Origin of the sequence: uncultured Parabacteroides sp. (genome assembly GCF_902493135.1) — a bacterium.
GTDB lineage: Bacteria > Bacteroidota > Bacteroidia > Bacteroidales > Tannerellaceae > Parabacteroides.
In genome coordinates, this window is the sequence record NZ_CABUOD010000015.1 from 1 (window position 1) to 57,671 (window position 57,671).

Consider the following 57,671-nt stretch of genomic DNA (forward strand, 5'->3'; position numbering starts at 1 on the left):
CGTGAAATCCGTGCCTAAATTATGTCTATTGTAAGCAGGATTTTCTTTTGACACATTCTTCTTTTTAATTATTTTCTCAATCTTCCGATCAGCCGTCCAACCTCTCCGATCCAGAGAACCAGTGAAGTCGAGCCGATAATGATTCCCCAGTCTTTCCAGGATAGCGGAACGACACTGAACATCTCGCCGCCGAACGTGACGATCAGGTATTGCCCGACGATGATAAGCAAGGCCACCATCAGGAAACTCTTGCTCTCTTTGAGGTTGGCGAATGCCGAACGTCCTTCCATGAACGCTTTTGCGTTGAACATGTTCCAGAACTGGAGCATCACGAAGAAACTGAAGAACCAGGACAGGTCGTGCGGCGTCAGTCCGTCCTGTGCATGGAAGTGGAGCAGCAATCCCATCAAGACGATTACGAATGCAAGGCCGACACCGAAAATGTTGTAAGCCATCGGGCGGGTAATGATGAAGTCGCCGTCCTTGCCGCTCCGGCGCGGTTTGTCTTCCATCACCCGTTCGTTAGGCGGCAACGAAGCCAGCGCCCCGGCGGCAAATGTATCCATGATCAGGTTGACCCAAAGCATCTGGGTGATCGTGAGCGGAGATTCCGTTCCCAAGAGGGAACCTAACAACACGATCAGGCAGGCCGCCACATTGATCGTCAACTGGAACAACAGGAATTTCTGAATGTTCCGGTACAGGGAACGTCCCCACATCACCGCACGGGTAATGCTGCTGAACGAGTTGTCTATGATCGTGATGTCGCTTGCCTCTTTCGCCACGGAGGTCCCGTCTCCCATGGACAGGCCGACTTGTGCTGCTTTCAGGGCCGGGGCGTCGTTGGTCCCGTCGCCGGTTACGGCAACTACGGCTCCTTTTTGTTGCAACAATTGTACCAGGCGTTGTTTGTCGGTTGGGCGGGCGCGGCACATGATCTTCAGGTCGAGCACGCGGTCCAGCGCTTCTTCGTCGGTCAAGGCTTCGAAGCCCGGTCCGGTGATGATGTTGCGTTCGGTGTCTCCAGTCTTCCAGGTTCCGATCTGCCGTCCGATCTCTTTGGCCGTGCCCGGAGTGTCGCCGGTCACGATCTTGATGTCGATACCGGCATCAAGGCAACTTTGAACGGCTGCCGGAACATCGGCACGCACAGGGTCGGAGATGGCGACGATACCTAAATAGGTAAGGTCCGTATTGTGCAATCGTCCGTTCACAAAGAACGCGGCCTCCTGTCCGTCTTCCAATATCTGATAGGCGAATCCCAACGTACGCATAGCCTGGTTCTGATAGTCCAGCAATTGTTTTTCGATGCCGGCTTTGCACTCCTCTACCGGTTTATAAGTCCCGTCGATTGCCACCCGGCTGCAGTTGGCCAGTACGATTTCCGGAGCGCCTTTGACATACAGCACGCGTTTTCCCAGCAGGGACGACTGTACGACCGTCGCCATATATTTCCGTTCGGTGGAGAAAGTCAGCTGGTCCAGGATCCGGTCGTTTTCCCGTATTTCCAGATAATTCTGGTGTTGGCCGTTCAGCCATAGCAGCAAGGCGGCTTCCGTCGGGTTTCCCAATGTTTTGATCTTTTCCTCGGAGAAATCGAGGTAGGCGGTCGAATTGACCGATATTCCTTCTTTTATCAGGTCGCTTAGTTCGTCGTCCCCTAATTTCTGGTCTTTCAGGTTGTAAAAGTTCGTCTGGTACACCTGCATCTGGTTCTGTGTAAGCGTTCCGGTCTTGTCGGTACAGATAACGGTGGTTGCCCCCATCGTTTCGCAGGCGTGCATTTTACGGACCAGATTGTTTGTTTTCAGCATACGGTTCATGCTGAGTGCAAGGCTGAGGGTCACGCTCATCGGCAAGCCTTCCGGTACGGATACGACGATCAGCGTGACGGCTACCATAAAGATATTCAGGATGTGGGAGATCAGGTCCATGATCGGCATCCCGGATGAGGACAGCAGGACTTTTGTCAGCAGTGCGATGAAAGTGATGGCGGCAATCGCATAGCCGGCTTTACTGATCACTTTTGCCAGTCCTGCCAGCTGCATCTGCAACGGCGTGTCGATGTTGTTTTCTATCTGCGAGCCTTCATACACCTTTCCGTATCCGGTTTCATCGCCGACTTTTTCCACAGCCATTACGCCATGTCCGTCAACAACAGTCGTTCCGCGCATGACGACATTGGACGGGTAGGTCGCTTCTTCATCGAAATCCGCCTCATTTGTCGTCTTGCTGATGATCGGTTCGCCGGTCAGTGTCGATTCGTTGATCTGTAGGGAGATCGCTTCCAGCAAATGTCCGTCGGCCGGGACTTCTTCTCCCGTTTCCAGTACGACAATATCGCCGACAACCACCTCTTTTCGCGGAACCTGGCAGATATTCCCTTCGCGGATCACCTTCACGAAAATATCATCATTGACCGTATTCAGAACATCGAAGGCACGGTTTGCCTTGACCTCGAAGAAGAAGCCGACACACGATGCCAGCATGATTGCGAAGAATATGCCGATCGGTTCGAGGAAGGCGGTGAAGCCTTTGCCCTCCGGTCCCCAACAATGTACGCCGGCGATAATCATGGATAAGAACCATGCTACCAATAGGATCTTGATAATCGGATCGTTGAATTTTTCAAGAAATTGGCTCCATAGAGAAGCTTTCTCCGGAGGTGTGAGGATGTTTTCGCCGTGAAGGCGCCTGCTTTCTTCTACTTCTTGTTTGGTTAATCCTTGATACTGATGTTTTTTCTCCATAAATTATTAATCTGTTTCAGAAAATTGAAGGAGCAAATTACGCAAAGTTATAGGACATATACAAATACAAGGTGTTAATGTTTGAAATAAGAAGGGAGGTCCTGTGCCCGGAACCGTGTTACGAATAATTCGTTTGCTTTTCTCACGATTTTTTCAGACGGTGAGAAAAGATTCTCATGCTGGTGAGAAAAGATTCTCACCAATGTGAGAAATAATTCTCATGCTGTTGGGAAAGGTTTCTCATGCGGATGAGAATCAGCATCGCCTGAATCGTTTTATTCTTTTCCTTTTTAATGTATTTTAATATCATTGGAATAAACCTTTTGAGGCATTGGACTGTCTTATATATACAAGGCAAATAATAGTGTTTGGTTATTTAAGGCTTATGAAGAATGTTAGGTTATTATTTTTGATAGGGATTGTCCTTATGATCGGAGGACAATCCCTTTATTCTCAAAACAAGAAGGAAAGAAAAGAACAAAAAGCGAAAGACATAAAAGAAATGATAGAAGGCGGCCGGTTTACGATAGATGTGGACCGGGCGTTGCCAATGGGAGGACGCACGGTTCATCTGACGACTCCTTATTCTCTTGAGATGCGCGGTGACTCGGCGATTTCTTATCTGCCTTATTTCGGCAGGGCATATTCTTTGCCGTACGGTGGTGGCGACGGGATGCGTTTTGAAGAATCAATTACCGATTATCAATCCACCTTCGATAAGAAGGGGACCGCTCGAATTAAGTTCGTAGCCCGTACCAAGGAAGATACTTTCCGCTTCGATGTGCAAGTATTTTCAAATGGTTCCGCGATCATAAGCGTAACGCCGGCCAACAGGCTGAATATCACATACCAGGGAGAACTGGCTCCGAAGAAGGAGGATTGAGCAGACGTCCTTGCCGCGCATTTCGTTCTGAAATACGTTTATTTACCTTGGCTGTAAATTCAAAATTCTTAAGTCCCCAATCGGGTGCAATCAGCAGCTCTTTGGGGGATTGCGATACGAACCTCTCTACGGCAATAGAGGGGTTCAATCGTTCTATGAAGTCTATGACCAACTCGATGTATTCATCGGCGGTATAGAGGTGGAACCGTTCGGGATGTTCCGCCTGTTCTCGGGCCATGCGCGTACCTCGGATCAGTTGCAACTGGTGGAGCTTCAGTGTCGTGAGCGGAAGTGTGGACAGGATGTCGGCATGGTGCAAAATCTCTTCCCGGCTTTCTCCCGGAAGGCCTAAGATCAAGTGGGCTCCCGTATGGATGTTCCGGGCCGCCGTGCGACGGATGGCCTCTTCCGATTCGGCGTGTGTATGTCCCCGGTTGATACGGTTTAAGGTGCGGTCCAGCGTGCTCTCCAGGCCGTATTCGATCATCACGAACTTCTTTCGGGATAAAGCGGAGAAATAGTCCAGCAATTCTTCCGGCATGCAATCCGGTCGTGTACCGACGATCAGTCCGACGACATCCGGACAAGCGAGCGCTTCCTCATATTTTGCGATCAACGAGTTGAGTTCGTCATACGTGTTTGTATAGGCTTGGAAATAGGCCAGATATTTCATCTCCGGATATTTGCGGGAGAAAAAGCGGACGCCCTCTTCCAATTGTTCCGTTACGCTTTTATCGGTATGGCAGTATTGCGGACTGAACGTCTGGTTGTTGCAGTAGGTACAACCGCCGAAACCTTTCGTCCCGTCGCGGTTCGGGCAGGTGAAGCCGGCATTGATCGAAATCTTTTGCACTTTATAGGGGAAAACTTCCCGCAGGAAATCTCCGAAATCACGATATGGTTTACTGTTTTCCATGCAGGCAAAGGTAATTTATAATGGTTAAAGGGCAAGGTCCGGTGGTTAATAATTTGATAAAATGATATCCGGAAGCCTTTGTTCTACACAAATATCCTTTAATCATTGAAGATTTACTGTCAAATACGACAAGAATGTAGTAACTTTGCAATCCGTTCTAACTGAAATATAAAGATAAAAATAGAATCATACATGAAACGATTAGGGTTTGGCGTTTTACTTTCGTTCCTGCTGGTTGGGAGCCTGGCAGCCCGGAATGGGAGCAAACGTGTCGATTTAAAAGAAATTACAGACGGCCAGTTCCGCCAAGTGACAAATATAGGGGAAATGCGTTCTATGCCTGACGGCGAGCACTATACGGCGATGAACGATGCCCGCAACATGATTGTGAAATATTCCTATCGCACCGGAAATCCGGTCGATACTCTATTCAATACAGGGAAAGCGCGTGAATGTACGTTTGACAAGTTCGACGGATATACGATCAGCAGCACCGGACACCATATTCTCGTATGGCGCGATACGGAACCGATCTATCGCCGTTCGTTCAAGGCGAATGTGTACGACTACGATGTGCGCCGTAATTATGTGAAACCGATTTCCGATTCGAAAAGCAAGCAGATGATTCCGACATTCTCGCCGGACGGGAGGATGGTCGCCTATGTGAGCGACAATAATATATGGATTCGTAAATTCGATTACGATACGGAAGTCCAGGTGACGAAAGACGGAGAGATGAACAAAATCCTGAACGGCATTACCGATTGGGTCTATGAAGAAGAGTTTGCCGTAACGAACCTGATGGCCTGGTCGCCGAACAGCGAACAGCTGGCTTTTGTGCGTTTCGACGAATCGGAAGTCCCCGAATATTCGATGCAGATGTTCGGAGAGGGGTTATATCCCGGCTATTATAACTATAAATATCCGAAGGCCGGCGAGAAGAATTCGAAAGTGACGTTGCACTCTTATGACGTGGCGACGAAAGATACGAAGGAGTTGAAAGTTCCGGTCGAAGCAGACAGCTATATCCCACGGATCGTTTTTACGAATAATGACGATCAGTTGGCTGTGATGACCTTGAACCGTCATCAGAATGTCTTCAACATGTACTATGCGAATCCGAAAAGCGGCGTTTTCCGCCTGATCCTGCGTGATGAAAATAAGGCCTATGTCGATTCGGAGTGGTTGAACTCCATCCATTTTTATGCGAACAGCTTCTCTTATGTAAACGAACAGGATGGCTATGCGCATGTTTATCTGTATTCTCCTACGGGTGTGATGCAGCGCCAGGTGACGAAAGGCAATTGGGACGTGACTGCGTTCCTGGGCTATGATGAAGCGGCAAAGACGGTTTACTATGAATCGGCCGAAGAAAGTCCGATCCGGCGTGCTATATATAAAATCGATGCGAAAGGAGTAAAGACGAAACTTTCGACACAGGAAGGAACGAATAATGCAACATTCAGTGATAACTTCGCGTATTATGTAAACCATTATTCGAATGCGAACACGCCGGTCAAAATTACCGTAAACGAGACGAAGTCGAATAAGATGCTGCGTGTCCTGCAGGACAATGCCCGTCTGGTCGATAAACTGGCAGGCTATTCCTACGCCAAGAAGGAGTTTATCAAAGTGCGTACAGCTTCCGATTACGAATTGAATGCTTGGATCGTGAAACCGGCCGACTTCGACGAATCGAAGAAATATCCGATTCTGATGTTCCAGTACAGCGGCCCGAACTCCCAGCAGGTATTGGATAAATATGGCTTTGACTGGGAACAATATCTGGCGGCTAACGGGATCATTACGGTCTGTGTGGACGGACGTGGTACAGGTGCCCGCGGAGAAGCCTTCCGTAAATGTACCTACCTGCGGATGGGTGAACTGGAATCCAGGGACCAGGTGGAGGCTGCGCAGGCTTTAGGCAAATTGCCGTTTGTCGACAAGAGCCGCATGGCTATCTGGGGATGGAGTTTCGGCGGCTACAATACGCTGATGTCCATGAGTGTCGGCAACGGGACTTTCAAAGCCGGTATCGCTGTGGCACCTCCTACCGATTGGAAATATTACGATTCGGTCTATACGGAACGTTTCATGCGTACGCCGAAAGAAAATTTTGAAGGCTATGCCGCTACTTCACCGATCCGTCTGGCGAAGGATTTGCAGGGAAAGCTGTTGCTGATCCACGGCACAGCCGACGATAATGTGCACTTCCAGCAGACGATGGATTATGCCGAAAGCTTGGTACAAGCCGGTAAACAGTTTGAAATGCAGGTGTACAAAGACCGTAACCATAGTATCTACGGTGGAAACACCCGCTATCACCTGTATACCAGAATGTCTAACTTTTTATTTGATAATTTGTAACTTATAATGTCAGAACATTTGAGAAAGCCGGATTGGTTAAAGATCCGGCTGGGTGGGAACGAACAGTTCACACGAACAAAAAGTATTGTCGAGTCCCACTGCCTGCATACGATCTGCACCAGCGGGAAATGTCCGAATATGGGAGAGTGCTGGAGCAGGGGGACGGCTACCTTTATGATTGCCGGAGATATCTGTACGCGTTCTTGCCGTTTCTGCAATACGTTGACCGGCAAGCCGCTCCCGCTGGACCCGAAGGAACCAGCGAATGTGGCGGAAAGCATCCGGTTGATGAATTTGAAACATGCGGTCATTACTTCTGTCGACCGGGATGATTTGCCTGATTTGGGTGCGCAGCATTGGGTCGATACGATCCGCACGATAAAAGCGGTCAATCCGGAGACGACGGTAGAGGTCTTGATCCCCGATTTTCAAGGACGGTTGGAACTGGTGGATAAAGTGGTGGCAGCCGCTCCCGAAATAATCTCCCATAATATGGAAACGGTTCGCCGTATCAGTCCCGAAGTGCGCAGTGCCGCGAAGTACGAGGTAAGCCTCTCCGTGCTTGCGCGCATAGCCGCACAAGGGGTTGTGGCCAAGACCGGTATAATGGTGGGCTTGGGTGAAACGGTCGGGGAAGTTTGCGAATTGATGGATGACGTGCGGGCCGCAGGCGTTTCCGTCCTGACTATCGGACAATATTTGCAGCCAAGCCGGAAAAATATTCCGGTAAAAGAATACGTTACGCCTGAACAGTTCGAGTCTTATAAATCAATTGCTTTACAAAAAGGGTTCAAAAAGGTGGAGAGCGCTCCCTTGGTCCGTTCCTCTTATCACGCTGAAAAACACGTATGAAGGCAAGAACATTTCTCTGTTCAATTTGTTATGTTATAAAGGGAAAAAAGGGGGAAAGGATATGAACAAAGTAAAGAGAGGCTTGGATAACCAGGCCATTGGCTTAGTGCCGTTGTTGCTGTTTATGTTTTTGGATAATTATTTTTCGTATTTGTTATCCTTCGTAATCGGCGTCACTTTTTGTTTCGTTTGTGTTTTTTTGTATCAGATACTGAGTAAGGACAAGGTCTATCAATTTTTGTTATTACCGGCTGCAACAACATTGGTTCTTTATTCGATTTTTCTTTGCCTTCGGCTTGAGCCGGTGTTGTTTATTTATTCTCCGTTAATAACAGAAGTTTTGCTGGTAGTGGTATTGGCGTTTTTGGGGTTTGCCAAACGAACAATATTGCGGCGAATCCGGATTTCTCAGCATCCGACTTACAAGCGGACACTGATGCGTACGACGTTGAATGAATTCTTTTTTGTTGCCCAGCTTATCCAGAATCTCTATACGTTGCACCTGTTTATCATTTTGGTGTATAGCATTCTGCCGGAAACAATGCAGAGCGTGCGTATGGAGCGTTTCTTATACAGGGAGCTTGGGATCGTTATCGGGGTATTCCTGATTCTGTACGAACAGATAAGGATCTCGATGATGCAAGGCAGCCTCCGAAAGGAAATGTGGTTGCCTGTATTGGATGACGGAGGGAAAGTGATCGGGTGCATAGCTCGTTCCGTAAGCCGTTCTTTACCCAAGAAGTATTATCATCCGATCGTACGTGTGGCTGTTATTTACCAGGGAATGCTTTATCTGGTAAGCAGAGGTAAAAAATCTTTTGTATCTCCTGATGCGATCGATTACCCGTTTTACAGTTATGTTTTGTTCCGCCATAGTATAGAAAGTACGGTACGTGAAACAATGGGTGATCTGGGGGAAAAAGAGGATGTGACGCCCCGCTTCCTGATCCGTTACACATTTGAAAACGAAAAGGTGAAACATTTGGTGAACCTGTATGTGATGTGTGTGCGCTCGGAAGAAGTCATGAATCAGATCAAACAACCGAATGGAAAGCTCTGGACTTCCAAACAGATCGAAGAAAATCTGAATTCAGGCGTCTTTAGCGAGTACTTTGAACAGGAATTTGCTTATTTGCAAAATACGGTCCTGCTGGCGGAAAATTTCTGCTGTAATGACTGCTGAGAATCGGTAAGGGTGCAAACGTGTGCGCTCTTACCGATTCCCTAATTCAATAACTTCCAGGTCTTTAATTTTATTCCCGTCTATAACGAAACGTACCAACGTCCTTACCTGATGAAACCCGCTCTTACCGGCGGCGCCCGGATTCATATACAAGCAATTTAAGCTCCTGTCGAACGCGACTTTCAGGATATGCGAATGTCCGGCAATGAAAAGATCGGGCCGGGTGTCATACAGTTCTTCCCTGATAAGCGGATTGTAACGTCCCGGATAGCCCCCGATATGCGTCATCATGACGTTCACTTCCTCGGCTTTGAAGTGGGCGACTTGCGGGTATTGCAGCCGGAGCGATTGCCCGTCTATATTGCCGTGTACGGCACGAAAAGGTTTCAAGGCGGCCAGCCGTGCAGCCAATCCGTCCGAACCGATATCTCCTGCATGCCAGATTTCGTCACATTCCGAGAAATATTCCGCATATTTATCATCCCACCAGGCATGGGTATCTGAAAGAAGTCCTATTTTAAGCATAACAATTTCTTTTATCCCGCAAAAGTATTTATATTTACCGACCGAAGATAATAATACGATGGAGAATTCACATAAATACTTTAAACGTGATATTAGCTGGTTGTCCTTCAACTATCGCGTTTTGCTGGAAGCGGAAGATGAAACGCTCCCTATCTATGAACGTATCAAGTTTCTTTCGATCTATTCGTCCAATCTCGAAGAGTTTTACGAAATAAGGGTTGCCGAGCACCGGGGTGTGATCATGAAAAAGAATTTCACCGAAGAAAGCGGGGCGGAAGCGGAAGAGACGCTTGCCGAAATCACGGAGGAAGTGAACCGGCAGCAGCGCGAATACTATCGCATATTCTCCAAAGTATTGCAGGAATTGAACCGGCAGGATATCTACTTGTATCAGGACAGCCGGCCGGAACCGTTTCATGAGGAGTTCGTGCATAACTTTTTCAATGAAGAGGTATTCCCTTTCCTCTCACCGGTCATGATACAGGCAGGGGATATCCGCACGTTCATACGCGACCGCCGTCTCTATCTGGTGATCCGGATGATGAAAAAGAGCAAGCGGATGGGCGAACCCGATTATGTGCCGGACTATTATTATGCCCTGATGAAAATCCCGTATGCGAAAGTGCCTCGTTTTATCGAGTTGCCTACGCATGAAGGGAAACACTATATCATGTTTATCGACGATATTATCCGGGCCAATTTGTCCAGTATCTTCCCCGGCTATGTGGTGGAGAGTTGCTACAGCATCAAGATTTCACGGGATGCCGATATCTACCTGGATGACGAGAAGGGCGGGAATATCGTGGAGAACATTCGCAAGAAAGTGAAAAAACGCAAGATCGGCGCCTTGAGCCGGTTTATGTACGACAGCAATATGCCCGATGATTTCTTGGCGTTTATATGCAATGCCTTTGGCATCACCACCGACGACCTGGTGCAGGGGGGACGGTATAACAACCTGCAGGATCTGATCAAACTGCCGAATCCGAAGGGGAAAGAGTTGGAACAGCAGGTCCCGTCGCCTATGCGCGTGCCTTTCCTGGACGAGATGGGTTCCGTCTTCCGGGCGGTGAAGAAGCGGGATATCCTGTTGCATTTCCCCTACCAGTCTTTCGATTACCTGATCCGTTTCCTGATGGAGGCGGCTTTCGATCCGAAAGTGGATGAAATCAAGATCACGCAATACCGGGTGGCGGAGAATTCGGCCGTGATCAATACGCTGATCAGCGCGGCGCAGAACGGCAAGAAGGTGACGGTCTTTGTGGAGCTGAAAGCCCGTTTCGACGAAGAGAACAATATGAGTACGGCCGAGCGGATGGAGCAGGCCGGCATCCGTATCATCTATAGCATCCCCGGCTTGAAAGTGCATGCAAAAGTGGCGGTTATCTTGCGGAAAGATACGGAGGACGGTAGCAAGCGGCGGGATTTTGCCTATCTGAGCACCGGCAATTTCAATGAAAAGACGGCGCGTATCTATTCCGATATGGCGTTGCTGACTTCGAATGCGGAATTGATAACCGACATAAACAAAGTGTTTGCGGTGCTGGAAGGGAAGCTGACCGGACCGACGTTCCGCCATCTGCTGGTTGCCCGTTTCAACATGGTTCCCGAACTAACCCGTATGATCCATCGGGAGATCGAACATGTGAAGGCCGGGCGTAAAGGACGCATTGTGTTGAAGATGAACGGTCTGCATGACCAGAATATGATTGATGAATTGTATAATGCGAGTGAGAACGGAGTGGAAATCGACCTGATCGTCCGGGGCATTTGCTGCCTGGTCCCGAACCGTCCGTTCAGTGCGAATATCCGGGTGACCCGTATTGTGGATATGTTTCTGGAGCATTCCCGCATCTGGTATTTCCATAATGACGGTAAGGAGGATTTGTTCCTGACTTCCGCCGATTGGATGCGCCGGAACCTGAATCGCCGTATAGAGACAGCTTTCCCGATTCTGAATGCGGAAATCAAGCAAAACATCATCGAGATCCTGAATATCCAGTTGCAAGATAACGTGAAAGCCTGTCTGATCGACGAACATCTGCATAACCACTTCAAGCGGGACGACAACCCGGTGAAAGTCCGGGCGCAATTGGCTATTTATGAGTATCTGAAAAATAAGATGTAGGCAATATGGAACTATCTTCTTCCTGGACATTCGTTTTATTCAGTTTGGCATTTGTCGCCCTGATCGCCGGAGCGTTGCTCGGATTCGTTATCGGGTACAGGACGGGAGGCAGGCGGGAGCGTTTCCGCCTGGCAAAGGAAAAGCTGAAACGGAATAAAGAAGCTGTCTGCCGCTGGCAGAAGGAGCGGTACGAATATGCCAGGCAGGTGAAACGCCTGGAAGAAGACCTGTTGCATTTGACGACCGAATCGGAACAATACAAGGAACAGATGTCCGACCTGGAGTTCTACCGGCAGAAATTGCGCGATAGCGAGCGGATCATTTCCTCTTTGTCGTCTGAAACCGCCGACCTGTCCGATACAAGTGTCTTGCCCCTACTGGTCCAGTTAAAGGAAGACCCGCTCCATACGAATCTCACCCGCGAGGAATGGAATGATCTGTTCCATCTGACAGATCTCCTTTTCAACCATATCCTGACCGATATGAAGGAGAAGCAAGGGATCACCCGCCACGAGCAGGAAATCTGTTGCCTGGTCAAGTGGAACTTCTCGCGGAAGGAGCAACTCGCCGTCTTCAATAATACATCCGAAGCCCTGACGAAGTCGAAAAACCGGTTGAAGAAGAAGCTCCGGCTGGACGAGAAGGCCGATTTGGATCAATTTATCCGCCTTTATTAAGGACCGGAAGGAGGCGGATTGTCCGTCAAAAGGGAGGGTAGAGGCTGTTTGTCTTGTTTATGTGCTTGTTGTTTAGTCGGTTAATAAGCCGGGCGTTTGTCCGGCATCCTTTCTTTTCCTTCCTTCCCTTTTTCTCTACCTTTGCGTTGTGTGAATTTGATTTTTAAGTAAACCTAATGAGTGAATGACATGAGAACACGATCTTTATTACTTTTGATCCTGATCGCCCTGGCGGGTGTCACGGCTTGCAACCGGTCATCCAAACCGGCTAAACAGTCCATCTTTATGAAACGGGCGACCGGTTTTGCATATGAAGTGCTGGTTGTAATGGACAAGAATACATGGAAAGGGGAAGCCGGACGGCTTCTGTACGACCAGTTGACGGCGCCTATACCGGGGCTGCCCCAGAATGAGCCGGCTATGCGGGTGACGTATGCCGAGCCGTCGCAGTTTGACGGCCTGTTGCAGTACGTCCGTAACATCATCCGTGTCCGGATCGACGAATCCCTTTACACAAAGGTATCCGTGCATAAGGAAAAGGACCGGTGGGCTGACGGGCAGGAGGTGGTGACGATAAATGCGCCTTCCTCCCGGCTTTTGGCTGAATACCTGGCGGAGCAGGGCCCACTGCTGGTTGCCTGGTTGGGAGAGAAGGAGCGGGAACGTGCCGCCGGTTATCTGGAAAGTTCGCATAGCGTCTGGGTGAATGACAAAGTGAGGGCGCGTTTCCATGCGCAGTTGTATGCACCCGAAGAGATGTGTTCTTATAAGGATACGACGGACTTCTTTTGGGCGACCGATCATGGCGTGCGGGGACGGATCGATATGGTCGTGTATAGTTTCCCGTATGTCAGCGACCGCACTTTCACGTTGGATTATCTGGTTGCCATGCGCGATTCCGTTTTGGGAGAACATATACAGGGCGCGTTCCCCGGTTCTTACATGACGACCGTGAAGCGTTTTTCTCCTTCTTATGAAGCGATCTCCCGGAATGGCGAATATTGCGGCGTGGTGAGAGGCTTGTGGGAGATGGAAGGCGACATGATGGGCGGACCGTTTGTCAGCCATGCCCGTCTCGACCCGAAGAACCAGCGGGTTGTCGTGGCGGAAACCTTCGTCTATGCCCCGAATACGGAAAAGGCGAAACTGATCCGGCGGGCGGAAGCGTCGCTTTATACGTTTTGTTTGAATTGACAGGTGGATACTTTAAATTTAAGATGATTATGTTCAAACTCTATCTGAAAATCGCTTTCCGCAATATGTGGAAATACAAGACGCAGTCGCTGACCGGTATTTTCGGATTGGCATTCGGACTTGCCTGCTTCGTACCGGTCCTTTATTGGATGCATTACGAGACGTCTTACGACGGTTTTTACCCGGAAGCGGAGCATATCTATCGTGTTTATGCCGTAGATAAACAGTCCGGCAATGTGAACAAAAGCCTTTCGAAAGTGTATGAGAAGACATTGCACGAGCAGTTTCCGGCTGTAGAAGCCTCTGCCGTTTGCATAACCGGGCAGGAGGAGAACTGCCGTACCGATCATGTCCCGTATGTCCGGTTGCGCATGCTTTATGCCGAGAACGCTTTCTTCGATGTCTTCCCGCAGAAGTTTGTTTGCGGCGATGCCGAACGTCCGCTACAGGTCATAGATAATATCGTGCTTACGGAAACGATGGCTGCACGCTTGTTCGGCGATCCGGAAAAGGCGGTCGGGCAACAGGTGCAGAATACGATCCGGGCGGATTGGCCGCCCTATACGGTCACGGCGGTGGTGAAAGACCCGCCGGCCAACTCGAATTTCTCGTTCGACGCGATTATTTACAGCAATATGGTCAAGCACTTTGCCGAAATAGATGAAAAACAACAGTGGGGCTTTTTCATCTTTGATTTGTATGTGAAGCTGAATCCTCATGCGGATGCCGGGGCGTTGGCAGGACAGGTGCGTGAGTTGGCTTCCCGGTCGGGGACTAACCCCAATGTCGAGTTGCGGATGTTGCCCATCGGCGATATCCGTCACCACCTGAACTCGGATGCGCCTTTTACGCTGAACTTTATTGGTCTGTTTGTCGCCTCCGGGATCTTGCTGCTGTTATCTACGATATTCAATTTCTTGAACTTGCATCTCGACTTTTTCCGCCAGCGCCTCCGGGAGTTGCATTTGCGCATCGTGAACGGAGCTACGGGAGGCCAGTTGATCCGGCAGATGCTTTTCGAATTGGCTTGTTCGATCCTGATCGCTTTCTTGCTGGCATGTTTCCTGATACTGCTTGTCCGTCCCGCCTTTTCAGGGTTGTTGGACATTGAAATAGGAGTGTCGCGATTGGTCCTGTTCTTCCTGGCTTGCAGTGCCGTATTGCTGGCCTCGATACTGCTTGTCGGTGTTGTCGCTTTTTGGCGGTTAAGCCGTTTAGCCATGCAGCCTGCGTCGGAAAGGGAGAATACGCGGCAACCGGTGTTGAGGCGGATGGCTGTCACCTTGCAGCTTGCGGTCAGTGTCGTGTTTATCCTTGCCGCATCCGTCGTGATGATGCAGATGCGTTTTGTCAGTCACAAAGATTTGGGGTTTGACCGTAACGGAGTCGTGCAGTTGTCCGGGTTTCAGGATTATTCCGGAAAAGTGGAAGCTGCCTTGATAGACAAGTTGAAGGCGGTCCCCCAGGTCGAAACCCTGACCGATGCTTATTTCGAACCTCGCCATGAGGTATTGCCCTATTGCCTGTCGAACCGGGTGGAATGGCCGGGGGAGCAATCGTCTGCGAACAGCTCTTTTTATCTGATTTCCGCAGACGAGCGTTTTGCCTCGACGTTCCGCTTGAAACTGCTTCATGGGAAGTGGTGGGAGGAAGGGCAGATGCGAAAGGTGGTCCTCAACGAGGAGGCGGTCTGCGTGATGGGGCTTCGCGATCCGGTGGGGACAGTTATCCGCATGCCTGTGTTTGAAGAGGATTCCGTTGCCGATTATGAAGTGGCGGGCGTGGTGAAAGACTTCCATTTGTTGTCGCTTCGCAACCGCATCCAGCCTGCGCTTTTCTTTCCTTCGACACGTTTGTTCAATCTCTTGTATCTGCGTGTTGTTCCCGGACAGGAAATGGAGGCGATCCGCCGGGTGATGGAGATCCTTCCCGAAGTCGACGTCACGTTGGCTGATGCCCGTTTGACACCGATAGGTGATTTGTACGACCGCCTCAACCGCTCGGAGCAGGTCGGCCTGAAGATGTTTTCCGTCCTGGCGGTCGTTTGCCTGCTGATCTCGTTGTTCGGCATTTATGCCGTGGCTTCTGCCGCCACGCAGCGTCGCCGTAAAGAGATTGCCATCCGCAAGGTGGTCGGCGCCGAAGCCGGAACGATCGTCCGCATGTTCTTCCGCGAATATACGCTGCAAGTGTTCATGGCCGCTGTCTTTGCACTCCCGCTGTCCTACTTTGCCATGAACAACTGGCTGCAAGGGTATGCCTATCGCACGGATATCCCCGGATGGCTGCTGGCGGGGGTACTCACGGGAGTGGTGGCGGTGGTGCTGCTTACCGTATTGGGGCAGGTGTTGAGGGCGGCCAACGGTAATCCGGCGGAGGTGGTGAAGAGCGAGTGAATTTCTTGAATGGCATTTACATTTGGACTTCATACTCCAAATAACTATTATTGCCAAAATAAAGATAAAGGCATCCGTCCATGTATGCCCAGACCCTCACCTTTGCCAGCAGTTCCCGGTAGCGGTCGCCGAAATCGGATTCGATGACTTCCGTGGCGCATTTTTCGGCCAATTGTATCGTCCATTCCTTCGGGTCTGTGCTATAGCTTCCTTCTATGGTGTTGACAGATGAACGTCCTATGTATTTTCCGGTTTCCAGGAATGTTCCGTCTCCTTCGAAAGACAGTGTGAAAGTTCTGGAGTTTCCGTAATCGGCTCCTTCTTCCTCTTTGAGGTTTTTGATGGACTTGCCGTTTTCGACGGCATTTGCCAATTTCCAGCAGACTCCCTCTCCGGTGACTTTGTATGAGGATGTGTCCGGCCCTTTGGTTACATTCCATTCGTTCGGATCGTCCGGATCGTCCAGTCCTGCCGAATCGTCGCACCCGAACCCGACCGCCATGCCGAGCAGCAGCAAGGCGATTTTGAATAATGATTGTAAAACAGTCGTTTTCATGCGATTTGAGATTTATGTGAATAATAAGTTTGCAGTTATCGATCGAGTAGGTGTCCATCTACTCGATCGATAGATGCCCACCTACTCGATTGAAAGACGCCCGCCTACTCGACTGAAAGACGTCCGCCTACTCGACGAGTAGGAAAATGCCGGTTAGAGTTCTCCCGGTCTTTCTTCTTCGCCACCGCCACCGCTGCTTGGTACTTCACCGATGTAAAGGGGAGTGTATATCAATGTGCGGGGAGATTTCAGGAGTGTGTTGTTGTTGCTGTAATACGTCTCGATCTCCAGCCGGTACGTCCCTTCAGGCAAGCTGGCCGGAACGACCAGTATGATACGTTTCGGTTCGTTGATCGAAGTCGAGGCGACCGTTGCCGCCACCGCGTCCGTTTCGGCATTGACGAACTTGATGCTTCCGATGCCCGACCCGTCGGCGTTGAGGCTGCGGATCTTCTTGCCCGTGATGTCGATCGTGTTGCCCGGTGTCATGAACCCGTCCGTGCGTCCGGTGGCCGAGTCGGTCACCAGGCCGATGCGTGCGCCGCCCGAGTCGAGCACGTTGCCGGAGAATACGGGCACTACCGTTTCCAGTTCCTTGCGGAATGCCGATGAGGGGTTGATGTTCACATACGGTTTCTGTTTGGAGGGATCTACCACGCCGTCCGTCCCGACGAACGAGCCGGGCAGGGCCGGGGCGTAGAGCGTGGATCCGGTGTTGACGGTGTTGCCTTGGCAGACCGATTCGATGATTTTCTTGTCATACAGGGTGATGACGCCGATGACCGTCTCGCGGTTGTAGGCCGTTTCCTTTACGATGTCGTCGGCGAGGTTGTCGACCGTCTTCGGGAGGAGGGTTTTCACTGTGGCGGTGTAGTCGTTCGTCACGTCTTTTGTCAGAAGGTTTTCGGCGAGGTCGAAGAACCATTTGTAACTTTTTGTTGCCATATCGTTTGTATTTATGTTGAAGGCAAACTTACCTTTTTATATTGGATTATGGCTTTGAATATCAATATATTTATTATGTTGTTCAACACGTAAGCGGAGTGGGAGGCGGTTGATGGGCGTGACATGTGGCCGGGCGGAGAGGCGGGACTGCTCCGTCCGGCCGGAATCCTCTGGAAAGTGTCTAATATATTTACACCGCTGTCAAATAATTAGACACTTCCGATGGCCTTGCGTTGTTGCAATGTGTTGTATATTATATGATTATGCGTATTGGCATGTTTTTTGCTCTTGTTTCGGGAGTCGTAACTTTAATTAGATGGCATTATGCTTGCACTTTATCTGAAAATCGCTTTCCGCAATATGTGGAAATTCAAGACGCAGTCGCTGACCGGTATTTTCGGGTTGGCCTTCGGACTTGCCTGTTTCGTCCCGGCGCTCTATTGGTTGCGTTACGAGACGTCGTATGATGGTTTCTATCCTGATGCTGACCGCATTTATCGTGTTTACTCGTTTGACAAACAGGCCGGCAAGACAAACGATATGGTTTCGGGCATTCTGGACCGGAAACTGCATGACCGGTTTCCTGCCATGCAGACCTCTACCGTCTTTTTTATCGATCAAAATGACTGCAAGACCGAAGGGACGCCCTATGTCCGATTGCTTACGCTTTTTACGGACAGCGCTTTTTTAGATGTTTTTCCGCAGACGATCGTGAGTGGCGACGCCTGGCATCCGTTGCAGGTCGCCAATAATATGATCCTGACGGAGACGGTTGCCGTACGTTTGTTCGGGGACGTGGAAAAGGCTGTCGGACAGTCCGTAAAAAGTACAGGCCTGACTCAATATGATCCGCCTTATACCGTTACGGCAGTCATTAAAGATCCTCCGGCCAACACTAATTTGTCGTTTGAGGCTATTCTTTCGCATGAGCAGATAAAGATGCACAAGACCTTTGTGGATGAATCCGGGAAGGCGATATGGAATTTTGCCTCTTTACAGATGTATGCGAAATTGCCTCCTTATACGGATGTCGGTCGCCTTGTCGGTCAATTGCGTGATTTTCCTTCGCGGTCACTGGCGAACGAGAATGTCGAAATACGGATGTTGCCGATAGGGGACGTACGCTACCGGCTGAAGGATGAGGCTCCGTTTACACTGAATTTCATACGTTTGTTCGTTGTCGCCGGAATGTTGTTGCTTTTCAGCGCCTTGTTTAACTTCCTGAATCTGCATCTTGATCTTTTTCGTCAACGCATGCGCGAGTTGCGTCTGAGGGCTGTGAATGGAGCGTCGGGCGGCCAGCTTATCGGGCAAATGTTGTTTGAGTTGACTTGTGCTATCTTTTTGGCGTTGCTTCCGGCCTGCTATTTGGTGGTGGCTGTCAATCCGGTCTTTTCCGGATTGCTGGGGATTTCGATGGAGATGCCGCGGGTATTAGGGCTTTTTGCCCTCTGCGGAGTTGGAGTGATGCTATTGGTGCTCCTTGTCGGTTCTGTCCTTTTTTGGCGGTTAAGCCGGTTGGTCGTCCGGCCGCTGGCGGAAAGGAAGACGACCGGGCAATTGGGCTTGCAACGCGTAGCCGTTACCTTGCAATTGGCTGTCAGTATCCTGTTTATTGTCGCTGCGTGGGTGGTGATGTTGCAAATGCGTTTCGTCAATCACAAGGATCTGGGGTTCGATCGCAATGGGATTGTCTATTTGTCCGGCATACAGCTTTTTATTAATGAGGATGTGCGGGCGGCCTTATTGAAGGAGCTGGCTTCGATCCCGCAAGTCGGGAATGTGACGGATACCTATTTTACGCCGAAGCATAGTGCGACTCCTTCCGACATAAAAACGGATATCGAATGGCCGGGGAAGGCGCAATCCGAAAAATCGGCATTCTGTGTCGTGCCGACCGACAGCCGGTTTGCCGAAACCTTCAAGGTCAACATGCTTCAAGGGGAGTGGTTGGGTGAAGGCGGAGAGCGTAATGTCGTGCTCAACGAGGAAGCTGTCCGGGCGATGGGGCTTGAGGAGCCGGTGGGCACCGTTATCCGCATGACGTTGAATGAGCCGGAAGAATACCGGGTGGTCGGTGTTGTGAAGGATTTCCATCTCTTTTCGCTTCGTAGCCGCATTCTTCCAACGATCTTCTTCCCTTCGGTTTATCCGACAAACAGTCTGTATGTCCGTGCTGTGCCGGGGCAGGAGCAGGAGGCGATCCGACGGATAAACGCAGTGTTGCCCGCGATAGATGCCTCTTTCGTAGATGTTCATCCGGTACGGTTAAGCGAGATGTATGACCGTCTGAATTATTCGGAGCAAGCCGGCTTGAAGATGTTTTCCGTCCTGGCGGTCGTTTGCCTGCTGATCTCGTTGTTCGGCATTTACGCCGTAGCCTCGGCCGCCACGCAGCGCCGGCGCAAGGAGGTAGCTGTCCGTAAGGTGGTGGGGGCCAGAGTGGGCGATATCATCCGCATGTTCTTCCGTGAATATACGGTGCAGGTGATGCTTGCCGGCGCGGTCGCGCTCCCGTTGGCTTACATCGCCATGAGCCGTTGGCTGCAAGGGTATGCCTACCGTACGGACATCCCCTGGTGGTTGTTGGCCGGCGTGATAACGGGAGTGGTCGCGGTGGTGCTCCTTACCGTGCTGGGGCAAGTGCTGAGGGCGGCCAACAGTAATCCGGCGGAGGTGGTGAAAAGCGAATAGCGTCTATCACAAGCAGCCGTCACGTCCCTAAACCTTCATTTCGAATGTCTTCACCTTCTCCGGCACATACCCTGTGCGGATGCGCCATTCCTGCGGGTAGAGGTTGTTGGCACGGTTGCCGAGATGTTTGGCGAAGCCGAGCGGGAAACCTTTGTGACAGACCAGGACATAGCCTTTTTCGGTGCTGTCGGGGAGGAGAAGGGCTTCTTTTTTCAGATACCGGATGGCGTCCTCCCAATCGAGGTCGACCGTGGGAAAAGCCTCCCGGCGCAGGGCCGTGCTGAGTGCCAGCTCTTCGGCGGGGATGAAGTCCTTTCCTTTGGCTTCGCCCATGCAGATCCCGGCCGAAAGAATGCGCAGGTGCTCGCAAAGCAGGGGATATACGTCTCGGACGGGTTCGGGGAGCATCCGGAGGTAACTTCCGCTCCATTCGGGTGCGAAGGTGGTGGTGTCCGACAGATAGGTTCTGGCTGCTTCCGGGACGGCAGGAACTGTTTTTCCCTTTTCTTTTTTATTCTTGTTTTTGAACCGGATCTCCTCCGTCTCGCCGTCCGCTTTGCGCAGGGCGGCGAGGAAGAAACCTTCGCCCCTGGTCTTGTGCGGGAAAAAGCGGTAGACCGGATGGTCGTATTTGAGCGGGCCGGTGATCTGCCATTCGTCCTTCACGGGGATGGGCAGTGCTTCGGCTCCCAATTCTTCCGTTATATGATGGACGTTCTCTTCATCCTCCTCCGTGTTGTAGGTACAGGTGCTGTAGATCAGCAGACCGCCGGGTTTCAACGCGTTCCAGATGTCGTGGATGATGCGGCGCCCGCGTCCGGCACAGAGCGCGACGTTCGCGACGCTCCATTCGCCTGTGCTGTCGGTATCTTTGCGGAACATGCCTTCGCCGGAACAGGGCACGTCGGCGACGATCACATCAAAGAAATGCGTAAGGCGCCCGATCTCTTCCGGGTCGTTGCCGGTCACGATGCAATTCGGATTTCCCCACTTGGCGATATTTTCCGCCAGTATATGGCTCCGGCTGCGGATCACCTCGTTGCTGACCAGCAGGCTGCCTTCCGGCAGGCAAGCCGCCAGATGGGTCGATTTGCCTCCGGGAGCAGCGCATAGGTCGAGACACCGGACAGGCGTTTTCACATGGCTGCGGATCGCCTGTCCGAGAAACATGGAGGAGGCTTCCTGCACATAGTAGGCGCCGGCGTGGAAGAGCGGGTCGAAGGTGAACGAAAGCCTTTCGGGCAGGTAATAGCCTGCCTCGCACCAGGCCACCCGTTCGCACGGCGCACCGGCCGTCGACGGAGCAGGAGTGCCTTTCTTCTCGTTGATACGGATACTGACGGGGACATCGGCCTGCAACGCCGCTTCGAAACTGTCGAACTCATTTCCCAGCAATGCACGGGTACGTGTGATAAAATCTATCGGAAGTGCCATCTCTTTTCGCTTGTTTTCGGCAAAAATACTACTTTTGCATTAAGATTTATGATTTATGATTTATGATTTATGGCAATGCCGCCCTTTTTATCATGATCACGGATCATAAATCATAAATCATAAATCATAAATCATAAATTCATGTCCGCTCTCTATCTCATCCCTGTCACGCTTGGCGACGTCGAACATCGCCGGGTCCTTCCCGAATACAACCGGGAGGTCATCCTTTCCATCCGTCATTTCATTGTCGAAAATGTACGTACGGCACGCCGTTTCCTGAAAAAGACGGAGCCTTCGATCGTGATTGACGATCTTGTCTTTTATGAATTGAACAAGCATACGTCGGCCGAAGCCGTTGCTGCTTATCTGGTTCCTTTGGCGAAGGGCGAGTCGGTCGGCGTGATCTCGGAGGCCGGCTGTCCGGCGGTTGCCGATCCGGGGGCGGATGTGGTGGCGATCGCACAGCGTAAGAATTACAAGGTGGTTCCGCTGGTCGGCCCTTCTTCGATCCTGATGTCGGTGATGGGTTCCGGCTTTAACGGGCAGAGCTTTGCCTTTCACGGCTATCTGCCGATTGACGCTTCGCAGCGTACGAATGCGATCAAGAAGCTGGAAGGGCGCATCTATTCGGAGAACCAGACGCAGCTGTTCATCGAAACGCCTTACCGCAATAATAAATTGGCGGAGGAGTTGATCCGCACGTGCCGTCCTTCGACCAAATTGTGCATTGCTTCGAATATCACTTGTGAAGACGAATATATCCATACGCGTCCCGTCAAAGAATGGGCCGGAAAGGTCCCCGATCTGAGCAAGAAACCGACAATCTTCTTAATCTATAAATAAATGGCAGCTTATCAGGCACACGAAACAGCCGTTATCGATCCCGGATGCACGATCGGCGACGGCACGCGCATCTGGCATTTTTCCCATATTATGCCGGGGTGCACAATCGGTCGGAATTGCAATATCGGACAGAATGTCGTGATTTCTCCGCAGGTCGTCTTAGGAAGTAATGTGAAGGTGCAGAACAATGTTTCCGTCTATACCGGCGTGACTTGCGGGGATGACGTCTTTTTAGGACCCAGTTGCGTTTTTACGAATGTGGTCAATCCCCGCAGTGCCGTTTCCCGTAAAGACCGATATTTGAAGACACATGTCGGCAAAGGAGCATCTATCGGTGCGAATGCAACGATCGTTTGCGGGCATACGATCGGCGAATATGCCATGATCGGCGCAGGGGCCGTGGTCACCAAAGATATTCCGCCTTATGCTTTGGTGGTCGGCAACCCTTCCCGCCGGATCGGTTGGGTAAGCGAGTACGGGCATCGCCTCTCCTTCAATGAAAAAGGTATCGCCACATGCCCGGAGAGCAACCAGCAATACCTGTTAGAGGAGGGCGTCGTAACGCGTATTTCGTAGGGGCGAGGTCGCTCGCCCCCGGAATAGGTATGATGGAGGTTCAATATTCGCCGTTGAACCATCTCTTTCCTTTCGGAGTCCGGATGAAGATAAGGAAAATAATCCCTGCCAATGACATAACACCGAATAGACCTGCTAATAAATAACTTTCTATCATAATTATTCCTTTCCTTTTTTGTATAGGATAAATCCTATTATTGTTAATACTATAATAGATATACATCCAATTGCAAATGTAATGATTCTGTTTATATCTGCATTTGTGATCATTGTTAATATTATCCCGCCAAAGATTAATTTGGAGAGGTCCAATGTGTATTGTCCGGCTTCTATATAGATTGCTTTTAATACTTTGGGAGAGATTCCTTTTGGCTGTTTCTTCTTGTGGGAAGAGGGATTTTTGGGGATTTGTTTCATAGTTGTTCTGATTAGATATGAATGATGGCGTAAAGATAAGTAAAAATCCTTACGCCATCTATTTTATCGGAGTAAATATCTTTAGCAAGCCTTGAAGCTCATATCCAGCCCCTTGACAGAGTGTGTCAGGGCTCCGACCGAGATATAATCCACACCGCATTCGGCATAATCGCGAAGTGTGGCGAATGTGATGCCACCCGAAGATTCCAGCTCATAACGTCCGGCAACCATTTCGACGGCTTTCTTCGTATTCTCGATATTGAAGTTGTCCAGCATGATACGGTCGATACCGCCGACACGCATTGCTTCCTGCAACTCGTCGAAGTTACGAACCTCGATTTCGATCTTCAAATCCTTGTTTTTCTCTTTCAGATACTGGTGGCAACGTGTGATGGCCGCTTCGATACCGCCGGCAAAGTCCACATGGTTGTCCTTCAGCAAAATCATATCGAACAACCCGATACGATGGTTGACGCCGCCACCGATTTTAACCGCTTCTTTCTCGACCATGCGCAGGCCCGGAGTCGTTTTACGCGTATCCAGCACGCGTGTTTTCGTCCCTTCCAATGCCTTGACATATTTGCGTGTCGTGGTCGCAATACCGCTCATGCGCTGCATGACGTTGAGCATCAGGCGTTCGGTTTGCAACAAAGACTGTACCTTGCCTTCGACTACAAAAGCGATATCGCCTTTCTTCACTTCGGCTCCGTCGTGGATGAATGTCGTCATTTTCAGATCCGGATCGAATGTATGGAAAATACGTTCAGCCATTTCGACACCGGCCAATACGCCGTCTTCCTTCACGATCAGCTGGCTCTTCCCCATTTCCGTTGCCGGAATGCAACATAAAGTCGTATGGTCGCCATCACCTATATCTTCTGCAAATGCCAGGCGGATCAGTTCCGCAATCAGTTGTTCTTTTGTCTCTTGTACGTTCATGTTACTGTTGATTTATGATTTATGATTTATAATTCGAATTATATGCGACAAGGCATAAATCATAAATTATAAATCATAAGATCTTTTTATTCAATTCTGATAGACTGTATAATCGCTTTGTTCCCTTCTGCACGGTATGTCACGTTTACGCGATATTCACCGGATGAAGTAGGCAGTTTGCCGACAAAGAAACCATTCTCTTTTTTATCAGCATGATGGACGACTGTGAATCCTGTCGGCTTGTTCCCTCCGAAGAAGGCATTCAGCATTGAAACAGCGTCGTTTGCGTTGCACTTTTTGGATGAACCCGGTAGGGCCATGTCGACTTCCTTGTCCATTGATCCGCTGAGCGACGAGGCGTTGCCTCCTTTAAAAGCGTTCGATATCGGAAGGATATCGGCGGCCATTACACTCAGAACCGAGAGAACCAATGCCAACGTCAGAAATAATCGTTTCATAAGCTTTCTCCTCTTTTTGTGAGTATTATCGTGCAAAGGTATGTATTTTTTCCTGTAATTTAGCGTCCTCAATCTCTAAAATGTAAACGAATGAAAATTGCACTGATTGTGATCGGCAAGACGGATGCCGGCTATTTTGTGGAAGCGATCAATGAGTACAAGAACCGCTTGGTTCATTATATCCCTTTCGAAATGGAAGTGATCCCTGATATCAAGAACGCCAAGAATCTTTCCGAATCCCAACAGAAAGAGAAGGAAGGCGAGTTGATTCTGAAAACATTACAACCGGGCGACTATTTGGTTTTGTTGGATGAGAAAGGAAAAGAGTTCACCTCGATGCAGTTTTCTGCCTATATAGAAAGAAAGACGCATACGGTCCCGAAGCGCCTGGTTTTTGTTGTCGGTGGCCCGTATGGCTTCAGCGATGCCGTTTATAAGTCCGCCGCCGAGAAAATATCTTTAAGCAAAATGACTTTTTCCCACCAGATGATCCGCCTGATCTTTATCGAGCAGATCTATCGGGCGATGACAATTCTGAATAACGAACCCTATCACCACGAGTAGTGTGCCAATGAAAATGCAAACTGTTGCTATCTTCATTGGCACATTCTTTATTCCCTTGTTTTCTGTATCAGCAAGTAATCGAGCAGTGTCATTGCCGTCATTGATTCGACAATGGGGACAGCTCGGGGTAAAACGCACGGATCATGGCGTCCGCGGGCTTTCAGGATCGTGTCCTCGCCTTCCATATTGACGGTTTCCTGTTCCATCAGGATGGTAGCAACCGATTTGAAGGCGACACGGAAATAAATATCCTGCCCGTTCGAGATGCCGCCCTGTATGCCTCCGGAATGATTCGTGTGCGTGTTGATGTGTCCGTTGTCATTGAAGAAACGGTCGTTGCGTTCCGATCCGCGATATAAGGCCGCTTCGAAGCCGTCGCCATACTCGAAACCTTTTACGGCATTGATTGTCAACATAGCATGTCCCAATGCCGCATGTAGCTTTCCGAATACCGGTTCGCCCAAACCGACGGGAACTCCCTGTGCCACGCAAGTGATTACGCCGCCGATCGTATCTCCTTTGGATTTCACCTCGGCGATCAAAGCCTCCATTTCTGCGGCGGTCGCCGGGTCCGGACAACGTACGGCCGTGTCTTCCGTCTTGCTTAGGTCGTAGTCCATATACGAGCCGCTTAGTCGGACGTTTCCGACCTGCGAAGTAAATGCCTGGATCCGGATACCTTTCTGGCGAAGAGCCAGTTTGGCAATTGCTCCGGCTACGCAACGGGCGATCGTTTCACGTGCCGATGAACGTCCGCCGCCGCGCGGGTCGCGGATTCCGTATTTGGTCTGGTAGGTGTAGTCGGCATGGGAAGGACGATAGACGCTCTTCATATTGTCGTAGTCGGCCGAGTGCTGGTTCTTGTTCCAGATGATGAAACCGATCGGAGTCCCTGTCGTTTTTCCTTCGTAAATACCGGAAAGGAACTGTACTTCGTCGTCCTCCTTGCGGGGAGTCGTGATTTTGGATTGTCCCGGTTTACGGCGGTTCAGTTCACTCTGGATAAAAGCCGTATCCAATTCGATACCGGCAGGGCATCCGTCTATTACGCCCCCGATGCCGGGACCATGCGATTCACCGAAAGAGGTCAGTCTGTAAATGTTTCCGAATGTATTCACTTGCATCCTCCGCATCCGCATCCACCTTCGTGTTTGTGGTCGCCGCAATCGCTTCCGCAATCTTCGCATCCGCAATCACATCCACCTGCCGGAGCAGAAAGGGCTGCGATTTCTTCAGCTGTCGGTTCGTGTACATCGATGACTTCACCGTTGAAATGCAGTGTTTCGCCTGCCAACGGATGGTTGAAGTCCATAACGACTACATCTTCTTTTACTTCTACTACAGTACCGTTCATGCGGTTACCGTTCGAGTCCATCATCGGGATCGTGTTGTCTTCTTTGACCATTTCCGAGTCGAACTTGCCGTCTACCTCGAAAATATTCTTCGGAAGATCCAGTACGTGTTCCTCCACATACTCGCCGTATGCATCAGCCGGAGCTATAGAGAAGTTAAATTTGTCGCCTACTTCCAGTCCTTTCAGAGCGTCTTCAAAAGCGGGGAGCATAGCGCCTGTACCAAAGATGAATTTCAGAGGTGTTTCGGCTGTTGCTCTTTCCATCAATTCGCGTTCTTCGCCTTCGCCTACGTTCAGATCGTAAGTAACTGCAACGAACTTATTTGCTGTAATTTTCATTTGTAATTGTATTTGTGATAAATAAAACGATGACAAATCTACGCATAATTTCCGACTTGTCTGCTTGGAAACCGTTATTTCTTGTCTATAACTTTCTTTAAAGTGTCTAAAGCCGAAGACAGGACGGAACGCGGACAACCGATGTTCAAACGCATATATCCTTCACCTCCGGGGCCGAACATGCTTCCGTCATTCAGCAATAAGCCGGCTTTATCCTGGAACAAGCTCACCAGTTCAGGCTGGCTTAGTTTCAAGTCACGGCAATCCAGCCATATGAGGAAAGAGGCCTGTGGTGGATAGACTTTGATCTTAGGGAGTTTGGATTTGCAATATTCATCTACGAAACGCACATTTTCCGTGATATACATCCGCATCTGTTGCAACCATTCGGCTCCGTATGTGTAAGCTGCTTCTGTTGCCGTATAGGCAAAGATCGTTCCGGCATTGAATTCTCCCGCTTCCATGAAGGAATAGAATTTTTCGCGTATTTCCGCATTAGGAATGATCGAATAGGAGGTAACGATTCCGGCAATATTGAAGGTCTTGCTCGGAGCCATGAAAGTAATACTGCAATCGGCCGCTGTTTCTGAAACAGTCGCAAACGGATGATGCGTATATTGCGGATAAGCCATCTCCGCATGGATTTCATCGGAGATAACGAGTATATCGTGTCTGGCGCAAACCTCTGCCAGTTTGGCCAGCGTGTCTTTTCCCCAGACGATTCCCCCAGGATTATGAGGATTGCAAAGGATCAGAACTTTGCAATGCTCATCGATAACCGATTCAAGATTCTCGAAATCCATCTCATAAGCGCCGTCTACCATTTTAAGCGGATTGTAAACAACCTCACGGTGCATGCTTTCCGGGACAATACGGAAAGGGTGGTAAACCGGTGGCTGGATAATGACTTTGTCGCCCGGTTGTGTGAAGCATTGCAAAACGAAACCGATTCCCTTTACGATGCCTGGGATGTAACTAAGCCATTCGCGGCGGATTTTCCAGTTATGTTTATAATGTACCCATTCGATGATGCTGTTATAATAAGAATCCGAATCGAATGTGTACCCGAAAATCTCATGCTCCAGGCGCTTCTTGATTGCGTTGACAATAAAGTCCGGTGTCCGGAAATCCATGTCGGCTACCCAAAGGGGGGTAAGGTTCTCATTCCCGAAACGTTCTTTCAGGTTATCGAACTTGACACAGTTCGTCCCCCTGCGCTCGATGATTTCGTCAAAGTTGTATTGTTTCATTTGTATATAAGTTCTGAATTGACAGGGGTCAAAGATACTATTAAAAAATATTACCCTTGCGGGAAATTTGAAATAAATGGGCTGGAAAACTAAAATTCATGCGCTACTGTTTCGATTTGGACCAGCGGGTAATTAAGGAAACCGTACAATAAGTAGGCATATGACAATAAGTGTACCCGTTTTCGGGATTCGGGAGATGATATATGCTATTATAAAAGATGTGCGATTTTCCATTTAAGCTGTATGGTGAAAACAAGGCTGGTGTCGCTTGCTGAAAGTGTTAAACTGCAAGCCCATCTTGTTTCTTTGCTTGAGAAATGTAAGATAAATTGATATTTTTCTTTTAATTTCTTTGACGGTATGAATTATTGTTCTACATTTGCAGCGTCAAATAAAAATAAAGACGTAAGAAAAGATGATGAACAACGTATTGCATATTATTCTCGTGGTGGTCCTTCTAATCATTAGCAGGTAAGGAGAAAGGTGTGTAAGAAGTTGTGAAGTCGTATAAAGATATTTCTTAAGCCTTTCTCCATATAGAGAAGGGCTTTTTTAATATATGATAATGTAAGAAAATAAACAGAGGGGCGGTTTGTGGGCCGTCCGAAAATAACAAATGATATGATGAAGAATCCGTTAAGAAGTTCATACAGTACAGAGGGCAGGCGCATGGCCGGAGCCCGTGCTTTGTGGCGTGCCAACGGCCTGAAAGAAGAGCAGTTCGGCAAACCGATTATAGCGATTGTGAATTCGTTTACCCAGTTTGTGCCCGGTCATGTCCATTTGCATGAGATCGGACAACAGGTAAAGGCGGAGATCGAAAAGTTAGGTTGTTTTGCCGCCGAGTTCAATACGATTGCGATCGACGACGGTATCGCGATGGGACATGACGGAATGCTCTATTCGCTCCCTTCACGTGATATTATTGCGGACAGTGTCGAGTATATGGTAAATGCCCACAAAGCCGATGCGATGGTCTGCATCAGCAATTGCGACAAGATCACGCCGGGGATGCTGATGGCGTCCATGCGGCTCAATATCCCGACGATCTTTGTTTCCGGCGGCCCGATGGAAGCCGGTGAACTGGCGGGGCGGCATCTGGATTTGATCGATGCCATGATCGAATCGGCCGACACTTCAGTCAGCGATGAACGGATCGCACAGGTGGAACGGAATGCCTGTCCGGGATGCGGTTGCTGTTCCGGTATGTTCACGGCCAACTCGATGAACTGCCTGAACGAAGCGATCGGGCTGGCTCTTCCGGGCAACGGGACGATCGTCGCTACGCACGCAAATCGTACGCAACTGTTCCGCGATGCTGCCCGGCAGATTGTGGAAAATGCCTATAAATACTATCGCGACGGTGATGAGTCGGTTCTTCCCCGTAGTATCGCCACCCGCCAGGCTTTCCTGAATGCCATGTCATTGGATATCGCGATGGGCGGTTCTACGAACACAGTCCTCCATCTGTTGGCTATTGCTCAGGAAGCGGAAGCGGACTTCACGATGGACGATATCGATATGCTTTCCCGCAAGACTCCTTGCCTTTGCAAGGTAGCTCCCAACACGCACACCTATCATGTCCAGGATGTAAACCGTGCCGGCGGCATCATGGGGATTATGAACGAATTGCTGAAAGGCGGCCTGGTAGACGGAAGTGTAAAGCGTGTGGACGGTATGACGCTTGCCGAAGCCGTTGATAAATTTGCAATCACCTCCCCGAATGTGACGGACGAGGCTGTCAGGAAATACAAGAGCGCTCCCGCCCGTCGTTTCAGTATCCGGATGGGATCGCAGGAAACCTACTATAAGGAACTGGATGCCGACCGTGCCGCCGGATGTATCCGTGACATCGAACATGCTTATTCCAAAGACGGCGGCTTGGCCGTCCTGAAAGGGAATATCGCACTGGACGGATGCGTGGTCAAGACGGCCGGTGTGGATGAAAGTATCTGGAAGTTTGCCGGCCCTGCAAAAGTATTCGATTCACAGGATGCGGCTTGCGAAGGCATCCTCGGCGGAAAAGTGGTTTCGGGCGATGTGGTTGTGATCACACACGAAGGACCGAAAGGCGGTCCGGGCATGCAGGAAATGCTTTATCCCACTTCCTATATAAAGAGCCGCCATTTAGGCAAGGAGTGTGCGCTGATTACGGACGGTCGTTTCAGCGGCGGTACTTCCGGCCTTTCCATCGGACATATCTCTCCCGAAGCGGCGGCAGGTGGAGCGATCGGTTTGGTGAAAGACGGCGATATAATCGAGATCGATATCCCCGAACGTACGATTAATGTGAAGGTCAGCGATGCTGAACTGGCAGAGCGCCGTAAAGCGGAAGAAGCCCGCGGCACGAAAGCCTTTACGCCTCCTCACCGTGAACGGGTCGTTTCGAAAGCTTTGAGAGCCTATGGCAAGATGGTTAGCTCGGCCGATAAGGGAGGAGTGAGAGTAGTAGAAGATTAAACACAAGACTAAAATAAAGAGATATGGAGAAACATAAGATAACCGGTTCGGAGGCTTTGCTGAAGTCACTGATAGCTGAAGGGGTGGATACGATCTTCGGTTATCCCGGCGGACAGGCGATCCCTATTTACGATAGTTTGTACGATTACAGGGATAAATTGAAACATGTTTTGGTGCGTCACGAACAAGGGGCGACGCATGCTGCACAGGGGTATGCCCGTGTATCCGGCAAAGTAGGGGTGACATTGGTGACTTCAGGACCCGGCGCGACGAATACCATTACCGGCATCGCCGATGCGCTGATGGACAGTACGCCGATGGTGGTCATTGCCGGCCAGGTTCCTTCTCCATTGCTCGGAACCGACGCTTTCCAGGAAGTCGATGTGATCGGCATTACGCAACCGATCACTAAATGGGCCTACCAGATCCGTAAACCGGAAGAGATTGCGTGGGCTGTTTCACGTGCTTTCTATATCGCTTCTACCGGACGTCCGGGACCTGTCGTGCTCGATTTGGCAAAGGATGCCCAAGTCGGATGGGTGGATTATGAATATAAGAAAGTGGATTTTGTCCGCAGCTACCAACCGGAACCGGATATTAACCAGGACCGGATCAGGACAGCCGCCGCATTGATCAATAAAGCGGAGAAACCTTTCTGCCTGGTCGGACAAGGTGTCCTGCTGGGAGGTGCCGAAGAAGAGTTGAAAGCGTTTCTGATGAAGAATGACATTCCTGCCGGTTCGACCGTTCTCGGCTTGTCGGCGTTGCCTTCCGATTTCCCTTTGAATAAAGGTATGCTGGGTATGCATGGTAATGTCGGGCCAAACAGGAAGACTAACGAATGCGACGTGCTGATCGCTATCGGTATGCGTTTCGACGACCGTGTCACAGGCGACTTGAAGACATATGCCAAGCAGGCGAAAGTGATCCATCTCGATATCGATAATTCGGAGATCGGGAAAAATGTACCGGTCGACGTGAAGGTGCTCGGAAACGCCAAGCATACCATCCCGATGATAACCGCCTTGCTGGATGAACGGAAGCGTCCGGAGTGGAATGCCGAGTTCGAGCCGGATGCGCAGGAAGAATATGAAAAGGTGATCGACAAGGAATTGTGTCCGGCAAGCGGGCCGCTGAAAATGGGCGAAGTCGTCCGGAAAGTGTCCGAGGCGACCGGCAACGATGCCGTCCTGGTGACGGATGTCGGACAGAACCAGATGATGGGAGTCCGCTATTTCAAATATAAACGTACTCGCAGCGTGGTTACTTCGGGCGGTCTGGGGACGATGGGCTTTGGCCTTCCGGCCGCTATGGGTGCCAAGTTCGGTGCGCCCGACCGTACGGTCTGCTTCTTTACCGGCGACGGCGGGATGCAGATGACGATCCAAGAGTTGGGAACCATCATGCAGGAAAAACTGGACGTGAAAATCATTATCCTCAATAATAATTTCTTGGGGATGGTACGCCAGTGGCAGGAGCTGTTCTTCCACGAGCGCTATTCGAATACGATCATGGAGAACCCCGATTTCGTTGCGATTGCGAAAGCATACGGTATTGCCAGCCGCGCTGTGGAAAAACGGGAGGAACTGGATGAGGCGATCGCCGAGATGTTGAACCATGACGGGGCGTATGTGCTGGTTGCCAACGTGGAAGCGTGCGGCATGGTATATCCGATGGTTCCTGCCGGAGGAAGCGTGACAAACATGATATTAGGTGATAAGTAAGGAGGTGATGCTATGACAACAAAAAAATTATATACCGTTATTATCTTTTCGGAGAATACAGTAGGTCTTCTGAACCAGATTACGATTATCTTTACGCGCCGGCAGTTGAACATCGAGACGCTTTCCGTTTCACCTTCCGCCATACAAGGCATACACAAGTTCACGATCACGACATTTGCCGATGAAGACATGATTGACAAGGTCGTGAAGCAGATCGACAAGCGGGTGGATATCCTGAAGGCTTATTACAATACGGATGAAGATCTGGTTTTCCAGGAGATCGCCCTTTATAAGTTGAGTACCGAACTGTTCATCAAGATGGGGACGGTCGAGGATCTGATCCGTAAATATAACGCCCGTATTCTCGAAATGAACGAAACGTGTGTCGTTCTCGAAAAGAGCGGGCATTACGATGAAACGCAAGCCCTCTTCAAAGAGTTGAGCGAGACGATCGGTGTCTTGCAGTTCATTCGTTCAGGTCGCGTTGCGATCACAAAAAGCCGTGTCGAACGTCTGAGCGACATGCTGGCCGAAATGGAACGCAAATTGCAGGAAAAACAAAACAGACAACAATAACGTGCGGGCGGTTCGCGAACCGCTCCGACAAAAGCATAGAATTATGGACAAAAACAAAGTAGGAGAATTTCATTTCGTCACGGAACCGTACCTGTTGGATTTCCGTGGACGCGTGACGATCCCGATGATCGGGAACTACCTGATACATGTCGCATCCGCCCATGCCGCCGAACGCGGGTTCGGTTTCAACGATATGTCGGAACGGCATACTGCCTGGGTGCTTTCCCGCCTGGCAATCGAAATGATCGAATATCCTGCCATGTCCGAGCCCATAACTCTGTATACCTGGGTGGATGAAGTCGGCCGACTCTTTACCAGCCGTTGTTTCGAGCTGGTGGATGCTGGCGGTAAGACATTCGGCTATGCCCGCTCTATCTGGGCGGCCATCGATGTGGAAACACGCCGGCCGACCCTGCTGGATGTCGCCGGGCTGAGCGCTTATGTCACGGATCGTCCCTGCCCGATCGAGAAGCCGGGAAAGATTGCGGCAGTGGAGAATGACACGGAAGGAATCCCCTATGTCATTAAGTACAGCGATCTCGACATCAACGGCCACCTGAATAGCATCAAGTATATGGAACATCTCTTGGATCTGTTCGATCTGAACCTGTTCAAGACGAAAGATATCAAACGTTTCGAAATCGCCTACCAGTCCGAGGGCAAATATGGGATGGAGCTCATGTTGCACAAGAAGGAGGCGGATGCCGGAAAATACGATATGGCGATCTGTAACGAAGGCAAAGCGATCTGTCGTGCCGCCGTTACATGGCGTTGAACAAACAAAGAATTATTTTATTAACACACATTACATTTAATAGTAAAAGAAAATGGCAGTAATGAATTTTGGCGGTGTTGACGAGAACGTAGTAACCCGCGAAGAATTTCCGTTGGAAAAGGCAAGAGAAGTATTGAAAGATGAAGTGATCGCAGTTATCGGTTACGGCGTTCAGGGTCCTGGACAGAGCTTGAACTTGCGTGACAACGGTTTCAACGTTATCGTAGGACAGCGTCCCGGCAAGACGTATGACAAGGCCGTAGCCGACGGTTGGGTTCCGGGTGAAACATTGTTCGGTATCGAAGAAGCTTGCGAAAAAGCAACCATCATACAGGTCCTGCTTTCCGACGCCGCCCAGATCGAATGCTGGCCGCGTATCAAGAAATATCTGACTCCGGGCAAGGCGCTGTATTTCTCTCACGGCTTTGCTATCACCTACAAGGAACGTACCAATATCATCCCTCCAGCTGATGTCGACGTGATCCTGATCGCACCGAAGGGTTCCGGTACTTCTTTGCGCCGCATGTTCCTGCAAGGACGTGGCCTGAACTCCAGCTATGCAATCTTCCAGGATGCGACAGGCAAAGCTTGGGACCGTGTGATCGCTTTGGGTATCGGCGTGGGTTCCGGTTATCTGTTCGAAACGACATTCAAGAAGGAAGTTTATTCCGACCTGACCGGCGAACGTGGCACTTTGATGGGAGCTATCCAGGGCTTGCTGTTGGCCCAATACGAGACACTGCGTGAAAACGGCCACGAACCATCTGAAGCTTTTAATGAAACGGTCGAAGAACTGACGCAGTCTTTGATGCCGCTGTTTGCAGAAAATGGAATGGACTGGATGTATGCAAACTGCTCTACGACTGCACAGCGTGGCGCTTTGGACTGGATGGGCCCGTTCCACGATGCCGTCAAGCCTGTATTTGAGAAATTATATCGTGAGGTCGCCTGTGGCAACGAAGCGCAGCGTTCTATCGATACGAACAGCAAACCGGATTATCGCGAAGGCTTGGAAAAAGAACTGGCAGCATTGCGCGAAAGCGAAATGTGGCGTGCAGGTGCGGTTGTCCGCAAATTGCGCCCGGAAAATAATTGATAGGTAAAAAAGGAAAGTAGCGCTTTCTGGATAATTTTAGACACGGATATATAAGGCTATAGGGATGAAAACCATTCTTGCCTTGTATATCCGTGTTTGTTTTTTTACTACTTTTGGACGGGTTACATCTATAAACACTGATTTTAGTCAAGTGTTTATAGGCTGGAAGCGGTATTTTCGTAGCCTGAATAACTTAAATAGTTTTATATCATGAAAAGATTTCAAGTTTTAATAGCGTTTCTTTGGCTGTCGGTTAGCCTTGCAGGAGCGGTAGAGTCGAATATTCGGTTGGTGCATGGTCCTTATTTGCAGAATCTGGGGGCTGATGAAGTGACGATCGTATGGCTGTCGGATAAACCGTCTGTCGGTTGGGTGGAGCTGGCGCCGGATGATGATACGAACTTTTATGCCGCCGAACGTCCCAAGCATTACGATGCCCGTAACGGAGTAAAGAACACATCTACGATCCATACCGTGAAGATTAAAGGGCTTAAGCCGGGCACGAACTATCGCTATCGCGTCTTCGTACAAGAAGTATTGAGCCATGTCGGACATAAGGTTATCTATGGAAATTACGCCTCGACTGATGTCTACTCCAAAAAGCCGTTGGTGTTCAAGACGAGCGATCCGGCGGATAATGCCGTCTCATTTGCGATGGTGAACGATATACATGGCAGGAATGACGTTCTGACGAACCTGGTTTCCAAATGCGATCTGGAAAAGACGGATTTCTTCCTTTTCAACGGCGATATGGTGTCGGTCTTCAATGAGGAGAATCATATCTTCGACGGTTTTATGGATACGGCGGCCAAGCTGTTCGCCTCCGAGATCCCGATGTATTATACGAGAGGCAACCATGAAACGCGTGGTGCTTTTGCAACCGAATTCCAGCGTTACTTTTCTCCGAAAGAAGAGAATATCTACTATATGTTCCGGCAAGGCCCGATCTGTTTCGTGATCCTCGATACGGGAGAGGATAAACCGGATTCCGATATCGAGTATGCCGGCATAACGGTTTATGACGAATACCGGACGGAACAGGCGGAATGGTTGCGTCAGGTATTGGATAGCAAAGAATATAAGGAAGCGCCGTTCAAGATCGTCGTTGCCCATATCCCGCCGATCGGGGGCTGGCATGGAAACCTGGAAGTGGAGAATAAATTCATGCCTTTGCTGCGCGATGCCAAGCCGGACGTGATGCTGTGCGGCCACCTCCACCGTTTCATCCATCAGGAGGCAACGGACCGGACACCGTTCCCGATTATCGTCAATTCCAATACGGCTGTCCTGAAAGCGACTGCCGATCCGAAAGAACTGAAAATACAGGTCGTGGATGTGGACGGGAAAGTGCTGGATCAATTCTCCATAAGGAATAGAGCGGATGCAGTTCGATAAGTAGATCTCGGATTATGAATTGAAGTCGATCTTCTGCATTTGTCTTACGTTTTATAAGGAAATGCCGATAAAAAACTCCGAATTATATTTGGCGGTTTGGAAAAAGGCCGTATCTTTGCAGCGTTCAAACAAAAACAAGTTAAAGGACAAGATGAAACAGGAAATGCTAAACAGTCTCATTATTTCTCTAAATATTATTCTACTCTGGGAACGGGATAGGAAGTGAGACTGTGTATGCTTTGCTGGGCATTAAGATATGAAAAAGCCTTTCTCACTTCCTTGTGAGAGAGGCTTTTTTCATTTTAAGAATTAAGAATAGGTATTAATTTAAGACGATAAGAACTATGTCAGACAGATTATTTATTTTCGACACGACATTACGCGACGGTGAACAGGTGCCGGGTTGCCAGTTAAACAGTATTGAAAAGATCCAGGTCGCCAAAGCACTGGAAGAACTGGGGGTCGATGTGATAGAAGCTGGTTTCCCCGTATCGAGTCCGGGAGATTTCAATAGTGTTGTTGAAATATCAAAAGCCGTGACCTGGCCTACGATCTGTGCGCTTACCCGTGCGGTGGAAAAAGATATCGATGTGGCGGCCGAAGCCCTGAAATTTGCCAAGCGCGGACGTATCCATACCGGTATCGGAACTTCTGATTCTCATATCAAATACAAATTCAATTCCAATCGCGAAGAAATTCTGGAACGCGCCATTGCCGCTACCAAATATGCTAAGAAATATGTGGAAGACATCGAGTTCTATTGTGAGGATGCCGGACGTACGGACAACGAATATCTGGCACGTGTTGTAGAAGCTGTCATCAAGGCAGGGGCTACGGTGGTGAATATCCCCGATACGACCGGTTATTGCCTGCCGGACGAATATGGCGCGAAAATCAAGTATCTGATGGAACATGTGGACGGTATCGAAAACGCGATCCTTTCGACCCATTGCCATAATGACCTGGGGATGGCGACTGCCAACACCGTACAGGGCGTGCTGAACGGAGCCCGTCAGGTGGAGGTCACGATGAACGGTATCGGTGAACGTGCCGGAAATACGTCTTTGGAAGAAATAGCAATGATCTTCAAAAGTCACAAAGAACGCGACATTATCACCAATATCAATACGACGAAGATTTACGGTGTCAGCCGTATGGTATCCAGCCTGATGAATATGCCGATCCAGCCTAATAAGGCGATTGTCGGACGTAACGCGTTCGCCCATTCTTCCGGCATCCATCAGGACGGCGTCTTGAAGAACCGTGAAAGTTATGAAATCATCGACCCCAAAGATGTGGGAATCGACGATAACGCAATCGTACTGACCGCCCGTAGCGGACGTGCGGCATTGAAACATCGCTTACAGGTGTTAGGTGTCGAACTGTCGCAGGAAAAGCTGGACAAGGTTTATGAAGAATTCTTGAAACTGGCCGATCGCAAGAAAGATATCAACGACGACGATGTACTGATGCTTGCCGGAAAGGACCGCACGGCTATGCACCGCATCAAGTTGGAATATTTGCAGGTGACCTCCGGTGTCGGGTTGCAGTCCGTGGCCAGCGTTTGCTTGAATATCGCAGGCGAGAAGTTCGAAGCTGCCGCTTCAGGCAACGGCCCTGTCGATGCGGCTATCAAAGCGGTGAAATCCATAATCCACCGTACGATGACGATCCAGGAATTCCTGATCCAGGCGATCAACAAAGGCAGTGACGACATGGGTAAAGTGCATATGCAGGTCGAATACGAAGGAAACCGTTATTACGGTTTTGCAGCGAATACCGATATTATTGCTGCTTCTGTAGAGGCATTTATCGATGCAATTAATAAATTTGTGAAATCATAAATCTGAAATCATAAATCAAATATGAATACATTATTCGATAAAATCTGGGATTCCCACGTGGTAGCGAAAATCGAAGAGGGACCCACACAGCTTTACATCGACAGGTTGTACTGTCATGAGGTGACCAGTCCGCAGGCTTTTGCCGGTATGCGCGCACGTGGTTTGAAACCGCTCCGTCCGGAACGTATCTATTGCATGCCGGACCATAACACGCCGACACACGATCAGGATAAACCGATCGAAGATCCTGTCTCGAAGAACCAGGTCGATACGTTAGCAAAGAATGCTGCCGATTTCGGTCTGACTCATTATGGGATGATGGATGAACGGAACGGCATCATCCATGTGGTAGGACCCGAACGCGGTCTGACCTTGCCGGGAATGACTATCGTTTGCGGCGACTCGCATACTTCCACGCACGGAGCGGTCGGGGCCGTTGCCTTCGGTATCGGAACCAGCGAAGTGGAGATGGTGATGGCTTCGCAGTGCATCTTGCAGGCAAAACCGAAAACCATGCGCATCCGTGTGGAAGGCAATTTGGGAAAAGGAGTGACGGCAAAGGATGTCGCTCTCTATATCATGTCGAAGGTGACGACCAGCGGCGCCACCGGCTATTTCATCGAATATGGAGGTTCGGCGATCCGCAGCCTGACGATGGAAGGCCGCCTGACCTTGTGCAACCTCTCTATCGAAATGGGGGCGCGCGGCGGGATGATCGCTCCCGACGAAACAACCTTTGCTTATCTCAAGGGACGTGAAAACGCTCCGGTGGGTGAAGAATGGGAAAAGGCGGTTGCCTATTGGAAAACGCTGAAGAGCGGTGACGATGCCGTGTTTGACAAAGAGATTTTGTTTGATGCTGCCGATATCGAACCGATGGTAACGTATGGAACCAATCCGGGTATGGGAATGGGGGTCACCGGACATATCCCGACTGCCGAGGGCATGAACGAAGTGGAGAAAGTCTCTTTTATGAAATCAATGGGGTATATGGGCTTCGAACCGGGTGAATCATTGCTGGGTAAGAAGATCGACTATGTTTTCTTGGGCTCTTGCACCAATGGCCGTATCGAGGACTTCCGCGCTTTCGCTTCCATTGTAAAGGGACGGAAGAAAGCCGGTCATGTGATTGCCTGGCTGGTTCCCGGTTCCTGGATGGTAGACGCGCAGATCCGCGAAGAAGGGTTGGACAAGATATTTGAAGAAGCCGGTTTCCGGTTGCGTCAACCGGGATGTTCGGCTTGTCTGGCGATGAACGATGACAAGATCCCGGCAGGGAAATATGCCGTTTCGACAAGCAACCGTAACTTCGAAGGACGCCAGGGACCGGGCGCACGCACGATCCTCGCCGGACCGTTGGTTGCCGCCGCTGCCGCCGTAACGGGCGAGATTACCGATCCGCGGACATTCTTATGAAGAAAGGGTGTGTAACGTTACACACGGTGTCAGTGTGAAATCAAATATTTAAACGATAAAATCAGATAAAGAGATGAAACAGAAATTCAACATCATAACATCTACTTGCGTCCCCCTTCCTCTGGAGAATGTGGATACGGACCAGATCATTCCTGCCCGCTTCCTGAAAGCAACCGACAAGAAAGGTTTCGGCGAAAACCTCTTCCGGGACTGGCGGTATGACAAGCAAGGTAACAAAATCGAATCGTTTGTCTTGAACGACCCGACCTATAGCGGTCAGATACTGGTGGCAGGAAAGAACTTCGGTTCGGGTTCCAGCCGCGAGCATGCTGCGTGGGCGATTGCCGATTACGGGTTCCGTGTGGTTGTCAGCAGCTTCTTTGCCGACATCCACAAAAACAACGAGCTGAATAACTTCGTCCTTCCGGTTGTCGTAAGCGAACCGTTCCTGGCCGAGCTTTTCGACTCTATCTATGCCGATCCTGCAACAGAAGTCGAAGTCAACCTGCCCGCCCAAACCATCACCAACAAGGCCACGGGCAAGAGCGAGCACTTCGACATCAACGCCTACAAAAAAGACTGTCTGGTAAACGGTCTCGATGACATCGACTACTTGTTATCCAACAAAGCAAAGATCGAAGCGTTTGAAACATTGAGAGATAAGTATTAACAAGGGGCACAGATGACACAGATTAGACGAAAGTAAATCTGCGTTCATCTGTCCAATCTGTGTCATCTGTGTCCCATACTAATAGAAACAAGAATTTATAATTATGCTCGAAATAATGGATACCACCCTGCGCGACGGGGAACAGACATCGGGGGTTTCTTTTGCGGCGCATGAGAAGCTGAGTATTGCACAAGCATTGCTCGACTTGGGTGTGAACCGTCTGGAGATAGCTTCAGCGCGTGTCTCGGACGGCGAGTTTGAGGCCGTGAAGCGTGTGGCTTCCTGGGCGGAACGTACCGGAAACCTGCAAAAGCTCGAAGTGCTCGGCTTTGTAGATGGCAACGTCTCGCTCGACTGGATCGAAGCAGCCGGATGCCGTGTGGTAAACCTGCTCTGCAAAGGTTCTTACAAGCATGTGACGGAACAGCTTCGTAAGACTCCCGAACAGCATTTTGCCGATATACGTTCCGTCATCAACCTGGCGACCGAACGGGGGATCGCCGTGAACGTCTATCTGGAAGACTGGTCGAACGGTATCAAGAACTCGCCTGAATATGTCTTTCAGGCAGTCGATTCGCTCCGCGACCTGCCGATCCGGCGTTTCATGTTGCCCGATACGCTCGGCATCCTGAACCCCGGCAACACCTACGAGTATTGTAAGGAAATGGTTACGCGCTATCCGGACCTGAAGTTCGATTTCCATGCCCATAACGACTACGACCTGGCGGTAGCCAATGTCTACTCCGCTGTCCGTGCCGGCATAGAAGGACTTCATACCACGTTGAACGGATTGGGGGAACGTGCCGGGAATGCCCCGCTAAGCAGTGTGCTTGCCGTGCTGAAAGACCAGTTGGGAGTGGAGACGACGCTCAGGGAGGAGCGGATCAATTACGCCAGCCGTCTGGTGGAAACCTTCTCCGGCGTTCATATCCCGCCCAACAAACCGATTATCGGGGAACATGTCTTTACGCAATGCGCCGGCGTCCATGCGGACGGCGACAGCAAAAACAATCTGTATTGTAATGACTTGCTGCCCGAACGTTTCGGCCGTGTCCGCGAATATGCCCTCGGCAAGACTTCCGGCAAGGCGAATATCCGCAAGAACCTCGAATCGTTGGGAATCGATATCGACGAAAATTCCATGCGCAAGGTTACCGAGCGGATTATCGAACTGGGGGATAAGAAAGAAATGGTTACGACGGAAGATCTCCCGTATATCATCAGCGATGTGCTTCATCACGATACGATGGCCGACCAGCGCATCCGCATCCTGAATTATTCCCTGTCTTTGGCGCAGGGACTGAAACCGGTCGCCACCCTGAAGATAGAGATCAACGGCGAAGCCTACCAGGAGTCGGCTTCCGGCGACGGACAATACGATGCCTTCGTACGTGCCCTGCGGAAGATATATACCGATCTGGGACGTCCTTTCCCGATGCTGACCAACTACTCCGTTTCCATACCGCCCGGCGGACGGACCGATGCCTTTGTACAGACCATCATCAGCTGGAATTATGCGGGAGTGGACTTTAAAACCCGTGGTCTCGATGCTGACCAGACAGAAGCTGCCATCAAGGCGACACTGAAAATGTTGAACAAGATAGAACAATAATAATGTACCGATGAATTGATATGACGGTTATGCGATGAACCAATTCCTGTTTACGCAGGTTTCTTTTATAGGATAATTCACATATCAAGGATTTGGCTAATTAATAAATTATTGAAGTTATGAAGAAGTTAACAATCGCGCTTGTTGCGCACGACAACCGGAAGGCTGACATGGTAGAATGGGCTGTTCACAATGCTGAATTTCTGTCCCATCATCACATTGTATGTACCGGAACAACCGGAAATCTGGTTCGGAAGGCAATGGAAGAAAAAGGTGTCCCGGCGGATATCGCCTGCATGCATTCCGGCCCGCTGGGTGGAGATGCCGAAATTGCAGCGATGGTCGTACGGAAGGAAATAGACCTTGCCGTATTCCTGATCGACGACCTGAACCCGCAGCCGCACGAGGCCGATATCCAAATGTTGCTTCGCCAGTGCCGTGTCCATAACGTGCCTATCGCTTGTAACCGGTATAGTGCCGACCTGATGATCACAAGTACGCTGTGGGATGATGAAAACTATGTCCCGACAGAACCTAAATACGTCTATTTTAAAAGAGAATAATAACATATCAAACGAATATGAAATTGAATATTGCTGTACTTCCCGGTGACGGGATCGGTCCTGAAATCTCTGCACAAGGTGTGGATGTGATGAGTGCCGTTTGTAAGAAATTCGGACATGAAGTCCGTTATGAGTATGCTCTTTGCGGGGCCGATGCTATCGACAAGGTGGGAGACCCTTTCCCCGAAGAAACGTACCGGATTTGTAAAGAAGCGGATGCCGTCCTCTTCTCTGCCGTAGGCGATCCGAAGTTCGACAACGATCCGACAGCCAAGGTGCGCCCTGAACAGGGATTGCTGGCTATGCGTAAGAAACTGGGGCTGTTTGCGAATATCCGGCCCGTACAAACCTTCAAGTGCCTGCTGCATAAATCACCGCTTCGTGCCGACTTGGTGGACGGTGCGGATTTCCTGTGCATCCGTGAACTGACGGGAGGCATGTATTTCGGGGAAAAATATCAGGATAACGATAAGGCGTACGATACCAATATGTACACACGCCCTGAGATCGAGCGCATCTTGAAAGTCGGTTTCGAATACGCCATGAAACGGAAGAAACATCTGACGGTGGTCGACAAGGCGAATGTCCTGGCTTCTTCGCGTCTGTGGCGCCAGATCGCTCAAGAGATGGCTCCTTCTTATCCGGAAGTTCAGACCGACTACATGTATGTCGACAATGCGGCCATGCGTATGATCCAGGAACCCAAATTCTTTGATGTCATGGTGACGGAGAATACGTTTGGCGATATCCTTACGGATGAAGGCTCTTGCATCAGCGGTTCGATGGGCTTGCTCCCTTCCGCTTCGACGGGCGAGAGCACTCCTGTATTCGAACCGATTCATGGCTCATGGCCACAGGCTAAAGGATTGAATATCGCCAACCCGTTGGCACAGATTCTTTCGGTTGCCATGCTGTTCGAGTATTTTGGTTGCAAGGCGGAAGGCGCTTTGATCCGCGAGGCAGTGAATGCTTCTCTGGACGCTAATGTCCGTACCCCTGAAATCCAGGTGGAAGGCGGTGCGAAATATGGCACGAAAGAGGTCGGTGCATGGATTGTCGATTATATAGAGAACAATTGATAATTAACAATTGACAATTGACAATTTAGCTTCTCGCTGCTCAAATCGGCTGAAAGTAATTGTCAATTGTCAATTCCCCATTGTCCGATTATCCGATTATGTATTTGCTCTTCGGCAGATAGGAGAGGGCTTTGATTACTAAATAAGAAGTAATGAAAGTACAGATTGCGATTACCGGAATTTTGATCATGGCGCTGTCGGACAGATTGTTCAACAGGTCATAAAACAGATTCAGCAACATGATATGTACAAGGTAAATCCCGTAGCTCTTGATCGATATATCCGTAACCAGCTTTCCACAGGAAGAATCCGGGTTCTTGATCCGGATATTCTTGACCAACAGGAAAATACTCGTTGCCACCATTGCCACGTTGATAGTTTCGTATCCCCACGTGATTTCCAGCTGCGGGACATATTCGGCTGTCGATAACCGTTCGTGGAAGCCGTACCAGGTGATGAAATAGCCCACTGCCAATAAAGCGATGCCGACCGGAAGGTTCCAGCTTTTCGGTTCCGAAGCATATGTCCGCAGGTAATAAGCCAATACCATATATCCCAGCAACCCGGAGAAATAGTATAACATCGGAGTCCCGTTCCAGAAACATTCCCCTAATATATCCGGAAATACCAGATGGATATAAGGCACGCACAGAGTAAAGGCCCATATCCCAAGATATAGCTCGATGCTCTTTCGCGAAGCTGTTTTTAACCAGGGCGAAATGATAGGAGCGAAGAGATACAGTCCCATCAGCATATAGACGTACCAGAGATGTCCCACTTGTGTCCCGAAGTTTACCGGGATTTTGAGGATATTCATGCAAGCGGTAGCAAAGTCCGCCTGCCCCCGGAAGAACTGATAGAAAGAGTAAGCGATGCACCAGAATATAAAAGGTATGACTACACGCGTGAAGCGTTTGCGGAAGAATTGTGCCGGCTCGTCTTTTACCGGGAGAAGGAAATATCCGGTCAGCATCACGAACAGAGGAACAGCCGAGCGGCAGACCGAGTTGTAAAGGTCTACCCAAAAAGCATTCTCCCCTTTTATCACGTCCCCGATCGGGCCGATATAATAAAACTCTCCGGTGTGTACCTGGATTACCATGTAGCAGGCCAGTACCCGCAGTACATCGAGCGCAAAATTGCGTTTAGTGTCTTTCTGCATAATGAGTAAGATGATTTAAGTATGTTAGAAAATATTTGTTTGTTTACTGTTGGGCGAGTTTCATCAATTCCTTGATTACCTCCTTATTATATCCCATCGATTCGGCTTTCTTGAAATCGAGGGCGGCTCGTTCTTTTTCGTATTGTGCCAGCTTGATCTTGCCTCTCAGCACATAGAGGTTGGCGGTCGGTTCGCTTTCGGTAAAGACCTTTTCTATATCCGCCATTGCCCGTGCATTCTTTCCCATCATGAAATACAAGTCTGCCCGTCCTTCGTAAAGGACCCAGTCGCGGGGCATTTCGCTGATCAGGTAGTTGAATATCCGCTCGCTTTCGTCATAGTTCCCGCGCATCTTTTCCAGGATGGCATGGCCGAGGCGTCCGCGTACGGATTTCTCGTTTACTTCCAGGATCTTGTCGAAGTCCTGTTCCGCCCACATATAATTTTGTAGTTGTATATAGAGCAGTCCGCGGCAATAAAGCGCCTCCTGATGTTCCGGATCTTCTATCAAGAGCGTGTTATAATCGTTCAATGCTTTCTCGGTTTCTCCCAGTTCGGTGTAAAGGGAAGCCCGGTTTTCGAGAATGGTGATATTCTTGGTGTGGCCGCTTAGCGCGGAAGTGTAGGAGATGAGTGCGTCTTGCAGTTTCCCTTGCCGGCGTTGTATCGTTCCGAGGTTCGTGAGCAGGGCATAGTTCAGCGGGTTAGCCGATTCTTTGCGCATGGCCGCTTTCAGGCTCTCCTCTGCGGATGCCAAGTCGCCTTTATCTACGAAGTCGTAGCTTTTCTCTATTAATTCTTCGTATGATTGTGCAAAGCTGTTTCCTATAAACAGGAACAAACCTATAATAATCAAGAAAGTCCTCATTCTCTATCGTTTATATCTGTTATTTGACCGTTTGCAAAACTACATAATAAAATCGGTTCTTTATTCGAATAAAAAAACTTTATACCTTTGCTACAATTTCTAATACTTTTAGAAGGAATGCTTGTTATGTAATTAATATGAATTTCCATAAATATGAATAATTATGATAGTAGCAGCAATTGACTTTTCACATGGGTTGGAAGGTATTTTGAATTCCCTGATGACGCAAGGGGCGGCATTGGGATGGACGCTTATCAAGGCGTTTTTGGTTTTTATAGTCGGGCGTCTCCTGATTAACTTGGTGAATAAACTGATAAAACGGGTTTTGCTGAAACGTGACATCGAGCCTTCGGTAAAGACATTTGTCGGAAGTTTGGTAAATGTTGTCCTGACTATTTTATTGATCATCTCGGTTGTGGGTGCGCTGGGTGTACAAACAACTTCGTTTGCCGCTCTTCTTGCTTCCGCCGGTGTCGCTGTCGGTATGGCGTTGAGCGGGAACTTGGCGAACTTTGCGGGCGGATTGATCATTCTTTTGTTCAAGCCTTTCAAAGTCGGTGACTATGTAGAGGCGCAGGGCACAGGCGGTACGGTGAAGGAAATCCAGATTTTCCACACGATCTTGGCGACGCCCGACAATAAGATGGTGTATATCCCGAACGGCTCGCTCAGCAGCGGAGCGGTTACGAACTTCAGCCGGCAGGCTACCCGCCGCGTGGATTGGACGTTCGGTGTCGATTATGGCGAGGATTATGATAAGGTAAAGGCGGTGATCGAAACGATCCTTGCCCGTGACTCCCGCATTCTGGTTGATCCGGCTCCTTTCATCGCCTTGCATGCGTTGGCCGACAGCAGTGTGAATATTGTTGTCCGTGTATGGGTGGAAAGTCCGAATTATTGGGATGTTTATTTCGGCATCAATCAGGCGGTTTATGCAACATTCAATGAAAAATGCATCAACTTCCCGTTCCCGCAACTCACTGTACATCGGGCTGATAACTGATTTGTCCTGAAAAGAAAAGGGTTCGTTCAATAATCGGCAGGTTTTGTAAGGAGTCCTTTTGAAGGATAGAACTTTGAACAAAAAGATTTATCTTTGTCAATCATTATAATAATTAACAAAGAAAATATAAGTATAAGATATTAAGAACTTTATTTCATTACTTTAGTATTATTATTTGATTATAAGAGAAAATGATTCCCGGCTCGTCACTTCGGTGGCGGGCCTTTTTTATTATGGCACGGATAATGGCGTTTTTGTACATTATGCCCGGATGTAAGTATCTTTTATAGTTGATTATAATTTTGTGAAACTGAACTTTTCTATCTTTGCCCTTGTTAAAGGATTGAATAATTAAACATTTTGCATATGAATAAAAAATTTACACTTTTGGCTGCGGCCTTGATGACGGTAGGAACTTTTACTGCGGCAAGTGCGGCAGATAATGTTCCGAGTGAAGATTGGACTGTCGGTAATTATTATTACTTAGTCGATGGAAATAATTATCTGTCTTTGGACGGAAATAAAGCTGATTCGGTAGTAGTGAAAGAAATCACTTCGTTTGAGAAAGTAGATAAAGCTGCTCGTGATTCTGCATTGTGGGAAATTACGGGAATAAATGAAACAGCAGGTACAGTTTATCAATTTAAAAACAAAAAGACAAATGCTATTTTGTCTTTTGCTGATTCTTTGAATGCCGCTCCTGTTTTACGTCCGGGTATTGATAAATGGAAGTTTGATAATGGCATTTTAAGTGCTTCATTGGGTGATGATAAAGGAACGATGAAGTTAGCTTTGAAAGAAGGTGGTCTTGTTTTTACTGGAGGAACAGATCTGAAGTTGACTGTAACTAAGCCTGACACAATGACAATGACCCCGCAGGATCTTGGTGATGGTTTCAGTACTTTTCAGTTGACATTCGGAGATCAATATGAAGGAAATATCTTTACAGGTGAAGACTTGATTGCTAATTCTGTTGGAGATAAAGGCTTTATGACTTTACAAGTAAAAGGAAATGAAGCATATCCGAATGGAGTTAAGAAGTTTTTAGGTGTTGATACACTTAAAACAACAATTAATAATCAAGAGAACGTATTTGGTGCAGGATTTGCTTTGGATTCAACACGTAAAGTTTTGCGTCCGAATGAACGTTGTCAACATTTTAAGTTTGTTGTCAATTTACAGAATGATTCTTTGGCAATGTTTGTTGCTGGAGCTCCTGACGTAAATGGAGATTTGGAACTTGTGGACGATACGGTTCGCGTTGTTTATGCTCAAACAGGTAGTACTAAGGTCTTAACGGTTTCTGAATTTAATGCGGATGCTCAGCCTTTGCAAGGTAAACTGCCTTTAATTAAAGTTTCAAAGGGAACTCCCGTTACAATCCCGACCGGTACAGGCGTTTACTTCTTGCAGAAGGTAAGTGAAGGTGCTGATAATGGTAAATATTACGTGACTAAAAATACCTTTATGGGAGGCGACAGTGTTCCTTCTGTTAATTTGGCAAGAGGCCAGTGGTACATTAAAGAAAATAACGGTAAATATTCTGTTGTCGACCGTCAATCAAATTCTGAGATGATCTTAAATCAGGAAGTATTTGCTGTGCAAGGAAAAGAAAACACATATTTGTTTGGTGCTGATTCTGTGAAAGTTTCTTGGCAGGCTGTTAATTTGAACGACAAGTATTTAGGTTCTCTCTACTTCACTGAAGACGAATTGAATGCTAACGGTTATGTCTTGAACTTGGTTTCTGGAACAACAGGAGTAAGTAACATTTATGCTTATACTACCGATTCTATCCTGAAAGGTAAGGTAGGTGATGCTAAAGATGCTGCAATCTTTAAACTGATTCCGAGCGATACACTTCCTGCCGGTGGTGCAACGACATTGGGAGATGAGCTTTTTGTTATTTCTTATAAGCTGAAAGGTTTGTTTAACAGCGATACGATAACCGCTCAATCAGATAGTTTGAAATTTTCTAAATCGGAGTCCGCTTTATCATTTAAGTTCATTTCTGACGCTACTGCTGAAAAGTACGCGATGTTGACTGCTGATAATCATTATGTAGGTATGAATGTCAATACCTCTTGTGTACAGTTGTCTGATAAAGCAGCTTATGTAAACCTTGAAGCCGTTGACGCACCCGAATATGCTTCATTTGCAAGTGCTCACAAACGTTTGGCCTATAACAACAATGCTTTAGTGATGAATCCGCTGAACTTCTTTGCTGAAATGAAAGATGAAGGCAATCCGATTACAAAGGCAAATTACGAAGCTGATAACTTTAGCTTGTGGGTTGAACAAGACACGGTCATCGCTGGTAAACAATTGTATTTTATTTCTTCTGGCGTTGTGAATGGTGGTAAAGCTGAAGCAAACATTCGCTATTACTTAGCAGCTAAAGATACAACAAGAACAGGTATTGAGGCTACTACTTATGCAATGTTCATCTCTCATGATTCAATCAAGACAATGAAGGACAGCCCTGCTCTCTTCGCATTCAAGACTGCGGAAGAAGGCGGTTATTATCTGGAAAATCAGAGTCAGTTGAAGGCTACGGATGGCAAGCCTTATGTCGGTGTTGTGAACGGCTTCGCCGTAATGCAGGCTACTCCGAGTGCCGCATTCGAAGTACAGACCGCTTCCGCTCCGACAGCCAACGAGGAAATGAATGTTTCTGAGATCAAGGTGATCAGCAATGACGGACAGGTGATCGTGACGAATGCCTCCGGCAGAATGATTACATTGTCTAATATCTTGGGACAGACAATCGGTGTTCGCCGGGCAAGTTCTGAATACTTCTCAATGCCTGCTGCATCCGGTATCGTATTGGTAACAGTCGAAGGTGATACTACCTACAAAGTGATTGTGAAATAAGAGTTTATAACTCGTGAAAAAGAACCAGGTTCGCGAATGACGCGGATAAGACGGATAATCGCGGATTATTTTATTGATTGAATAAAGATCCGCGATTATCCGTTCAATCCGCGTTATCCGCGAACCTGGTTCTTTTTATTGAGTAAAGGTAGCAGAAGACTTACTTCTCGCCTGAAAGTTTCTTTTCCAAATAAGCCAGCTTCTTAATGGCTTTTTCCTTCTCTTTCGTCAGTTTTTCGATGTCGCTTAATACGACAGCCAGTTCATAGGTCGAGGCGATCGCTTTCTTGTCCGCATCGGCAATGTAGAGGATATAAGGCTTGCCGCCCGTATATTCAACCTTGATGCGCTCCCCTTTGTTATCAAAAATGAACTTGACGGCATCTTCGCATTTCTCTCCTTGATAGGTCACGACTTCGGTTGTATTCCCCAAGTCCTTGAAATGGTAGTTCAGGCCACCGTCGTAAGGGATGGCAGGCGTTTCGGCGAAAAGGCCGTCCTGTGTGCTCAGCTTGATGCCGGTATGGTTGATTGGCTTGCCTCCGAAATAAACACTTGCCAGGTACATCTCGCCTTTCTCGTTTACGCCGGAACGGATGTAGCAACGCTGGATGTTGCGTTCGATAGTCTGCTGCTTGGAGACATAATTGCCGATTTCGTTATAGGCGGAATCCTTTTCGAAGTTAAAACCTTTCTTCAACCCTTCCAGTTCCTGCTGCTTGACAGGGATCAGGCTGTCGCAGAAGGCCAAATTGCGTTCCGCTTCCTTTTGTTCCACCTGGCGCATCAGTGTCAGACCTTCCCGGATCACCTTGAACTCTTTCGGGTACAGGATGCGGATGCTGTCTATCTCACTTTTGGCGGCAAAGAACTCATTCCGTTCAAACATGTTCCGGGCATTGTCCAGCCTTGCCTGTGCATTCTTCTCGTCATTGCTGCAACCGGCCAGTGCCACGGCTGCAAGTGCTATACAGATTGCTGACTTTTTCATTATGATACTTGTTTAATTGTCTATTCCTTATTATTCGCTTGCAAAGATATTGGAAAAAGAGAGAATTAGTATCCCCGCAAGAATTTAATTATCTTTGCGTGTCTGTTACTTTTGGCTTGATCCAAAAGTAACCAAAAGATCAAGGCCGAACCTGCTTCGCTACTCCGTTCCCTTCGTTCGCTGTCGCGTCTGAAACTCGCTTCGCTCAGACAGCAGACGCCCCGGACGCTCACTGCGGTCTCTGCGCTTAACGCTCACCAGCTTAGGCCGGAGATAGAGCCTGGCGGCTCTTTGGGGATGGCCGATACCGGCAGTTCTTCTGCGGGATCGCAAAGAAGCAGGCGGCATCGGCCATCCCAAAAGAAAGCGTAGCTTTCTAAGAAAGGCCTAAGCGGACAGGCGTCAAGCGGAGGGGAAAGGCGGAGCGGCAGGAGCCTGCGTTGTTTGAGCGAAGCGAGTTTCGCAGGCGACAGCGTAGCCTTTGCCCGGAGTAGCCTGGACGGTTCAGCCTTGATCTTTTGGTTACTTTTGGATCAAGCCAAAAGTAACAGATAAATTTGTTGATAAACAATATATATATGTATATAGAACAAGAAGACATATTAAAACATATTTCGGCGAAGCCGTTCCATTTGATTTCCGAAGCAGCGGATGAGTTGGGAGTGGAGGCATACGTGATAGGCGGTTATGTGCGGGATATCTTTCTGCATCGTCCTTCCAAAGATATCGATGTCGTTGCCGTCGGGAGCGGCATCGAACTGGCGAAAGCCGTTGCCCGGAGGTTGGGCCGGAGAGCTTGCCTGTCCGTCTTCAAGAACTTCGGTACGGCGCAGGTGAAGGCCGGTGACCTGGAACTGGAGTTTGTCGGCGCCCGCAAGGAATCCTACACGCATGACAGCCGCAAGCCGGTTGTCGAAGACGGGACACTCGAAGACGACCAGAACCGCCGCGACTTTACGATCAACGCCTTGGCGCTTTGCCTGAATAAGGACCGGTACGGCGAACTGGTCGATCCCTTCGACGGCTTGACCGACATGGACAACTTGCTGATCCGTACGCCGCTCGATCCGGATATTACGTTTAGCGATGATCCGTTGCGCATGATGCGTGCCGTCCGCTTTGCCAGCCAGTTGGGGTTCTTTATCGATCCCGACACTTTCGATGCGATCGAACGGAACAAGGAGCGCATCTCGATCATCTCGAAAGAGCGTATCGTGGATGAGTTGAACAAGATCGTCCTCTCGCCGAAACCCTCTGTCGGCTTCGACCTGCTGGACCGTTGCGGCCTGTTGCCTCTGATCTTCCCCGAACTTTGCGCCCTGAAAGGTGTGGAGACGAAGGAAGGGATCGGGCATAAGGATAACTTCGCCCATACCTTGATGGTGCTCGACCGCCTGAGCAAGACCACTGACAACCTGTGGCTGCGCTGGAGCGCCCTTTTCCATGACATAGCCAAGCCGGCGACGAAACGTTTTGACCCGCGCCTGGGCTGGACGTTCCACAATCATAATTTCATCGGCGAGAAGATGATTCCCGGTATCTTCCGCAAGATGAAGCTGCCGATGAACGAGAAGATGAAATATGTCCAGAAGATGGTCAGCCTGCACATGCGCCCGATCGCCTTGTCGGACGATGAGGTGACGGATTCGGCCATCCGCCGCCTGCTGTTTGATGCGGGCGACGATATAGACGACCTGATGAAACTTTGCGAGGCGGATATCACGAGCAAGAACCCCGAAAAGGTGCGGCGCTTCCTGAATAACTTCCGGAAAGTCCGCAGTAAGCTTGCCGATATAGAAGAGAAAGACCGCGTGCGCAACTTCCAGCCGCCTGTGACGGGAGAGGAGATCATGGAAACATTCGGGCTTCCCCCTTCCCAGCCGGTCGGTGTCCTGAAAGATGCCATCAAGAACGCCATCCTCGACGGCGTGATCCCGAACGAACATGAGGCCGCCCGCGCCTTTATGCTCCAACGGGCGGAGAAGATGGGGCTGAAACCGGTTGTCTGATTCTGCCTGTCCAAGCTTTGATAGTCGTTTGAACCTTTATAATCGTAAAAAGAAAAAATAAATGGAACCTGAATTTAATTACCAGTCAGCGCCTTATGATTATGCTCATTGTTTTAACGGGCAATGTGCGTGTGCCGGCAAATGTCTTCGCCATATGTTGGCCGCCCTGATTCCGGCGGATCGGAATTATGTTGCTGTCGTGAATCCGAATAAGGTAGGTTCGGATGGGAAGTCCTGTCCTTTTTTCCGGGAAAAGAGATTGATGCGTTTCGCTGTCGGCATGTCGCATTTGTATGATAATCTGACTTACCGGGATGCAACTGCCGTCAAACGTCCGATTTATAGCCACTTCGGACGGAGTACGTATTATCGGATGCGGAACGGCGAACGGCCCATTACCCCGGAAGAACAGGTGTTTATTAAAAACATATTCCGGACGTATGGGATTACATCCGAACCTGTGTTTGACGCCTATAGGGACGATTATGACTGGGAATAGCATATCGTGATATTCTCCTGCCTGTGAGAAACTATTCTCCTGCCTATGAGAAAACTTTCTCACGCGCATGAGAATAAATTCTCACCGCCATGAGAAACTTTTCTCACTGGCGTGGGGAAGGGTGAGAAAAAGCAACGATCTTTTCGTAGAATCGCAGGGGCGTCGTGAGTGTTTTCATGGCAACACATATCAATAATAACACGAACTATCAGTTATAAAGGATTGAAATAATTACAATCCCGACAAATCTACTTTGTAGCGGGTCGGAGCCGTATTGTTCTTTTCGAGAAACATCGCCATATAGACGGGAGCATAAATGATTTTACCGGCTACCCGTAAATTGTCATTATTGAATACCACAGCCTCTGACAAATCGTATTCATTGCAATCCATGATATTGGACAAGGCGCGGTGCGTTTCGTAGTCTTTGCCCGACTTCACTTCGATGGGCAAGACTTTGCCTTCTAATTCGATAACGAAATCCAACTCGCCCCGCTTCGAGGGACTCTATAAAATTGATTTCGACAAAACTCTTGAACGTCTTGCCAAACTCACGAATCGAATAGGTCTTACCGATTTGTCGTGCGCCGGTGATAAGCAACGCATTACGAGTGGTCTCGTAATAATGCTTGATATAATTGTCTATCTTTCTCTTTAGCATAATTTTCTCTTGTTGATTCGATTATAAGAGGCGACGGAATTAATACGCCGCTTTTCCATTGTAAAAATAAAGCGTTTTTGCCGCTTTTCCAAGATTGATGTCCGCGAATCTGCCGTTTTTCTTTTTAGTTGTTTACATGCTTGTAGCATCCCTTCCCGATCGTGACCGGCTGGCCGTAGTCGATGTAGAGCGGCGGCAGTACCTTCAGTTGCAGCAACTCCTCTGTCGGCTGGATGTTCGAGTCGAAGTAGGGAATCATGGATTCGGACAGGCTCACGATATCGGGGCGGTTGGACGGCAACTTGTTATCAGGAGTTCAGCCTTTCGACCGTCTTTACCCCTTTCACCGCATTGATCTTCTTGGTCAGCATGTTCAAGGCCGTCGTGTCGCGCACCATCACCGTGAAGTTTCCCTGGAAGATCCCGTCTACCGAGTCGATGTTCAGGGAGCGGAGCGTGACGCCCGTTTCCTTGCTGATGACGGAGGTGATATTGGTGACGATCGCGATGTCGTCACGGCCGATGACCCGGAGCGTGACGATATACCCGTTGTCCCCCTTGCCGCTCCATTTGGCCTGGATGATGCGGTAGCCGAAACGGCTGAACATCTCCTGCGCGTTCGGGCAGTCCATACGGTGGATCTTGATGCCTTGCGTGGAGACGAAACCGAACACCTCGTCCCCGTAGATCGGGTTGCAGCACTTCGCCAACTTATACTCGATGCCCGTCAGGTTCTTGTCGATCACCAGCACGTCTTTGTTCGTCGCGATCTCTTCCGCCTCGGTTGTCGTGATATATTCCTCGGCGCTGCGGACTTCGGTGTGTTCGTTTGTTTCCGTTTCCCGGCGTACCTGCTCCAGGTATTCGTCGATCACCTGGTTCGGGTCGAGGCGTTCCTCGGCGATCTCGACGTAGAAGTCGGTGACGGTCTTGAACCCTTTCTTCTTGATGTAACGCATCAGGATCGGTTCCTCCATCTCGATCTTCCGGTTCTTGAAGCGGCGTTGCAACATCTCTTTGGCAAAGTCCACCGCCTTGGCCGTCTCTTCGCGGAGCGCCTGTTTGATCTTGACCCGCGCTTTGGAGGTGACGACGATGTTCAGCCAGTCTCGCTTGGGCGTCTGGGTGGGAGCGGTGACGATCGAAACCGTGTCGCCGTTGTTCAGGGTATATTTAATAGGTACATTCTTCTCGTTCACCTTTGCCGAGACGCATTTGCATCCTAACTTGGTATGGATCGCGAAAGCAAAGTCGAGCACGGTCGCCCCTTTGGCCAGCTTGATCAGTTCGCCTGTCGGGGTGAAGACATAGATCTCGTCTTTGTACAGATCCATCTTGAAGTCCTGCATCAGGTCGAGCGGGTTGTTCTCTTTCGTTTCCAGGGCGGCGCGTACGGTGTTCAGGAATTCGTCCAGCCCGCTTTCCGCTTTTCCCCCTTTATATTTCCAGTGGGCGGCGAGTCCCCGTTCGGCGATCTCGTCCATGCGGCGGGTGCGGATCTGCACTTCCACCCATTTGTTCTGCGGTCCCATCACGGTGATATGCAGGCTTTCGTAACCGTTCGTCTTCGGGATGGAGATCCAGTCCTTCATGCGCTTCGGGTTCGGCTGGTACATATCCGTGATGATCGAGTAGACCTGCCAGCAGTCCGAACGTTCCTTCTCATACGGCGTGTCGAGGATGATGCGGATGGCAAACAAGTCGTATATGTCTTCGAACGGGATGTTCTGTTTCTTCAGCTTGTTGTTGATGGAGTGGATGGACTTCGTGCGCCCCTTGATGTCGAAGCGGAGTCCGGCGTCTTCCAGCTTGCTTTTGATGGGTGCGATGAACTCGGCGATGTAGGCGTCGCGCGAACGTTTCGTCTCGTTCAGTTTCCGTTTGATGAAGTCGTACTGCCTGCGGTCGGTATATTTCAGCGACAAGTCTTCCAGCTCGCTCTTGATCGTGTACAATCCGAGGCGGTGGGCAAGCGGGGCGTACAGGTAGGAAACTTCCGTCGCCAGCCGTTTCCGGTCTTCGTCGTTCTTCAGGTGTTTGCCGAGGCGCATCAGGCAAAGGCGGTCGGCGATCATGATCAGGATCACGCGCACATCTTCGGCAAACGAGAATAGCAGCTTATGGAAGTTCTCGGAGTCGACAGCCGTATTGCGGGCGTAAAGGTCCGAAGTCTTCAGCAGGCGGCTGATGATCAGGGTGACATCCGCGTCGAATGTGTCTTTCACTTCATCCAGCGTGATGATCTTTTTCATGACCGGGCGGTAGAGCAGGAGAGCGATGACCGACGTGCGCTTCAATCCGATTTCCGTAGTGGCGATCAATGCCGTGTCGATATTGCGGAGCAGGCCGTTGATGCCGTTTCTGTCTCGTCCGTAACAATCCAAAGCCACCACCCGCTTCATCAGTTCCTTCATCTTACCCAGATCTTCCTTCTTCAGGAAAGAGTACAGATGGCGTAATAATTGCTTGTACTTGGAGAAAAATTGTTTTTTCTCCTCTTCGGTAAAGAACGGTTGTATATCCATAGTCGTCTGTTTTTTTACTGCCTCTTTGTGGGCTGTCCGTAAAACATACCGTAAAAGTAAGTTTTTCTGCGAATATCAGTGCATTTCTAATGGTATTTTTATACATTTGCGATATACATAGGCCGGCAGGCCCTTGTTGCGTGTCTGATTATTAACTTATTAAAAAGATATACTATGCTAAACGCAAAAGACTTAGAGTTACTGGCGGCTAAAGGGATCAGCGAAAAGCAGATTGAAGAACAATTGGCTTGTTTCGTGAAAGGGTTTCCTTTTCTGGAAATTACGGCTTCGGCCTCGGTTGAGAGAGGGGTTATGGTGATCCCGCAGGAAAAACAGGCTACTTATATGGATGCCTGGGATGCTTACCTGGCAAAGAATAAGAAGATTGTGAAGTTCGTGCCGGCTTCGGGCGCGGCAAGCCGTATGTTCAAGAACCTGTATGAGTTCCTGTCTGCCGGTTATGACGAACCTCAGAATGCGTTTGAGAAGAAGTTCTTCGACGACATTACGAAGTTTGCCTTCTATGATGCCTTGAACCGGGCTTGCGTCGAGAATGAAGCGAAAGATATTCCGGCGTTGGTTGCTCTCGGACAGTATAAGGCGGTTGTCGCCAACCTGCTGGAACCGAAAGGGCTGAACTACGGACAGCTTCCGAAAGGTCTGTTGCTTTTCCATTCTTATCCGAAGACTGCCCGCACGGCGATGGAAGAACATCTGGCCGAAGGTGCGATGTATGCGAAGAACAATGCCGGTGAAGTGAATATACATTTCACGGTGTCGCCCGAACATAAGGCGTTGTTCGAACAGCTGGTTGCCGCAAAGGCGGGAGTCTATGAAGAGAAATTCTCTGTCAAATACGATATTTCTTTCAGCGTCCAGAAACCGAGTACCGATACGATTGCTGCCGATATGGAAAACAATCCGTTCCGCGACAAGAACGGCAATCTCTTGTTCCGTCCGGGCGGTCACGGCGCTTTGATCGAAAACCTGAACGATGTGGATGCCGATGTGGTGTTTGTCAAGAACATCGATAATGTGGTTCCGGACAGTTTCAAGTGTTCGACCGTTATCTTCAAGAAGGTGATCGCCGGCGTGCTGGTCTCTTTGCAGGAACGTATCTTCAAGTATCTGGAACTGATCGACAGCGGCAAGTATTCGCACGACCAGGTGGAAGAGATGATTCATTTCCTGCAGGAAGACCTGTGTGTGAAGAACCCGGAAATGAAGTTGTTGGAAGATGCCGAGTTGATTCTTTATATTAAGAGTAAGTTGAACCGCCCGTTGCGTGTCTGCGGTATGGTGAAGAATGTCGGCGAACCGGGCGGTGGGCCGTTCCTCGCTGTCAACCCGGACGGAACTGTCTCTTTGCAGATTCTCGAAAGCTCGCAGATCGATTTGAAGGATCCCGAAAAGAAGGCGATGTTCGAAAAGGGCACGCACTTCAATCCTGTGGATCTGGTTTGCGCGTTGAAGAACTATAAAGGCGAGAAGTTCAATTTGCCGGACTATGTGGACAAGAACACCGGTTTTATCTCCTATAAGAGCAAGGACGGCCGCGAACTGAAAGCGTTGGAATTGCCCGGTTTGTGGAACGGTGCGATGAGTGACTGGAATACGATCTTTGTCGAG

At 49.3% G+C, this 57,671-nt stretch carries 46 protein-coding genes and 1 pseudogene (1 of these 47 running past the window's edge); 29 read left to right on the plus strand and 18 right to left on the minus strand.

Annotation, left to right across the window (positions count from 1 at the left end; translation table 11 throughout):
• Positions 1-68: 68 nt before the first annotated feature.
• Positions 69-2,750 carry a calcium-translocating P-type ATPase, PMCA-type gene (locus tag RDN79_RS08675; protein ID WP_298549825.1) on the minus strand — a complete coding sequence of 894 codons (2,682 nt, stop codon included), beginning with the start codon at positions 2,748-2,750 and terminating at the stop codon, positions 69-71.
• Between the two features lie 385 nt (positions 2,751-3,135).
• On the opposite strand from RDN79_RS08675, the gene RDN79_RS08680 reads away from it, so the two are divergent.
• Positions 3,136-3,633 carry a DUF4251 domain-containing protein gene (locus RDN79_RS08680; protein ID WP_298549826.1) on the plus strand — a complete coding sequence of 166 codons (498 nt, stop codon included), beginning with the start codon at positions 3,136-3,138 and terminating at the stop codon, positions 3,631-3,633.
• Here the strand turns inward: RDN79_RS08680 and RDN79_RS08685 are convergent.
• Entirely contained in the window at positions 3,593-4,549 is a 957-nt protein-coding gene (locus RDN79_RS08685; RefSeq protein ID WP_298549828.1) for a TIGR01212 family radical SAM protein, read from the minus strand. The two genes, RDN79_RS08680 and RDN79_RS08685, sit on opposite strands and share 41 nt — an antisense overlap.
• A 192-nt stretch (positions 4,550-4,741) precedes the next feature.
• On the opposite strand from RDN79_RS08685, the gene RDN79_RS08690 reads away from it, so the two are divergent.
• The 3 genes from RDN79_RS08690 (at position 4,742) to RDN79_RS08700 (ending at position 8,951) form a co-directional block, all read left to right on the plus strand.
• The gene (locus RDN79_RS08690) at positions 4,742-6,916 is read left to right on the plus strand and encodes a S9 family peptidase (protein ID WP_298549829.1); all 2,175 of its coding nucleotides are present in this window, start codon (positions 4,742-4,744) and stop codon (positions 6,914-6,916) included.
• Between the two features lie 6 nt (positions 6,917-6,922).
• Positions 6,923-7,768: a lipoyl synthase gene (gene lipA, locus RDN79_RS08695; RefSeq protein ID WP_298549830.1), complete on the plus strand. Its 846-nt coding sequence runs from the start codon at positions 6,923-6,925 to the stop codon at positions 7,766-7,768.
• 61 nt (positions 7,769-7,829) lie between these two features.
• The gene (locus RDN79_RS08700; protein WP_308573156.1) at positions 7,830-8,951 is read left to right on the plus strand and encodes a hypothetical protein; all 1,122 of its coding nucleotides are present in this window, start codon (positions 7,830-7,832) and stop codon (positions 8,949-8,951) included.
• A 30-nt stretch (positions 8,952-8,981) separates the two neighbouring features.
• Here RDN79_RS08700 and RDN79_RS08705 read toward each other — a convergent pair whose 3' ends face one another.
• Positions 8,982-9,476 (minus strand): metallophosphoesterase, encoded by a 495-nt coding sequence (locus RDN79_RS08705; RefSeq protein ID WP_298549833.1) that lies wholly within the window; start codon positions 9,474-9,476, stop codon positions 8,982-8,984.
• Between the two features lie 58 nt (positions 9,477-9,534).
• Between RDN79_RS08705 and RDN79_RS08710 the strand changes: the two genes are divergently transcribed.
• From RDN79_RS08710 to RDN79_RS08725, 4 genes are all read left to right on the plus strand, one after another.
• Positions 9,535-11,604, plus strand: a complete 2,070-nt coding sequence (locus RDN79_RS08710; RefSeq protein ID WP_298549834.1) for an RNA degradosome polyphosphate kinase — start codon at positions 9,535-9,537, stop codon at positions 11,602-11,604.
• 5 nt (positions 11,605-11,609) lie between these two features.
• Entirely contained in the window at positions 11,610-12,281 is a 672-nt protein-coding gene (locus RDN79_RS08715) for a hypothetical protein (RefSeq protein WP_298549835.1), read from the plus strand.
• Between the two features lie 189 nt (positions 12,282-12,470).
• On the plus strand, positions 12,471-13,475 hold the full coding sequence (locus tag RDN79_RS08720; protein ID WP_298549836.1) for a DUF4837 family protein: 1,005 nt from the start codon (positions 12,471-12,473) through the stop codon (positions 13,473-13,475).
• A 29-nt stretch (positions 13,476-13,504) separates the two neighbouring features.
• Complete coding sequence (locus RDN79_RS08725) at positions 13,505-15,871, plus strand: ABC transporter permease (RefSeq protein ID WP_298549838.1); 2,367 nt, start codon at positions 13,505-13,507, stop codon at positions 15,869-15,871.
• Positions 15,872-15,887: 16 nt separating this feature from the next.
• Here the strand turns inward: RDN79_RS08725 and RDN79_RS08730 are convergent, their stop codons facing one another.
• A complete protein-coding gene (locus tag RDN79_RS08730) occupies positions 15,888-16,427 on the minus strand; it encodes a hypothetical protein (RefSeq protein ID WP_298549840.1) in 540 nt (179 codons plus the stop codon).
• A 153-nt stretch (positions 16,428-16,580) separates the two neighbouring features.
• The gene (locus tag RDN79_RS08735; protein ID WP_298549842.1) at positions 16,581-17,372 is read right to left on the minus strand and encodes a DUF4469 domain-containing protein; all 792 of its coding nucleotides are present in this window, start codon (positions 17,370-17,372) and stop codon (positions 16,581-16,583) included.
• Between the two features lie 324 nt (positions 17,373-17,696).
• Between RDN79_RS08735 and RDN79_RS08740 the strand changes: the two genes are divergently transcribed.
• Positions 17,697-20,066, plus strand: coding sequence for an ABC transporter permease (locus RDN79_RS08740; protein ID WP_298549844.1), 2,370 nt, complete (start codon positions 17,697-17,699; stop codon positions 20,064-20,066).
• 27 nt (positions 20,067-20,093) lie between these two features.
• Here RDN79_RS08740 and RDN79_RS08745 read toward each other — a convergent pair whose 3' ends face one another.
• Entirely contained in the window at positions 20,094-21,500 is a 1,407-nt protein-coding gene (locus RDN79_RS08745) for an rRNA cytosine-C5-methyltransferase (protein WP_298549846.1), read from the minus strand.
• Positions 21,501-21,641: 141 nt separating this feature from the next.
• Between RDN79_RS08745 and RDN79_RS08750 the strand changes: the two genes are divergently transcribed.
• Positions 21,642-22,343 carry an SAM-dependent methyltransferase gene (locus tag RDN79_RS08750; protein ID WP_298549848.1) on the plus strand — a complete coding sequence of 234 codons (702 nt, stop codon included), beginning with the start codon at positions 21,642-21,644 and terminating at the stop codon, positions 22,341-22,343.
• Positions 22,344-22,919, plus strand: coding sequence for an acyltransferase (locus tag RDN79_RS08755; RefSeq protein ID WP_298549851.1), 576 nt, complete (start codon positions 22,344-22,346; stop codon positions 22,917-22,919).
• 159 nt (positions 22,920-23,078) lie between these two features.
• Here RDN79_RS08755 and RDN79_RS08760 read toward each other — a convergent pair whose 3' ends face one another.
• The 3 genes from RDN79_RS08760 to RDN79_RS08770 form a co-directional block, all read right to left on the minus strand.
• The gene (locus RDN79_RS08760; protein ID WP_298549852.1) at positions 23,079-23,336 is read right to left on the minus strand and encodes a DUF6722 family protein; all 258 of its coding nucleotides are present in this window, start codon (positions 23,334-23,336) and stop codon (positions 23,079-23,081) included.
• Between the two features lie 81 nt (positions 23,337-23,417).
• Positions 23,418-24,275: a carboxylating nicotinate-nucleotide diphosphorylase gene (gene nadC, locus RDN79_RS08765; protein ID WP_005634846.1), complete on the minus strand. Its 858-nt coding sequence runs from the start codon at positions 24,273-24,275 to the stop codon at positions 23,418-23,420.
• Between the two features lie 86 nt (positions 24,276-24,361).
• A complete protein-coding gene (locus RDN79_RS08770) occupies positions 24,362-24,733 on the minus strand; it encodes a DUF4783 domain-containing protein (protein ID WP_298549855.1) in 372 nt (123 codons plus the stop codon).
• Positions 24,734-24,823: 90 nt separating this feature from the next.
• On the opposite strand from RDN79_RS08770, the gene rlmH reads away from it, so the two are divergent.
• Entirely contained in the window at positions 24,824-25,297 is a 474-nt protein-coding gene (gene rlmH / locus RDN79_RS08775; RefSeq protein ID WP_298549856.1) for a 23S rRNA (pseudouridine(1915)-N(3))-methyltransferase RlmH, read from the plus strand.
• Between the two features lie 47 nt (positions 25,298-25,344).
• Here the strand turns inward: rlmH and aroC are convergent, their stop codons facing one another.
• The 3 genes from aroC to RDN79_RS08790 all read right to left on the minus strand — a co-directional run bounded on the left by aroC (position 25,345) and on the right by RDN79_RS08790 (position 28,240).
• Complete coding sequence (gene aroC / locus RDN79_RS08780) at positions 25,345-26,415, minus strand: chorismate synthase (protein WP_298549872.1); 1,071 nt, start codon at positions 26,413-26,415, stop codon at positions 25,345-25,347.
• The gene (locus RDN79_RS08785; RefSeq protein ID WP_298549857.1) at positions 26,412-26,990 is read right to left on the minus strand and encodes a peptidylprolyl isomerase; all 579 of its coding nucleotides are present in this window, start codon (positions 26,988-26,990) and stop codon (positions 26,412-26,414) included. The genes aroC and RDN79_RS08785 overlap by 4 nt, the downstream gene beginning before the upstream one ends.
• Before the next feature lie 74 nt (positions 26,991-27,064).
• Positions 27,065-28,240, minus strand: coding sequence for a MalY/PatB family protein (locus RDN79_RS08790; protein WP_298549858.1), 1,176 nt, complete (start codon positions 28,238-28,240; stop codon positions 27,065-27,067).
• 624 nt (positions 28,241-28,864) lie between these two features.
• On the opposite strand from RDN79_RS08790, the gene ilvD reads away from it, so the two are divergent.
• The 12 genes from ilvD to leuB all read left to right on the plus strand — a co-directional run bounded on the left by ilvD (position 28,865) and on the right by leuB (position 43,450).
• The gene (gene ilvD, locus RDN79_RS08795; protein WP_298549873.1) at positions 28,865-30,700 is read left to right on the plus strand and encodes a dihydroxy-acid dehydratase; all 1,836 of its coding nucleotides are present in this window, start codon (positions 28,865-28,867) and stop codon (positions 30,698-30,700) included.
• Between the two features lie 23 nt (positions 30,701-30,723).
• On the plus strand, positions 30,724-32,424 hold the full coding sequence (ilvB, locus tag RDN79_RS08800) for a biosynthetic-type acetolactate synthase large subunit (RefSeq protein WP_298549859.1): 1,701 nt from the start codon (positions 30,724-30,726) through the stop codon (positions 32,422-32,424).
• Positions 32,425-32,436: 12 nt separating this feature from the next.
• A complete protein-coding gene (gene ilvN, locus RDN79_RS08805) occupies positions 32,437-33,000 on the plus strand; it encodes an acetolactate synthase small subunit (RefSeq protein WP_298549860.1) in 564 nt (187 codons plus the stop codon).
• Between the two features lie 43 nt (positions 33,001-33,043).
• Positions 33,044-33,775, plus strand: coding sequence for an acyl-[acyl-carrier-protein] thioesterase (locus RDN79_RS08810; RefSeq protein ID WP_298549861.1), 732 nt, complete (start codon positions 33,044-33,046; stop codon positions 33,773-33,775).
• A gap of 52 nt (positions 33,776-33,827) precedes the next feature.
• Positions 33,828-34,871 (plus strand): ketol-acid reductoisomerase, encoded by a 1,044-nt coding sequence (gene ilvC, locus RDN79_RS08815; protein ID WP_008149840.1) that lies wholly within the window; start codon positions 33,828-33,830, stop codon positions 34,869-34,871.
• 210 nt (positions 34,872-35,081) lie between these two features.
• The gene (locus tag RDN79_RS08820; RefSeq protein WP_298549862.1) at positions 35,082-36,266 is read left to right on the plus strand and encodes a metallophosphoesterase; all 1,185 of its coding nucleotides are present in this window, start codon (positions 35,082-35,084) and stop codon (positions 36,264-36,266) included.
• Positions 36,267-36,610: 344 nt separating this feature from the next.
• Positions 36,611-38,110 carry a 2-isopropylmalate synthase gene (locus RDN79_RS08825; protein WP_298549863.1) on the plus strand — a complete coding sequence of 500 codons (1,500 nt, stop codon included), beginning with the start codon at positions 36,611-36,613 and terminating at the stop codon, positions 38,108-38,110.
• A 21-nt stretch (positions 38,111-38,131) separates the two neighbouring features.
• On the plus strand, positions 38,132-39,526 hold the full coding sequence (leuC, locus tag RDN79_RS08830; RefSeq protein ID WP_298549864.1) for a 3-isopropylmalate dehydratase large subunit: 1,395 nt from the start codon (positions 38,132-38,134) through the stop codon (positions 39,524-39,526).
• Positions 39,527-39,599: 73 nt separating this feature from the next.
• On the plus strand, positions 39,600-40,196 hold the full coding sequence (gene leuD / locus RDN79_RS08835; RefSeq protein WP_298549865.1) for a 3-isopropylmalate dehydratase small subunit: 597 nt from the start codon (positions 39,600-39,602) through the stop codon (positions 40,194-40,196).
• Between the two features lie 103 nt (positions 40,197-40,299).
• The gene (locus RDN79_RS08840) at positions 40,300-41,808 is read left to right on the plus strand and encodes an alpha-isopropylmalate synthase regulatory domain-containing protein (RefSeq protein WP_298549866.1); all 1,509 of its coding nucleotides are present in this window, start codon (positions 40,300-40,302) and stop codon (positions 41,806-41,808) included.
• Positions 41,809-41,927: 119 nt separating this feature from the next.
• Positions 41,928-42,371 (plus strand): methylglyoxal synthase, encoded by a 444-nt coding sequence (locus RDN79_RS08845; protein ID WP_008149824.1) that lies wholly within the window; start codon positions 41,928-41,930, stop codon positions 42,369-42,371.
• A 17-nt stretch (positions 42,372-42,388) separates the two neighbouring features.
• Positions 42,389-43,450, plus strand: coding sequence for a 3-isopropylmalate dehydrogenase (gene leuB, locus RDN79_RS08850; RefSeq protein WP_298549867.1), 1,062 nt, complete (start codon positions 42,389-42,391; stop codon positions 43,448-43,450).
• A gap of 88 nt (positions 43,451-43,538) precedes the next feature.
• Here the strand turns inward: leuB and RDN79_RS08855 are convergent, their stop codons facing one another.
• Both RDN79_RS08855 and RDN79_RS08860 read right to left on the minus strand, forming a co-directional pair.
• The gene (locus RDN79_RS08855; protein WP_298549868.1) at positions 43,539-44,612 is read right to left on the minus strand and encodes an acyltransferase; all 1,074 of its coding nucleotides are present in this window, start codon (positions 44,610-44,612) and stop codon (positions 43,539-43,541) included.
• Positions 44,613-44,655: 43 nt separating this feature from the next.
• Positions 44,656-45,480, minus strand: a complete 825-nt coding sequence (locus tag RDN79_RS08860; RefSeq protein WP_298549869.1) for a tetratricopeptide repeat protein — start codon at positions 45,478-45,480, stop codon at positions 44,656-44,658.
• 220 nt (positions 45,481-45,700) lie between these two features.
• Here RDN79_RS08860 and RDN79_RS08865 point away from each other — a divergent pair, with 220 nt between their 5' ends.
• Positions 45,701-46,483, plus strand: a complete 783-nt coding sequence (locus RDN79_RS08865) for a mechanosensitive ion channel family protein (RefSeq protein ID WP_298549874.1) — start codon at positions 45,701-45,703, stop codon at positions 46,481-46,483.
• Between the two features lie 366 nt (positions 46,484-46,849).
• Positions 46,850-49,357, plus strand: a complete 2,508-nt coding sequence (locus tag RDN79_RS08870) for a DUF6383 domain-containing protein (protein WP_298549870.1) — start codon at positions 46,850-46,852, stop codon at positions 49,355-49,357.
• A 160-nt stretch (positions 49,358-49,517) separates the two neighbouring features.
• Here the strand turns inward: RDN79_RS08870 and RDN79_RS08875 are convergent, their stop codons facing one another.
• The gene (locus tag RDN79_RS08875; RefSeq protein ID WP_298549871.1) at positions 49,518-50,348 is read right to left on the minus strand and encodes a hypothetical protein; all 831 of its coding nucleotides are present in this window, start codon (positions 50,346-50,348) and stop codon (positions 49,518-49,520) included.
• Between the two features lie 578 nt (positions 50,349-50,926).
• Here RDN79_RS08875 and RDN79_RS08880 point away from each other — a divergent pair.
• Both RDN79_RS08880 and RDN79_RS08885 read left to right on the plus strand, forming a co-directional pair.
• Positions 50,927-52,357 carry a CCA tRNA nucleotidyltransferase gene (locus RDN79_RS08880; RefSeq protein WP_298552936.1) on the plus strand — a complete coding sequence of 477 codons (1,431 nt, stop codon included), beginning with the start codon at positions 50,927-50,929 and terminating at the stop codon, positions 52,355-52,357.
• 61 nt (positions 52,358-52,418) lie between these two features.
• Complete coding sequence (locus tag RDN79_RS08885) at positions 52,419-52,856, plus strand: DUF6078 family protein (RefSeq protein ID WP_298552937.1); 438 nt, start codon at positions 52,419-52,421, stop codon at positions 52,854-52,856.
• A gap of 231 nt (positions 52,857-53,087) precedes the next feature.
• On the opposite strand, the gene RDN79_RS08890 is transcribed toward RDN79_RS08885, so the two are convergent.
• The 3 genes and pseudogenes from RDN79_RS08890 to RDN79_RS08900 all read right to left on the minus strand — a co-directional run bounded on the left by RDN79_RS08890 (position 53,088) and on the right by RDN79_RS08900 (position 56,042).
• Positions 53,088-53,342, minus strand: coding sequence for a hypothetical protein (locus RDN79_RS08890; protein ID WP_298552938.1), 255 nt, complete (start codon positions 53,340-53,342; stop codon positions 53,088-53,090).
• 356 nt (positions 53,343-53,698) lie between these two features.
• Positions 53,699-53,821 (minus strand): annotated as a pseudogene (locus tag RDN79_RS08895) (AraC family transcriptional regulator); the annotation flags it as partial.
• A 4-nt stretch (positions 53,822-53,825) separates the two neighbouring features.
• Positions 53,826-56,042, minus strand: coding sequence for a bifunctional (p)ppGpp synthetase/guanosine-3',5'-bis(diphosphate) 3'-pyrophosphohydrolase (locus tag RDN79_RS08900; protein WP_298552939.1), 2,217 nt, complete (start codon positions 56,040-56,042; stop codon positions 53,826-53,828).
• Between the two features lie 174 nt (positions 56,043-56,216).
• Between RDN79_RS08900 and RDN79_RS08905 the strand changes: the two genes are divergently transcribed.
• Positions 56,217-57,671, plus strand: partial view of a DUF4301 family protein gene (locus RDN79_RS08905; protein WP_298552940.1) — the 5' portion only. It continues 66 nt past the right edge of the window; the window shows 1,455 of its 1,521 coding nt (coding positions 1-1,455); its start codon is at positions 56,217-56,219; its stop codon lies off the right edge, out of view.

Bases quoted from the DNA above. Each gene is read 5' to 3' on its own strand.
- RDN79_RS08675 (WP_298549825.1), bottom strand. From the start codon at position 2,750: ATGGAGAAAAAACATCAGTATCAAGGATTAACCAAACAAGAAGTAGAA.
- RDN79_RS08680 (WP_298549826.1), top strand. From the start codon at position 3,136: ATGAAGAATGTTAGGTTATTATTTTTGATAGGGATTGTCCTTATGATC.
- RDN79_RS08685 (WP_298549828.1), bottom strand. From the start codon at position 4,549: ATGGAAAACAGTAAACCATATCGTGATTTCGGAGATTTCCTGCGGGAA.
- RDN79_RS08690 (WP_298549829.1), top strand. From the start codon at position 4,742: ATGAAACGATTAGGGTTTGGCGTTTTACTTTCGTTCCTGCTGGTTGGG.
- lipA (WP_298549830.1), top strand. From the start codon at position 6,923: ATGTCAGAACATTTGAGAAAGCCGGATTGGTTAAAGATCCGGCTGGGT.
- RDN79_RS08700 (WP_308573156.1), top strand. From the start codon at position 7,830: ATGAACAAAGTAAAGAGAGGCTTGGATAACCAGGCCATTGGCTTAGTG.
- RDN79_RS08705 (WP_298549833.1), bottom strand. From the start codon at position 9,476: ATGCTTAAAATAGGACTTCTTTCAGATACCCATGCCTGGTGGGATGAT.
- RDN79_RS08710 (WP_298549834.1), top strand. From the start codon at position 9,535: ATGGAGAATTCACATAAATACTTTAAACGTGATATTAGCTGGTTGTCC.
- RDN79_RS08715 (WP_298549835.1), top strand. From the start codon at position 11,610: ATGGAACTATCTTCTTCCTGGACATTCGTTTTATTCAGTTTGGCATTT.
- RDN79_RS08720 (WP_298549836.1), top strand. From the start codon at position 12,471: ATGAGAACACGATCTTTATTACTTTTGATCCTGATCGCCCTGGCGGGT.
- RDN79_RS08725 (WP_298549838.1), top strand. From the start codon at position 13,505: ATGTTCAAACTCTATCTGAAAATCGCTTTCCGCAATATGTGGAAATAC.
- RDN79_RS08730 (WP_298549840.1), bottom strand. From the start codon at position 16,427: ATGAAAACGACTGTTTTACAATCATTATTCAAAATCGCCTTGCTGCTG.
- RDN79_RS08735 (WP_298549842.1), bottom strand. From the start codon at position 17,372: ATGGCAACAAAAAGTTACAAATGGTTCTTCGACCTCGCCGAAAACCTT.
- RDN79_RS08740 (WP_298549844.1), top strand. From the start codon at position 17,697: ATGCTTGCACTTTATCTGAAAATCGCTTTCCGCAATATGTGGAAATTC.
- RDN79_RS08745 (WP_298549846.1), bottom strand. From the start codon at position 21,500: ATGGCACTTCCGATAGATTTTATCACACGTACCCGTGCATTGCTGGGA.
- RDN79_RS08750 (WP_298549848.1), top strand. From the start codon at position 21,642: ATGTCCGCTCTCTATCTCATCCCTGTCACGCTTGGCGACGTCGAACAT.
- RDN79_RS08755 (WP_298549851.1), top strand. From the start codon at position 22,344: ATGGCAGCTTATCAGGCACACGAAACAGCCGTTATCGATCCCGGATGC.
- RDN79_RS08760 (WP_298549852.1), bottom strand. From the start codon at position 23,336: ATGAAACAAATCCCCAAAAATCCCTCTTCCCACAAGAAGAAACAGCCA.
- nadC (WP_005634846.1), bottom strand. From the start codon at position 24,275: ATGAACGTACAAGAGACAAAAGAACAACTGATTGCGGAACTGATCCGC.
- RDN79_RS08770 (WP_298549855.1), bottom strand. From the start codon at position 24,733: ATGAAACGATTATTTCTGACGTTGGCATTGGTTCTCTCGGTTCTGAGT.
- rlmH (WP_298549856.1), top strand. From the start codon at position 24,824: ATGAAAATTGCACTGATTGTGATCGGCAAGACGGATGCCGGCTATTTT.
- RDN79_RS08785 (WP_298549857.1), bottom strand. From the start codon at position 26,990: ATGAAAATTACAGCAAATAAGTTCGTTGCAGTTACTTACGATCTGAAC.
- RDN79_RS08790 (WP_298549858.1), bottom strand. From the start codon at position 28,240: ATGAAACAATACAACTTTGACGAAATCATCGAGCGCAGGGGGACGAAC.
- ilvD (WP_298549873.1), top strand. From the start codon at position 28,865: ATGAAGAATCCGTTAAGAAGTTCATACAGTACAGAGGGCAGGCGCATG.
- ilvB (WP_298549859.1), top strand. From the start codon at position 30,724: ATGGAGAAACATAAGATAACCGGTTCGGAGGCTTTGCTGAAGTCACTG.
- ilvN (WP_298549860.1), top strand. From the start codon at position 32,437: ATGACAACAAAAAAATTATATACCGTTATTATCTTTTCGGAGAATACA.
- RDN79_RS08810 (WP_298549861.1), top strand. From the start codon at position 33,044: ATGGACAAAAACAAAGTAGGAGAATTTCATTTCGTCACGGAACCGTAC.
- ilvC (WP_008149840.1), top strand. From the start codon at position 33,828: ATGGCAGTAATGAATTTTGGCGGTGTTGACGAGAACGTAGTAACCCGC.
- RDN79_RS08820 (WP_298549862.1), top strand. From the start codon at position 35,082: ATGAAAAGATTTCAAGTTTTAATAGCGTTTCTTTGGCTGTCGGTTAGC.
- RDN79_RS08825 (WP_298549863.1), top strand. From the start codon at position 36,611: ATGTCAGACAGATTATTTATTTTCGACACGACATTACGCGACGGTGAA.
- leuC (WP_298549864.1), top strand. From the start codon at position 38,132: ATGAATACATTATTCGATAAAATCTGGGATTCCCACGTGGTAGCGAAA.
- leuD (WP_298549865.1), top strand. From the start codon at position 39,600: ATGAAACAGAAATTCAACATCATAACATCTACTTGCGTCCCCCTTCCT.
- RDN79_RS08840 (WP_298549866.1), top strand. From the start codon at position 40,300: ATGCTCGAAATAATGGATACCACCCTGCGCGACGGGGAACAGACATCG.
- RDN79_RS08845 (WP_008149824.1), top strand. From the start codon at position 41,928: ATGAAGAAGTTAACAATCGCGCTTGTTGCGCACGACAACCGGAAGGCT.
- leuB (WP_298549867.1), top strand. From the start codon at position 42,389: ATGAAATTGAATATTGCTGTACTTCCCGGTGACGGGATCGGTCCTGAA.
- RDN79_RS08855 (WP_298549868.1), bottom strand. From the start codon at position 44,612: ATGCAGAAAGACACTAAACGCAATTTTGCGCTCGATGTACTGCGGGTA.
- RDN79_RS08860 (WP_298549869.1), bottom strand. From the start codon at position 45,480: ATGAGGACTTTCTTGATTATTATAGGTTTGTTCCTGTTTATAGGAAAC.
- RDN79_RS08865 (WP_298549874.1), top strand. From the start codon at position 45,701: ATGACGCAAGGGGCGGCATTGGGATGGACGCTTATCAAGGCGTTTTTG.
- RDN79_RS08870 (WP_298549870.1), top strand. From the start codon at position 46,850: ATGAATAAAAAATTTACACTTTTGGCTGCGGCCTTGATGACGGTAGGA.
- RDN79_RS08875 (WP_298549871.1), bottom strand. From the start codon at position 50,348: ATGAAAAAGTCAGCAATCTGTATAGCACTTGCAGCCGTGGCACTGGCC.
- RDN79_RS08880 (WP_298552936.1), top strand. From the start codon at position 50,927: ATGTATATAGAACAAGAAGACATATTAAAACATATTTCGGCGAAGCCG.
- RDN79_RS08885 (WP_298552937.1), top strand. From the start codon at position 52,419: ATGGAACCTGAATTTAATTACCAGTCAGCGCCTTATGATTATGCTCAT.
- RDN79_RS08900 (WP_298552939.1), bottom strand. From the start codon at position 56,042: ATGGATATACAACCGTTCTTTACCGAAGAGGAGAAAAAACAATTTTTC.